The following is a 57,008-nucleotide window of genomic DNA, read 5'->3' on the forward strand; positions in this document are numbered from 1 at the left end:
AATAATGCTAAACTAAATGAAGCAAATTAGTGTGTTAAAAAACAATTATATTAGCTACTTGATAAATAATAAAAATGGAAGAACAAAATAATTATAGGGCATACTAACAATCCTTACTTTTGCCTGTTTTTATAATATATTTGCTTTATAAATTTAAAAACACACTATGTTAACACACTATAATTTACTAACTAATTCGATATTAAACATTCGCCTAATATTAAATGAACGTAATTTTTCTATTTCTTCTGATAATTTGATTTTAGATTCCTATGAAGAATTAGTAATTTTTGTAATATCTAATTTTGAAATTCCTTCTTCACATAAAGAATATATTTTAAAAAATTTGAAATTATCTAAAAATGTATCAGAAGAAAATATGATAGCAGAATTACAAAACAATCTAAAAGATATAACAGGTAATTTCAGCCTAGAATTTCCATTAAGAGCGCTAGAAGTTTACTTCTCTTATGGAGAAGAACCTGATGATATTGATATTCATGTGTTGGGGAAGTTAAAATACCTTATTTCTAAACTTCATTATCTAGTAGGAGAAAATTACAAATTCAACTAATTATTTTATTACTACTATTTACAAACAAAAAAACCACCCGATGAGGTGGTTTTTGTTATTTACAAGCTTCTTCAAGCTTCTTACTTCTTTCTGTATTTAGTAAAGTTATTTGTTTGAAATCAATACCGTTTGGTCCTGGGTTATCTCTAACATACTGAATTTGGTTATCGTATTTTAAATTTATCTCGTTTTTATTTGTTTCACAACTATTATTGTCGCCATCATTAGAGCAAGCACTCAAAATTGATACTAAAACTAGGGTTAGTAATATTCTTTTCATATTATTTAACAACCCCTCCGCCTTTTACTTTTACATTATTTTTTGGTGTAAATTCATCATTGTAAGGAACAAATACGCTTGACTCACTCAAACCAATTCTATTTGCATTTTTATCTATCCTTGAAGTATTATATAACCATCCTCCAGCTACTCTAGTAACAATTGTAATTTTTTCATTAACTGCAGCCATGGCACCACCTGATTCTTTATTAATCACTACTGACTCATGTAAGTCTAATTCATAAATTGTTTTTTCCATTTTAAAGTTTTTAATTGGTTATTATTTAAATCCTAAACGGGTGACCGTTCCGTGTTGTTCGGTAAAAGCTTTTCCTGGCAATTCTTTTTTTGCTCTTTTATCAAAGATTGTAAGCTGCCAAGGTGTAATATTTTCGATGTTGATGTATAGTACATCGTATGATTTATACTTAGCAATTTGGATGCCAACAATAATATACTGTCTAAACTCATAAAATGGATTATAATTTTGGATTGATTTTATTGTGCTTGGTTGGATTTGAAAAAAAATCCTTTGGATCTTCTCTATTTCATTTTCTGTAAGCATGGTATTTGGTGTAAAATCAATTCAAAAGTAACTAATAAAAGAACCTAAAACAAAAGACAGTAAATAAAAAAATGTCCATGAATACAAATAAAATTAAAATCTTGCGGTTTAGTTTCTTATCTAATTCTGCAATTTGTCTATCATGTTCTTCCCAGTATCTATGCATAATTCAAAATTACAAAGACGTTTATATTTTATTTTACGGTTTCCCTTTATTTACAATATTTATTAATAAGTTTTACTGGAGTCATTCCTTCTTGGGCAGCTAAATTGCATATAAACATTGCCTGATTTCTTCCTGTAAGATTTGATTTTTCAGAAATCTCAAGAAATAATCCTTTTTTCGTAATATTTTTTAAAGATATTTTAGATTCATCCATTGTTCCAGGAATACATTCTCTAACCCAAAAATCAATTTTAGTTTCGATTTTCAAAGCTATGTTATGTGGCTGAATAGATTCATTGTGCGGTTCAACAATCTCTTTAAAGTGTTTCTCTACCTCATCAAAGTTTAACCAAGCTATAAAGTAAAGATCATCATCATCTTTAAAACCACTCTTAAATGGTTTAGAAACTTCAAAAGGTTTCATCGTTTCGACAACAGCTTTAGAGCATAAATAATAATTACAATGCAATTTTACAGTTTGATTAACTCCATCAGAAGTTATAAATCTATCGAACTTAAGTAAAGCCTCATCTGAACTTTTACCTTGAACACTTACATCTATTTTCATTTTCGGGTTATCTTCTTGCCATACTTTAGATTTTATGAATACTCCGAATCTTTCAGAACCGTTATTTGCTATTGTTTCAATAATTGGTGTGTAATAATATATTTTTTTCATATTTGATTTTTTGTCTCCACCGTGTGGAGAAAGTTAACTTAAGTGTTGATTTTAAAGGGATTCTTGATTTAATTAAAATAGTGTTAATTGGTCTATTTGAGGTTCATCTGAATTAAGTATTTCAGAGTGTTTAGGAAACATTTCAAAACATCTATTTAGATATTGAATCATCATATCAGTTAGTTTTAAATGATTTGGATAATAAAAAGGTAATTCTACTATTTGCCTAAAACGCATACCTCGATTTGTATTATAACTTTCGTAAACTATTCTATTTTCTGTCCAAAAATGACTGTGGTTATGTGATTTTGTAAGCATAACTAAATTATTTACCCATTAACTTATCATAACATTCATTAGAACAAACTAATGGTTCGATAGGTTGCCCTATGCATCCACATTCTTGACCATTACAGCAATATTGAGGATCATGCCCGAAAAACTCTTTGTTACAACTCATGCAACTCTGATTTGGAGTTGGTTCCCAAAAAGAAAGTTTTCCTTTTACATTTAGAATTGGTTTTTCATAAAGCACCGGATTAGCTAGTACCCAATTGTAAATTGGTTTTTCACTTAAAACAAATACTCCATCTCCAACGTATTTTCCTCCTGTTTTTTCCGCCCAAATGCTGTGATGATTCACAACACAATCAATGATGTCAACTTCTCCTATGATTGCTGAATATGTTATTTTAGCTTCAATATTTGGAATTGAATTAAACTGATCAATAGATAAAGAGCTTAAACTAATTCCTTTCGCTGGAGTTCCCGAAGCATGAATATAAATCCTACCTCTAAAGTGCGTTTTCCAAGTCCTGTTCTCAATTTCTTTTATGCCATGAGCAATTAAACTCGCCCATGGTTGTTTTATGGATAGTGCTTTCATGATTGATCCTTTTTCATTTGAAGTTCTTTAACCTTATTTTGGAACTTGCTACTAAATGACTCATCTTCAATACCTAATTCCTTCAATCTTAATTTAGCTTCAAGAATTGTAACCTTAGCATCATCAATCGTTTCTTGTAACTGCGAAATTTCTTCATCCTTATCAATCTCATCCTTTTCTGTTTCATGACATGTTTCGCAAATTGTTGTTTTAGGAAACCATTTCTTAGACCCATAACCGTCATGTAAATCGAACCACTCACCACATTTTTGGCATGGTGTAGGCATCTCCATTTCTTCTAATTCTTCATTTATAAATTCCATAATTTTAAATTTTCACGATTATATATTTTTTTAATAAAAACTATCAACATCTTTTTGTGTTTCAAAACTATAAGAGGTGCGCACTTGTACAAAAAATAGTTTTTCACAACAACCACACTCTAGTTCTTCAATATCATCTGTACTATACAAAAAGTAGCTTTCATTTTCATTTATGTCGTATTCCTCTTGACAATTTGGGCAAATAATTTGTTTCATAATTTTCTCTGTTTAAGCATCTCATCAGCTAATAAATATGCATTATGAGAAACTACTTTATAAGCTTCTAAAACTTGTGTTTCGTCTTTTATAGTTAACCCGTTATTCAATATACCTACCATTGCAGACACTGCAAATTGATCACGCAAAAACACTTGGTAGTCACTAACAGCTACTTTAATAATTCTTTGCGGAGTTGATTCGTTTTTATCAGACATATACATTATGTGTTAATTTGTTTTGTTAAATATTTATTGACAGTAATTTTTATTACTTTTTTCTTTAATCCAAATTCAAGTGCAATAGCAGGAATAGAATTTAATCTACTGGACTGCCATCTTTCAATAATTAAGCCTTGAGTTTTTTTGTTAATTTTTTTCATCACACTATATTTTATTCAATTAAAAACCGCCTATTTAAGGCGGTTTGAAAGTCTTGTTATAATTTAATCGGCTAATGAAAAGAACTTCCTTACCCTTCCGATTTTTGAAACAACCATTATAACTAGCTACCTTGGAGACAACCAAAGAGTTCTATATAGGATAAGGAATTAAATGAGTAATTAATTTATAAGGGACGGCATGATGAGCATGAGAATTTTTTCTTCTTCAGCTAATCCATCAACCGGTGTAATAATAGCAGCTCGATTTGGTAGTGAGAACTCAATATTTATTTCCTCCGAGTTCAAGTTACTGAGCATTTCCGCTAGATATTTGGCGTTAAAACCAATTCGAGTATCTTGACCTTGATAATTACAAGTTAATCGTTCATCGGCTTTGTTTGAGTAATCAACGTCTTCAGAAGAAAGATGTAACTCATTGCCTGAGAATTTTAAAACAACTTGTTTTGTTTGTTTGTTAGAAAAGATGGAAACACACTTTACTGAACTTAAAATCGTGGATCTATTTACCAAAGCTTTGTTTGGGTTTTCCTTTGGAATAACATTCTCGTAATTCGGATATTTACCTTCAATCAATCTTGAAATCAAAACATAATCATCAAAAGAGAATATTGCATTTGTCTGATTAAAACTAATAACTACCTCAACATCTGAAGTTGAAAGAATCCCTTTTAAAACATTCAAAGGCTTTTTCGGAACAATTAAATCAACTTCTTCTTCAGAAGTAATATCTGTTCTTTGATACTTTACCAATTTATGTGCATCTGTTGCTACAAAATTTAATCCCTGAGGTGAGAACTGAAATAAAACTCCAGTCATGATTGGTCTTAAATCATCAGTTCCTGTAGCGAAACTTGTTTTTGTAATTGCTTTACCTAAAACTTTTGAATTAATTTTTGCTGTCTGAGCATTTTCAATGAGAACAGTCTTAGGATATTCTTTCGCTGATGCATAAGCAATGACATAATTTCCTGCTTCAGAACTAATCTCCATTGTACTATTTTCCTTTACTGAGAATACAAGTGGCTGCTCTGGAAATGTTTTTAAAATATCAATTAGCATTCTGGCAGGAATCGCGATTGCCCCTTTACTTTCTGATTGAATTTCCAATATTGAACTAATTGTAGTTTCTAAGTCTGATGCTGTAATTTTTAATTGGTTTCCATCAATCTCAAATAAGAAGTTATCTAAAATTGGAAGTGTATTTGAAGAATTAATAACTCCATTTAAAATTATTAGTTTCTCGAGTAATGTTTTACTGTTTAAATTGATTTTCATATGTTTTATAGTATTTAGTTAAATCTTGTTTTATGTGATGAAGGTTTCTCCAACATGATCCAAATTCTTTTGGAACATTTCCGTCCAGATCAAGGATATTAAAGACAGCATCCTTAAATTTATTTACAACCATTAATACGATTAAATCACCTTCCTGAAAATAATAATGAGGTTTGTACTTTACTTTCATGCCATCATTCAAAGCTGCTAATATTTCATCAGCAGCCAATGATAGCTTTTCGTTTCGTTGATCTAATTCGTATTCTTTGAAAAGATTTAACTGGTTCATTATCCAGCTATTTTCATTGCATGTTGCTGTAGTGATCTATAGTTGTTTTTTACCAATGCTTTTGCCTGATTAACCTCAACTGCATTCCCAATGAACTTTTTTTGCTCTGTTTGGGTGCCAATTAGTTTATAATCTCTTGGGAATCCTTGGATTTGTTTTAATTCGGGAATGTTTAGCATTCTCATTTTTATATCGATTACCCCATGTGACACCATAAATTCTTTTATGAGAATCATTGTTTCAGAATCACTTTCATAAACAGGAATACTAATTAGTCCTAGTTCAGTTGATACAAGATAAAGAGGCGCTTTATCTTGTCTTGCTACAACCGTGCAACATGGATTATCAATGCTTCCATTGTTACCGCCCCAAGCAGGATTAAAAATATATTGTTGTGCTTTTACAATATTAAATTTAGGAATAGTAGTAAGTGTGCCTATAGGCTTTTCAATTGATACAGCTGTTCCTGTGCCATATTGTTGATCAATAAAATTTACATCTACTTTAGCAACTCTATCTTTTGTAGTTAGTGTTGGGCATGGTTTGTCTATAGAATGAATACCACCATTACCATAATAAGTATTCAAATGTGATGCTGTTACAATGGCTGTACCTCCTACAGTTGTAACTGTTCCTGCTGGCTGATTAATTGAATTCACCTTACCTTCAGGACGACCATAATAATATTTTTTAAGAAAAACAGATTTGACAACTGCATGTGAATTTCCAGTAGTAATTGTTCCGATGGGCTCATTTAAAGATTTTACACGACTATTATCTGAGCCTGAATTATATTGTTTAGTAAAAGAATGATCACCATTAGCGACAAATTTTACAAGTCCTGCGTAAATCCTTTTGAGCGTATTATCGGAAAGTTCCTTTTTCCTTTCGAAAATACTCACACCTTCATCATCAAGATCTAAAACCTCTCGAACGGGCTTCCATTTTTGCATTGGAAATAAAGGACTTTCAACTTTATCTTTCGTGTGGGTTTGTTCTGGCCAACTTATAGGTAAACAACTTGGTCTAATTTCACCACTTAACCGCTTATGCATTATCTCCTTTGAAAATTGAATGAACAATCTTTCACGGCTTTGATATGCACCATAATTAGCAGAATTCAAAATTTTGTAATCATAAACATAGCCACTGGAACATACTTTATTGATCCATCTAATATATTCTTTTCCAGCTGTCCTCGATATTGGTTTTCCTTTTTCATCTAGTGGTCCCCAACTCATAAATTCTCTAACATTTTCAACCCAGAAATAATCAGGATCTAATTCAATCAAGTACATAAACATATGATCAGCTAAAGTTCTACTGTCTGCATCTCTTGCCTGACCTCCTTTTGCTTTTGAAAAATTTGTACATTCCAAAGAAGCCCAGATATTTACTTTACAATTTGGAAAAGAAATTCGAACTTCATCAATTAAATATCTAAGTTTCTTAACTACTTCAAAGTTTCTGATATCTTCTGTAAAATGTAAGGTGTCAGGATGGTTCTGAGAATGGCTTAAAATTGCATTCTTATCATGATTCACACAAGCTGCAACAAACATATTTGTAATTTCTGTAAAATGAATTCCTGTTGATGTTCCGCCAGCCCCACAAAACAAATCAATCCAAAAGACAATCTGACTGTCAAAATCAGCTTGTCTTTTTACATGTTTTATAAATGTTTTTGTTTCTCTTTTTAATTGTGATTGTATCATACTGCTAAATCAAATAAGGTTGGAACATTTATTTTGTACTCGATTGATTTCAGGTAGAAAAGTCCATCATCATAATAGTTTGGATTCAATTCTGCAGATATCGCTTTGCGTTCCATTTCTAGAGCTTTGTATGCTGTAGAGAATAGACCACCAAAAGGATCATCTACAACATCACCTTTCATTGTGAATCTGTTAATCAATCTATCAATGACATCTAACTGAAGCGGGCAAATATGCTTTTCCTTTTTTCTGTTGGCTTGATTAGCATTTAAAGTATTCATTCGATTAACATCAGTCCAAACCATATCAGTAGGTGATGTTGGTGGAATAGTCATAAATAAACGGCTCAACTTGTTAGATTTTTCTAAATCTTGACAAACTTTCAAATGTTGATCATAATTGTAAACATTAGTTTTATCAAACTCACGCCATCTATTAAAAACAGATTTCATATCTGCTGCAGATAATTCTTCATAACTCATAAATCTATCACCAGATGATTTCCAATAAGCATGAGCATCTAATTGCCATTTATCAATTGAATATTCTTCTTTAGTTTTTACACATGGTTCATCAGCGTAAGCATTATTCATTTCACTTGGACGTTTTCTAAAAAGAAGGACATACTCTGGAAGTCCAACCCCCATTTTGGTTGCATCTTTACATTGTTCCGACCATCCCAAACGATAAGTTTGATTATTCTCACGAACTACATCTGTTGTGACTGTTATTTTTCCCACCAGATAAAAACCATGTTTCACAAAGTGTGCAACAGTTTTTCCTGAGAAATCATCTATAGTGGTAAATGAAGTTCCGTTTTGATAGGAATAACGGATCCTGTCTTTTACATGAATTGCAGCAATTTTGCCAGGCTTTAATGTTCGCAATAGATGAGGTGTTAAGTAATCCATCTGCTTAAAAAATTCTTCATTGCCATTATTATGACCGAAATCATTATAATTGTCTGAGTATTCATAATGATCCCCAAAAGGAATTGAAGTCAGAATCATATCAGTTGAATCATCTGCCATTTGCTCATGGACATTGACTGTATCATCATTAAAAACTGTTGCATTTCCGATTGTAGCACTTCGTTTGTTTTTAAAAATTTGTCTTTTCATATCAGCTGTAATTTTATCTGAGTTAAGTCCATATTCACGGACGAGGTTGATCATTTCCGTTTGCAGTTCAATATGATTACGCCACTTATCTTTTAAGGTTTTGAGTACCTCACGTTCATTATTTGTGAAGATTGCATAAACGTTGACTTCTTTTTCTTGCTTAAATCGGTAACACCTATGTATTGCCTGGATAAAATTGTTGAATTTGTAATCAATGCCAACAAAAACCATATTATGACAAGCATGTTGAAAGTTGCATCCGCTGCCAGCTATTTCTGGTTTAGTACTTAATATTTGAAACTGTGAATGTTTAAAATCGATCAATATTTTTTCTTTCTCTACATTTGATTGAGAGCCGTAAACAGATTTTAAATTGAACTCTTTAAACTTCTTTTCTAATAAATCCCTTTCAGCTTCTCGATGGTGCCACAGAATCCAGTTTGCATTTGGGTTTTCGTTTACTAAGTCAAAAGTTTTTTGGATCCTGATATCTATACTATCCCTTTTTTCTCGTGAGGTATCAACAAGGCTTTTCGTTGTGTCTTTAAATAAAACAATCTTACCTTCTTTATTTGTAATGGTACCTTCAGGCAAATTTTCAATTTCTACTTCATGAAAATTTAGTTTTGGAAGATTATAACCAGTATCATCGTATCCGAGATCTGAAGGCTTGTTTATAAAAACAGCCCAAGATGAAACCCATTTCCAGAACTCCTCTTTTTTATTTTCATAAAGTGTAAGATGGCCTGCCTTTGTAGAATCTCTCTGAAAGAATCTTGTCAATGCATGACCTCGATCAATAACACCTAGATAATCCGCATAATTTAATATTTCAATAAAATCGTTTGGTGTTGGTGTAGCAGTTGCGACAAATCGGTAGTTTATTTTTCTGAAGTGCTTTAAAACATAATTTGTAGTTTCCGTTTTAAGATTTCTTAAAATACTTGCTTCATCAAAGGAAACTCCTCCGAAATAATCTGGAAGAATATCTCCTTTTCTAACTCTTTCATAGTTTGTTACGTAAATAGCCAGTTCCAAATTATTTACTTGATCAGTATCAGTTATGTATTTTATTTCAAAGCCAGTATTTAAAAGTATGTTATCATCACGGAACTCTCCTATCACGCCCAACGGCATACAGATTAAAAAAGGTTTCCCTGTAAATTCAATGATTAATTTGGCGATTTCTAATTGCATTAAAGTTTTACCTAATCCAAAACTGGCAAAAATTGCACGACGACCGCCAGCAATAGCCCACTGAATAATATCTTTTTGGTGAGGTAAGGCAATTGGATTTATTTTATTTTTATCAATTGTGATTCCGAAACTATCAGCTACAACAATCTTATCTTCTAAAAATTCCTTATATGGTTTTTGATTCATGATCTTTAATTTTATTCTTCCCAAAGCTTTTTTGCTATGGCTAAATTCTTTTCGGATTCATTAACTGCTTTCTTAGCGTAGGTCAATGAAAATGAGTGTGTCCTTTCGTATTTTCCCGACTTTAAACCTTCATGTCTTTCCTTTGCTGTCTCAACTTTATATTCATAAAATTCAATACTTTCTGGCATTGATAAATTAATATCCTTTGCCTTTCTTTCCCAATAATCAGCTTTGCTTTCGTGCTGTTCAGCTATTTTAGAATGTTCAACAGATTTACTCATTCTGTCGTGATTTCTTTGTATTAGAGCACGATGTCTTTTTTCACTATGATGTCCAATCTTTATTGGTTCAGCGAGAACTAAAAAATCTTTTCCCTCATGAGAAGCTTCCCAATATTTATTTGATTTTGATTCTGCACTTGATGACCATTTTTGATAGCGTTCAGCTTTATTTTTACAATATTCTTGATAGTTAAAGCCGTCAGCACGTACAACAGAATAAAAGAAATTACCTTCTTTGTCTCTTTCTACAAGATTGAACACAATGCATTCGTGTTCTTTTCCGTATTTAGTCTTGAGTATAATCGTTTCCCCTTTTTCGTGCATTTCGGGACATTTTGCAACAAAAACGTTTGCAGTATATTTTGCGTAAGTATTCATAAATGTTTTTTTTTATTAGAGCAATATTGGGTTGACATTGTTAGATGTGCAATAAAAAAGCCCTCAATATTGAGAGCTTTATAAAATGATTGTAATTGAACAAAATCACTTATCTTCCATAGATTAACATGAAAGCATCTCTTTGTTCTTGATTAGTTCTACCATCATAGCCAGTTATTTTTTTAAAGTAGTCATTCGTTATTTTACTTCGGGTGGGCTTAACTTTATAATGTGTGATCTTTAAGTAAACACACATTTCAACAATCTTTTTAGCTGTTTCAAAATTGGCTCCTGTATATTCACCAATTTTAGAATTAAAAGCTGCAGACTTATCAGCTTTTTTGTGCCAGTTTGATTTGTTTAAGAATCCACATTCCACATAAACTTCTATGTTAGGATATTTTTCTTTCATGATTTTGAAATAATCGAAAAGTTGAAAGAAAGTAAGATTGTCAAGCTGTAATTGATTTTTATTTAAAAAAGCCACACCAGATTTATCAACATCTGGATCAATACCAATGAAATACTTTTCTTTTGGATCAATCATGATTTTAAAGTGTTAGATTTTGGAATTGCTCCTGGAATAACATTCGAACTAATTTTTTTTAGTGCCAGATTGATAGCTGTATCAATTTTAATAAAAGGCTTTAAGGTCATTCCAACATCACTTAAAGGAATTGGTTCTTGAGTTCCTAAATATTCAACTCCTAACTCCGTAATTTGGCGTTTAATGTCTATTAATTTATTTTTTATGTTAGAGTTTTGCATTTGTTTTTTTGTTTAAATTATTTTCTAAACGATTTACCTTTGAATTCGATAACATTGAACATTTCAAACAAGCGATCATATATGTGAGCGCCGTATCTCAATCCAGATTCTTGCATTGCCAAATCAATATTATTTGGATAATCATCGTGAAAATTCATCGTTCCAAATGTTTTTAAAACATTTACTTTTTCTTCAGAATAATTCTTTTGATTGTTATATCTTTTTTCTAAAATTGACTTTACAACATTTGTTATTCCAAAGTTGGAAGCATCTTTTTCTCTCTTCAGATCATCAAGAAATAAATTTCCTTTACAATACTTTGAAAAAAACATTTCTTTTTCTTGACCAGATTTTATAAATTCATATTCGGTAACTAAAGATTCTGTCGTTCTGAATTTGAAGCGAAGTCTATTCCAATCACCAGATGTGTCCCAATTATCTGATATGGCTTTTTTAAAGTAGTAATCAATCATAAATTGAATTGCATTCATTACAGACGTCTTACCGTTTCCAACATTTCCAATTATCAGTAATCCTTTGTTGAAAGAAGGTACTAATACCTTATTCCCAACTGTTTTAATCGAATTTTCACAATCAAAAAAGGTTTTATCAAAAGCGAAATACTTAATTATGGGTTCTAAATTTTTAATCGATTCTTCAGTCAAAATAAAATCACATCTGTTTATAAACTTATATGCAGTCAGAAAGTTTTTATAAATGTTTTTTTTGTCTGGAATTAAACCTTCCACAAATTGTAAAGATTTTTCATGATTTGAATAAACGTTTTCCCAGTATTCTTTTCTATCCTGCAGTCCTTCAAATTTGTTTTGTAAATTTCTATTTTCAAAAGTTTCAATTTGATTTAATTCTACTTCTGAAAGATTTCTTTGTGGTTTATTTGGATTAATAACATTGAAATTATTGAAATCACTTTGTTTTTGTATTAATGAATTATATTTTCTGATTCCTATATTTTCTGAAACATCTTGAAGCAGTTTTGGACCAGTGTAAAAATCTATATCTGCTTGAGATAGATTAGGAAATTTAGATTTTAATTCATCCGGTGAAAGTTTTAGATATTCTTGTTGACTAATTTTTTTCATAACTTTTAATTTGTGTGAATTAAACCTCCAGATCCATTTGATTTTTTTGATTTTAAAACTTCTCCTGTAAGCCATCTTGAGAAATGCCCAGCGTAATCTTGCTTATTAATTTTATCATCACATTCAACAACTAATTTTTCATTAAATTTTAAAATCCAATCAGAAATGTTTTCAACTGGTATTTTATTTTTCATTGAAATTGCTTCTAACCAAATTTGATCTTGCAAAATTTCATTTCCAAAAATTTCATTTTTAGTAAATTGTTTTAAAGGTTTTAAAGGTATATTGGTATCTTGTTTTATTATACTCCCTGTGCGTTGTAATATGCTTTGATCTGTGCTTTCAGCTTGCTTTATCGAGTGCTTTACGAATGCTTTATCGAGTGCTTTATCGAGTGCTTTGCTATTTTCTTTCAAAGCAATTATATTAGCAGAGTATTGATTTTTACTGTATTCAATAACTTCGAAAAAACCAAAATCAACTAATTCATCAAATGATTTTTTATAAACGGAGTAACTTTTTATCCCAACAGCATCTAACACCATTGAAGTAGGAAAACCAAATTTCTCTTTCCAGCCTAATCGATTGCAATGTTCAACTGCGAAAGCATAAATAGCGCAATGATTAGGTTTAATTATTTCTGGATTTTTAAACGCATAATCCCAAAAATCACGCATTAGCTTAAAGTAATCTAGTTTTTCTTCAGCCATGTTTTTCTATTTTTTAAAAGGTACATTGGTTAGTTGTCTTCCATTGTTCCAAATAGCAAATCTGCCTTCAGAATCAACTTTAATTTGCATTGTTTCAATCTTACCAAAGAAGTTTACATTACCTCCCATATCTACAAACCAACCTACCTTTTTTGTACCATCTGGATAGGTAAATATTCGCATCACCCTACCCACTATTTGATAATATAATGAAAGAGACATTGTAGAACGAGCCATAAGGACAGCTTCAAGTTCTGGATAATCAAATCCGGTTGTTAGTACTCCGACGTTAATAAGACACTTAATAACACCTTTCTTGAATTGAATTAGAATTCGTTCTCTTTCTTCTTTTTTTGTTTCGCCAGTTAAAATTGCAGATCCAGGAATACGTTTTTGAACAGCGATAGCTTCTTCAATTAAAGAACAAAAAATCAAAATGTTTTTTCTTTTACTCAGAATTGTTAGAGCTGTTTTTACAATTCTGGAAGGCATATCAATTGACTTATAATATCTTCTTAATGAGTTTTGAGTAAAGTCCGTTCCAGAGCTATTTAATTCTAATTTACTACGGTCTACAACATCAAAATTGTAATATTCTAACTTGGCTAAAAAACCTGCATTAAACAAAGTATCATTTTGAACATAATAAAGGACTTTGTCAAAAATTGTCGGAGTACTACGTGTTAAGAATGTAAGTTGTGGACCTGTTGAAGCCTGTTCTAACCGATAAGGAGTTGCTGTTAATCCTACAACTTTTGTATTTGGAAAAGCTTTAATAAACTCATTGTACATTCCAGCATCAGAATTTACAAGATGACATTCATCAATAAGAATATTTTCCAATCCTCTGAATAAATGTTTTTTGTTTATTATGCTGCCAATCGTACAGAAAGTAACTTTGTCGATTCTCTTTTCGCCTGCAGAAGCACTATAAATAGAAGCTTTACCGTAATTGCTAAACTTTTCATAGTTCTGTTCTAAGATTTCTTTTGAAGGCTGGAGAACTATTGTTTTGCCCTCCAACCGTTCTAATATTTTAGCAATTACAACAGACTTTCCAGAACCAGTAGGAAGTATTACCAAAGCATTACCTCTTGAGTTTCCTTTAAAAAAATCAACACTTAAATTAATTGATTCACTTTGATACGGTCGTAATTGAAAAGCCATTATTTAACTTTTGCATTTTCAAAAGCAGCATCCTCACCAGCGAAATCCATGTGAACTTGATTAGGGTCATCTTGAGGAGCTGATTTACCATTTCGGTATTCTTCAACTTCAAAAACAGCTTCGTAAATTCTAACTTTAAACTGATGCAAATAAATGTATGCACTAGAAAATTTAATCCTTGGTGAATCAAATTTTATAATTCCTTCTGTAACCTCTTTCCAACCTGATAGCATTACTGATTTATTTTCTTCTACTCCTGAAATTTTAAAACCAGTTACATAATATTTTTCAGTTTCAACTTCTTTTTCTAATTCTTCTAAAGTTGTAGAATTAGTGTTACCAGTATAAGCATCATCCAAATGAGCGAAGAAAACGCTTAAATTGTTGAACTTATCTTGTAAATCATCATGAATAATATGCGCTCCTTTATGTCCTAAAGTATCTCCTTTCGTTGGTCCTTTTAGAAGCTCGTATGAATATGAACATAAAGCATCTGATATAGCTGCTCCTTTAATTTCTACTTCTTTATCTTGAGCATTTATTAATTCGTCTAACTCAATTGCTTTTTCGAATTTGTCAGCATTTATTGTTATTGTCTTTGACATAAATTTAATTTTATTGGTTAATTGTTAAAAAATATTCTTTGTATTTCCCTTCCTTATACTCTGAACTAATCGGCACATTCCAGATGTCTTTTAAATCTTTAATTCGTCGGCGTAAATCGCCAATTTTATAATCAATCAGTGCTTTGGTCGTAGTAAGTCTTTCCCCTTTTAAAAGGGCTTCATAAACAATTCTACATTGGTTGGAAAAATTCTCTTTATTTCTTTCAAAATGTTCTTGGTTGCTAACTTTATTCTCAATATGAAGAAGTTCATCGAAGTTTATTTCTTGCTGTTTCATAAATATTGCTCGTTATTTTTTAGCTGAATTTCTATTTCTCTAATTATAGCCAAGTCTTTAGGTTCTGGAAGATATATGCCAGCTTCTTTACTTGAGTAGTCTCTAAATCGATCAATTGCTAATGTCAATTCATCTTTAGTCAGGTTCGCTAAACTTTTGTATTCAATTCTAACTTCTCCAGTTATACGATTAACAAATTCATATTGAAAAATGGAAGGATTTACAAGCTTCTTAAAATATTCAAGCTTTATATATTCCAATTGCTCTCCATATTCTAAAGCGAACCACGACATAATCAGATGTGCGTATTTTAATTGAGGATATGTCTTTGGAACTTTTTTAGCTGACAGTTCAAATACTTTATTATGCTTTACAAAATATTTGAACTTTTCAACAGCTCTTTGAACATCGATAGGTTTTTCTGGATTGTAAAGCATAAGTTTAAAAAGGTGTTAAATTAAAATCAATTGTCAACCCCTTATCAGCGACTGTCACATTTTTACCAGTTAGGTTTGATACTTCCTGTTGAAACTGTTTCGCATTTGAATTACTATCTGATAAGTGAATTAGAACTATATTATTGACTTTTGAAAGGTCATTGGCAGCCAACATATCTTTGCAGTTTTCCAAAGAAAAGTGAGATTTAAGAATCCTGTTTCTTAGAAATTCTTTTCCACTATCAGAACCAAACTTTCTATCAATAATTTCTTTTGAAAAATTAGCTTCGATAATGATATTGTTCAATCCCTTAAAGGTGTACTCACAATAATTTGTATCAGTAAGAAAGAGTACCTTCCCGCATTCTAGATGCTCAATTAAAAATCCTAAAGGTTCGGCAGCATCATGTTTTACATCAAATGCCATCACTTTAAAATTTCCGATTTTTACAATTTGTTTTGAAGCAATTGTCATTGCTCGATGATAGTTATCTGGATTAATTGCTTTTATTGTTTTTGCACCGGTGTAGGTATTTATTCCGAGCTGCATAACATCATCAAATGACTTACAGTGATCTTGATGTTCATGTGTAACAAGACATCCAACAACTTTACTAAAGTCAAAATTGAGTGCTTTTTTTATGTCCATGATATTGACACCACATTCTATAAGCAACGCTTCATTCTCGTTTTCGAGAATATAAGCATTGCCAATACTACCAGTTGAAATGACTTTTAATTTCATAATTAAAAATTAGGTCCAGGTTCTGCAGCTTCTTCCAAATTGTTTGTTTGTTGAACAGATTGTTCAAAATTCTGTTCCGATGTTTCTTGTTGATAAGTAACACCTGCAATTTCTAAAGCTTTATCATCAACAATTTCAGCATCTTCAAAATCTAAAGGCTCTTTATTTGCGTTAGCATCAATTTGATTTTGAATGATCGAATCATTCATTTCATTTTCCTTTTGAAGAATAGCAAGATAATTATCATCGATTTTTTTACTATCAATAGTAATAGCATTGTAAGCGTTTCTTGAAATAGTTTTGATGGCCATTTCTTCAAACCATCCGTCAATTTTTTCAGTTCCAACTTTCTTCTTGTTTTCCCAAATGTCCTTTTCACCGCCCCAAAACTCAGCAGAAGCATACTTTGGTTTTCTTTTTTCGATGTCTTTTAAAGAGAAAACTTTGATCTTATTCTTTTCTGGGTTCTCCTTAAATTCATGGTACCAGAAACCTCCAACAACATCGCCTCTATTGAAGTCATTTGTAATTTCTAAGCTGTACGATTCAACAGGATTATTTTTATCCTTTTTAAATTGTTTGAACTTATCTGTTGAATAAACCAATTCATAAACTACATCAGAAGGAACTTCTAAACCATATTTTTTGGCTTTGATTTCCATTCCCCGATATCCAATAAGAAACCCCATATCAAACTTATTGTTTGCAGTATTCTTATAAGGAACGATACTAATATGATTTGGCTGAGTTGGATCCAACTCAACACTTGAATAAGCAATTACATCAATTGCCAATTTCGCCATGTTTACATTTTCCCATGTAAAAGCTAAAGCATCTCGATATTGTTCTGTTTTTGCCAACCTCTTTTTCTCGTTATCTTTTAAAGTTTGATCAACCTTAATAAAATAGTTTTGGCATAATTTCTTCTGAAAAGGAGTCAATGTAACAGCTCCGTTATTTGATGAAAACTCCTTCATCACAGCATTTGTGAATCTTTCACTTTGCGATGGCTGTGTAGTTGCCAAAGTTGCTTTCGGAGTTTCTGCAGTTTTAATTTCTGTGCTCATTTTATTGTTTTTTTAATTTGTACATTATATCTCTAGCCTCTTGTGCGAGTATGCTTCCTGACGTTAAAATATCTTCTTTGTTTTTATCAATAGAATTAAAAGCGTTTATTAAAACTTGTCTTTGATAAGTCATTTCCTGAATTTTAGCATCTAACATTCTAGATGTTTCATCTAAATCTTTTCTTTGTTGTTGAAGAGGTAAACTCATTACATTTCTATTATTAATTGATTACTTTGAAGTTTTGAACATCTCACTATTTTTAAGTCGAAGGCTTCAGACTGGATTTCTTTTTTGGTGTTTTGATTATGTGGACAATTGGCTGTACAATCAAAGCTTCCAATTTTAACTCCGATGTTTTCCTTACAGTTTTCAGTAAGTATTCCATCGGAGTTTCTTTTGACTCTATAGTCAGTCATTATGCTACACGTAATGATTTATCATGTTCACTTACTACCAATCTGATTAATTGACTTTCAGTTTCCATGATATCATGAATGGATTCAGCACCATCAATAAAAATTGGAGCCGACACTTGGTAGAATTTTGAAAGGGTAGAAATGATATCTATTCCAGCATTTATTTTTGATGCTGTATTGGCATCAGCAAATGGAACACCGTTCACATATATTTCACAAGCTGGATTTTCACCACCATTAACTTGATCTTCAAACATTTTAAATTTTACAATCTTGAATTTAGAATTGACATTTTCTTCAATGGCTGTCATCTTATCTTTTTCGAAACGTTCTATTAAGAATTGTGTTTTTTCAACGCCAGCAATCTCTTGAGCTAATTTTGTCTCTTCATTTTTTAAAGCAGTAATTCTTTCGTTAACTGCAATGATTTGCGCTTCATTTCGGAGCATTGTTTTGATACCTTCAATGTCATCAGATAGACCTTTTTTATCTGATTTTAGTTGTTCATCATCAACTTTAGGAACTTCTTTAATTGTTTTTTCAACTGTTTCTAATTCTACTTTTTTAGAATTGTAAACAGTATTTTCAATTAGCATTTGATTGTAAATAGCTACTGTGTCAACTGGAGTAACATTTTCAGCTTTAGAAACTTCATTTTTAATATCAGCTTCAAGTATTTCAATCTCAGATTTTAAATTTGTAATTAAAGTTTCTCCTTTGAGAACTCTTGTTTTTAAAGTTGCTAATTCCGTTTCAAGATTCGTCTTTTGAGTTGCCAATAACCCTCCTTGTCTATTTATTTCTGCAAGACTTTCTTGTTTTTTAGTCTTGAAATTCGTTGACATTTCAATCTTTTTAGACTCAATATCTGATTCCTCAAAAGCACGTTGACAAGTTGGACAACAAAAAGAATTTTCTTCAATTTTTAATTCTTTTGCATTTTCATTTGTCCATTCAGTGCGTTTAGTTTCAATCGTAGTACCCAAAGCAACTAAATCTGATTCTTTGCCAGTTACCAAACCTTTTAATGTTACTAAACCATTTTCAGCTGTTGTAAGTTCTCCTTTCTTATTTCCTAAACTTGTCTTCAAATTATCCAAAACTGAAGTATCTATTTTGGTAGAATTATTTGCTTTGGTTTTTGTATCACCTTCAATTGTTGAAATTTCAGATCTCAAATTTGAAGCTGTTCTTTTTGCTTTTTCATTTGCATCTAAAATTGCATCTAAGCCAGCTGATTTGTTTAAAATAGCTTCATCAATAGCTGCTACTTCCTTTTCCTTAGCACTCAGTAAATTTTTAAGATTTTGAAAGTCGTAAGCTTGCGGTTTTGTTTTTGAAACCTCATCAATTCTAGTAGGAATCAATTTAATATCATCCTTTGATTTTTTTACACTTGCTTTAATTTGCTTTAAGTAATCTTCCATTGTTTTACCTTGAGTAAGATTTGCAACTAAAGCTTCGTATTCCGGATTCCCAGAAGCAATTTCTGCATCTGTAAACTCACCTGCCATTTGAGTAATAATAGTTCTACGATCTGGCCATTTCATAGAATTAAGCGCATAAGGATTCGTTATTAGCTTGAAAATGGTTTCGTCCATAATCGTATAAACCTTTGCTTGAAAGTCTTTTTGATTCATTGGAACCTCATTATAATAATAGACTGTTTCGTTTCCAGTATATTCAGCTATTTCCTCACCTTTTTTCTTTTGCCACTTTTCTTTATAAATCTTTTTTAAAGTGATCTGATCTCCATTAACTTCTAACATTCCTTCAACCTCATGGTCTTGGCGATTAAGCGAAGTATCAACAGTATTTTTAATACTAAATTCCTTTTTTTCCTCAGCATTTTTTCCAAACAATAGCCATAAAAAAGCGTCATAAACTGTTGACTTTCCTGTTCCATTTGCTCCAAAAACGTCTGTATTGTGCTGGAAGTTTACTTTTAATTTTATGATTCCTTTAAAATTTGTTAGGATTAAACCTTTGATTTCTATTTTTTTCATTTCGATTTACTTTAAAATTATATTGTGATTTTTTTCTTTGAATCGTTTACTAAACCTTTTGAAATGGTTTATGATTATTTCTCTACACTCGGCATCAGAAATAATTGAAGTTTTTGTTTTTGTTTTTGCAGGTTTATCAGCAACATTCAACATTGCTAAAAGTCTTTTCCTTTCTTCAGGAGAAAGAACCTCAACTACATTGAACGCGGTCTCAGCAATCATTAATTAAAAGGTGGGTAATCATGATTTTGATGATCTTTGAACATCTCATCAAATTGTGGGACCTGAAACTTCCAAGCCAATGCCAGAATGTTTTCACTTTCTAAAGCATCATCTATACTTTTATCAAATGCTATTTTCAAACATTTTCCTAAGAGTAATTTTGTTTTACTATCTGATAAAGTAGTATTGTAAAATCTTTGTACTAAATTTGTCATCTTGATTTTTTTTAGTGCCTGCCCGGGCGTTAGAATTTATTGACTGGCCACTTTTTGCGAAGTGGCTTTTTTTATACTAATCAAAAATTGATCTTGTCGATTATGATTTTTATTAAGTTGATAAAACCTAATACAATGATTAGAAATACTAAAAATAGAAGTATGTTCTCGATATTAAGTAACTGCATTTTCTTCTTCCTTTTCTGCTATTAATAATTCCTCTTTTTCTTTGCCAGTATGTTCTGATATAATTTTCAAAATAAACGGAAGACTGAATTTTGTAGATTTTCGAACAGCTGCTCCATAAACAGAATCTTTTTCAATATTTGAAGCTTTAGCTATTTTGTCACGTAACGGAATGTCGTTACGGATGACATTGTAGATCTCATCTTTTAATTTTCTCTTCTTTAAGTTTCGTTTTTTCATTTCTAAAATTTTATGTTTATTATTAATCCCCAGAATATCTTCCTATTCCATAATATGCTGATGCTCCATTATTTTCGGCAACTAAATGACTTCTCCAGTCATACGTAATTGTTTCAATAACTTGCCAAAGTTTTTTAGCATCTTGTTTTTTCTTTTGGAAACTTTTTGTCAATGGAATTTTGTTATAAGCTTTTACAAGCACTTCTCTTTTAGACAATTTCCACGCTTCAATTAAAGCTTGTGAAAAAGTCATTTGGAATTTTCTAAATAACTCCCATGCCTTAGTAAATATTGATTTTCTCATTTTTCAGTATTTTAATTTTGTGCCGTTGTCGCTTCGATGCTACGACTTACTCGCAACGGCTTAATTATTAAAAAAAAACATTACACCCGTATCGTACCCACGTTTTAAGTTATGTTAAAGGAGTTCCACCTATTAAAGTTCTTACTCGAAGAATTTATTTTCACATTGCTCCGCTCGTTATTCAGACGTGTCTTATTTTCATTTTACGGTTTTCAGTATTTCAAAGAACTTTTTTTGAGTACATTTGCCGTTGTCATTTGTACAGAGCAAACATACGAACAAATGTTCGATTTATAAAACTAAAAGTGAACAAATTTTCCATTAATGTTCTTATTTACAACTATTCTAAATAAACAAAATGAACTTTTATAATAACTTAACGAGTATAAAAAAAGAGCGAAAGCTTACTAATGCAGACATAGGCAGCATTATAGGCATGTCTGGTGATGCATTTCGAATGGCAGTAAAGAGGGAGAGTTTATCAGATCTAGAGATAAAAGAAATAGAAAAATTTTTCGCTTCAGGAACGAACAACAAGAAAAAAAATGATGTTGAAGTTGCCAATAATGATGATGAGATAGAGATTTTTATAAATAAGAATGGTATTAAATTTTACGAATATCCTGATGGATCAACCAAAATAGAAGTGATTAAAATACCTTTCGATGCCTATGCTTCATATCTTGAAGCTTTTAATGATGAAGAAAAATTACATTCAGAATTCAGTACAGCAACTTTTACAGTTGATAAAGTTGCAAAAGGAAACTATTTAGCATTTAACATTAAGAATGACAGCATGAATGGAGGAGGTATAAAAGATACTCCAAGTGGTGCTGAAGTATTAGCTAGAGAAGTTGGTAGACATTTATGGAAGGATGGATTTCACACTCCAGAATATGGTTTTATATTAATGACAAAAAATGCTATTTACCACAAAGACATTAAAGACTATAACAACGAGACAGGGTTGTTGACTTTATCCTCAAGGAACAAATCAGAAGAAGATTTTCAAATAAGCATAAATGATGTTTACAGAATTTTCAATGTAATAAAACGAACATTTTAAAAACAATTAATTAAATAAATTAACTATGAGTAATAAATCAATCCAAGTTACAGGATGGATAATATTAATGGCAGGTTTAGCCTTATTAATACATTCGCAATTTATGGAAACATCCGTAATGTCAGATTATGGAAGTCCAGATGCGTATGGAATTTCAGCAGCTCCTCAAAAAATTAGTAATATTGGACTAATTGCCGATAAACTAAATTTTACTATTTTAGGAGGTATTTTACTTATTGTGGGTTTACAATTTGCGTTAGTCCCAGATGAAACTAAATCAGAAAAAAAATAACTATGAAGAAAATTATCTACCTATTTATTGCAATTATAAGCCTATCATGTACAAAAGAAGTTGATATTGAAGAGCCTGTTAATAAAGCAGGATTAAAACTAATTAAAGAAGTTGAGACAAATTTAATCACTAATAAAACTCAAACGAAAAACTACTTTTATTCAGGAGATATTTTGACAAAAACAGAAGAAATCGAAAGTAATGGTGATGTTTTTAAAAATGAATATCATTATGAAAATGGCAAAGTTGAAAGTATAAGTTATTTTGAAAATGGAGAGGCAGACGGTACAAAATATTTCTATTATTCTGATGGGCATATTAAAAATAGTATTTATCTGAACGATGAAGAATTATTTTGGAGAAACACATTTGATAATTTAACAGGAATGTCTAAATCAATATCTGGAAAATTAATTTCTCAAACAATATATAAGCAAGAGAACACAACAATCGATGGTATTAATTCTTTTACTGAAACTATTTATAGTCCTACAAATATTATTTTACAAAAAACAAAATACGAATCTGACAAAGAAAATAATCCATATTTCGAAATGCTTCCAAGTACTTATACCGAAAGATATTTGGCTTTTTCTGTTCAAAATGTTGCAAAAAAAACGATGTTGAATGGAGATGTGTATACATATGAATACATATACAATGGACATAAACCAACTCAAGTAATAGAGAAATTAAATGGGGTTCCGCAATCAAAAACTACGTTTGTTTATCAGTAATGAGTACTCCAGATAAAAATATTCTAAGACTAATTGATATCCTAATATTTCAAAAAAAAATCAATTATAGAAATGATTTTTGTGAGGAAATTGGAATTCTTAGGCAGACAGTATCAAAAATCAAAAAAGGAACTAATCATTTCACGGTGCAGCACATTGAAATTATATGCGCAAAATATAATGTAAGTGCAAACTGGATTTTTGGCATAGATAAAAAGGTATTCAATACGCCAGATAGTATAGAGATATAATTTTAATAATTCACGTTCTTATCCTAACATAAATCTAAACACGTTTGTTTTAAAAGCGAGGTTTTAAAGTGCTGTAAGCCCAGTAAATATGTTCTCATATTTCTAACATTACAATTCATAACCCTGAGGTCCCGAGTTCAAATCTCGGTCTCGCTACCAAAACAAACCCTTAAACAACAATTGTTTAAGGGTTTTTTATTGGAGTTTTGTATTATGAATATCGATTTAAATTCATTAGTTAAGGTAGATTATCTATATACAGAATAGAAAACTCTTTTTAGATATGTAACAAAAAAACATAGTAGTAAACTAAAAAATTATATCAATACCCTTTATTATGACTTTCTACATAATGCAAATAATAGTTTAAGTTCAAAAAATTAAATATTTTTGCCGCGCTTTTGGTATCATTTAAAACAAAAATAAATACTAACATTTTATCTGATTATTTAAAAATACAAAAACAACGGCAAGAACTGCTGTTAAAAAAGCATTTTGCAAACGAAGTAATTTATAAACAACATGGATATAGTCAAATTTAAAATCACATCAAAAACGATAAAAGTAGAAGTACGAAATTCGAATAATTATATTTTTAATTTCAATACTGCTTTAGAAATTGAAAAAGAAGACAAAGAGGTTTTATTAAGACTATACAATGCATTAGATCTTCTTTTTAAGAAAGAAAATGCTAACGAAGTAAAAAACTACGTTTCGCCCAACCAAACCAATATACTTGATCAGATTTCTGCTATTGACAATTTAGGAGAAAAGGAATAAATTATCAATTAAAATTTAACGGAGAGAATACGTTCTCTCGATACCAAATCAAACCCTTAGGCAGTTATTGTTTAAGGGTTTTTCATTAGAACCTTTCAAGAATACTATTTTAAATCTTCTAAAAACATTAAATCCATACTATCATACCTATAAACTTGGTGAAATTAGATTCACTCATTGAAGTTTATAATCATTACTTTTGTAATAACGAAATTATTCTCTCCCAATGATAATAAAGAAAAAGGGCAATTGGTTCAAAATGTTGTTTGAATGGAATGGTTCTGTTTTACCTCAACTTATGCCGAGATTAATATTATTGTTGTTGTTTTCGATATTAGTAGTGTATTTCAAGCCTTTTTTATTAGAACATAATCTATACATTAATCCATCTATATTTACTTTATTTGGGATAGCCCTTGCCATATTCTTAGGTTTTCGTAATAGCGTAAGTTATGATCGATTCTGGGAAGGCAGAAAGCTTTGGGGAGCTCTACTCAATGACACTAGATCACTAGCCCGACAAAGTTATTCATTAATAGATAGTTCCGACTACGATGAAAAACGGGAAGAATTTATCAATTTACTTATTGCTTTTGTTTATTCCTTAAAACACCAACTTAGGCATACTGATTCTAGTGATGATATGACTCGTTTTACTCCTAAAAAATTTGCTAATACTCTAAAAGAAGTTCATTTTAAACCTATCTATATTTTAAGAGAAATTGGGAATTGGATAAAGAACGCAAAAAAAGAAGGCAAACTTGATAGTATGGCCCAATTGGCATTTGAAGAAAACCTAAATAAACTTTCAGATATTGTTGGTGGTTGCGAAAGGATTGCTAGTACCCCTATTCCTTATACCTACAGCGTATTATTACACCGAACGGTTTACATCTACTGTTTTATGCTTCCTTTTGGCTTTGTAGAAACATTAGGCTGGGTTACTCCCTTTGCTATAGTTTTTATAGCCTATACTTATGTTGCTATAGAGGCAATAGCAGATGAGTTGGAAGATCCTTTCGGAATACAACCTAACGATTTAGCCTTAGATACCATGTCGCAGATGATTGAAAATACACTATTGGAATTAAATGATAAAAAAATAACTCTACCAAACAATCCCAAGGATTATTATATTACCTAAAAGCAGGAATTTAATCACTAATTAAAAAATATTTTCGCTTAGTCAATAAAAGAAAGTAGCAAAATCTGACAATAACTAATATTTCCTTGTATTTTCACTATATATCATCACCACAACAACAAACGTACTAAAAAAGCACTATATTAACATATAAACAGATAATATACCATTATTAAATATTAATATAATATAAATGTATCATAATTAACTACTGTACTTTTATCAAAAAAAATATTTAGCCTAAGACTAAGACCACATGATAAAATTAATTTCCGGTTTTCAAAAACAGAAATTAATTCTACCAAAGCTAATACATATTAATCCTGCCTTTTATGAAAAAAAATTACTTAGTATTTGTGTTTTTATTGCTCTTTGTATTAAATTCTTCTGCACAAACCATTATGAGGTGTGGAACCAATCTATCCCAAAAAGAGCAGAATCTATTTAGACAATCTTTACCTAAAATTGAAACTGCAAAAAAAGCGGGATTAACCAAGAAAAAGGATGCTACTCCTTATATCATACCAGTTGTATTTCATATCTTAAATGATGGGTCTAATATTGGGAAAACTTTTACCAAAGCCCAAATGCAAAGTCGTATCAATGATGCTATCGATGTTTGTAACAAAGATTTTAATGGTCTATACCCAGGCTACAACACTACAGACCCACGTTTTGATGCTGTAAAAAGCAAAATGAACATTCAATTTGTTCTAGCTACTGTAGATCCAGATGGTAATTTATTAGAAACTCCTGGAATGAATTGGCATCCAGATGCACATATTGTCGATGGATATGATTCTAGGATATACGATTATATGTACTATGGCAAAAACGGAAAATATTATCTGGATATAGTTGTTGTAGATGAACCTAACCCATCTGATGGTGTTTATGGTTCTGGACATGCTTTTTTACCTGTTCAGGATGTTGTACCACACGTAACTTATAACCATAGATATATCGGTACTACTGGCGGATCTGATGCTAGTTTTCAATTTGCCAAAGAAATGTCGCACGAGTTTGGTCATTATTTTGGTTTGCAACATACGTTCCAAAATGGCTGTGACCCAATAAATGATGGCATGGCCGATACTCCACCAACAACTCAAGGATATGGTTGCAATTTATCTGCAGTAAATAGTTGTGGAGTTATTGCAAATTATGAAAACTTAATGGATTACAATGTTGATTGTCAAGCTATGTTTACCAAAGACCAAACCAATGCAATGACCTATTGGCTAGATGATATGGCTGTAGCCAAATACCCAAGAGGTTTTTTATGGCAAAATAGTAATTTAGCTTCTGTAGGAGTTATTAGTACTGCTCCAATAGCTCAATTAACCGCAAGTACAACTGCTATTTGTAGTAATAAAAGCATAACCTTTAAAGATATTTCACTTGGGTTACCTACTTCCAGAACCTGGACTTTTGCAGGTGGTTCTCCAGCAACCTCTACAGCAGCAAATCCTACCGTTACTTATGCAACTCCGGGAATTTATACTGTTTCCCTAACTGCTACTAATGCATTAGGAAATGATACTAAAACAATCACTAGTTATATAAAAGTTGACCAAAAATCTACTATAAACTTAACTGAGAATTTTTCTGGAGCATTTCCTCCAGACGGATGGTCTATTACAAATCCAGATGCTGGTTTAGGATGGGAAAAACGTAAAGATACTGGCAATGGAGATTCAGCATGTATGATTATGAACAATGCCGATAATGCTGTTCTTGGCGAACTAGATTACATACAACTACCCTATTACAATTTTACAAACGGAATAAATAGTCAACTTTATTTTGATGTTGCCTATACAAAATTTGATGATATAAGTCCAGACGTTCTTGATGTAGAAGTTTCTACAGATTGTGGCGCAAATTGGACATCGGTGTATTCTAAAACCCATACAGATCTTCAGACTACAACTACTCCTATAACTCTTCCCAATAATTGGATTCCAAATACTGCTGAAAATTGGAGAAAAGAAATCGTTAATCTTAACGCGTACATAGGGAATCCGAATGTCACCATTCGTTTTAAAAACAAATCAGGTTATGGAACTCGTATTTGGATAGACAATGTAAATGTAGCCATTACACAAAGTCCTACCCCAGTATCTGATTTTTCTACTGCCGTAACCAAGACAAATTGCGCAAGTATAATTGTTCCTTTTAAAGATACCTCAACAGGAAACCCAACAACTTGGTTATGGTCATTCCCAGGAGGTATACCGTCAACTTCTACAGAACAAAACCCAACAGTAACTTATAACACAAATGGCTCTTATAATGTTTCTCTAGCAACACAAAATGGCTCAGGTGCTGGTACTGTAACAAACAAATCAAATTTCATTACTATAGCTACTCCTGTAGGAACTTCGTTTACAGAAAACTTTGAAGGGACTTTTCCTCCAGCTGGCTGGGAGATCACTAATTTAAAGAATAATTTAACTTGGGAAAAAAGCACTGCTGCTGGCAGAAATTCTTCCTCTTGTATGATTATAAACAATGCCGATAATGCAGCTGGAGATGTAGATGAAATTACATTGAAACCACTAAACTTGGCAGTTGGCGCAACCGATTTTTCTTTTGATGTTGCTTATGCAAAATTCGATGCGGCTAGTCCAGATATTTTGAATGTTTTAATTTCTAAAGATTGTGGAGCTACCTGGACAACTTTATACTCTAAAACGCATACTGTATTAGAAACTGCAGTAAGCACAGACGCTAATAATTGGGTACCAACATCAGATTCTGATTGGAGAACCGAAAGAATTTCATTAACAGCATTTAAAGGAAACCCTAATGTTCTGATTAAATTTGTAAATACATCTGGTTACGGAGCGAGAATTTGGATTGATAATTTAAAATTTACTTTTGATAGTAAAGAAAAACCATATTCCGATTTTAATATTACAAGTTCTATGATTTGTAGCGATTTGCCTGTTCAATTCTCTGATACTTCACTTGGCGAGCCAACTTCGTGGTTATGGTCTTTCCCAGGAGGAACACCAGCAACTTCTACAAGCAAAAATCCAGCTGTAATATATAATACTCCAGGAAATTACGATGTTACTCTGGTCGCTACCAATGCTTTTGGACAAGGATTAGCCAAGCTAAAAACTAGCGCAGTAACAATAAAAGGTAAAAACACTTTACCAACTAGTGAAAACTTTAATGATGCTTTCCCGCAACAAGATTGGCAAGTCCTAAACCTAGATGCAGATCCTATTACGTGGGAAAAACGCACCGATGTAGGTAAAGGAGATTTATCTTGTTTGGTGATAAACAATGCCGATGCTCCAACTGGAATGGTTGACGAACTGATTTTAAAATCAATGGACTTCTCTACTGCAGATAAACCTCATTTACACTTTGACCTTGGTTACACACAGTACTTAAGTGTTTTTGATCCTGCACCAGCACCAGATCAAATCGACATTTTAGTATCTTCAGATTGTGGCGTTAACTGGACAAATGTATATTCTAAGAATCAATTGCAATTACAAACAGTGTCCCCTCCTATTCAGGATGATCCCGCTACCACACAAGCAAATGAAACAAACGATTGGAAACCAACACAGGATTCTGATTGGAGAAGTGAAACTGTAGATTTAAGTGCAGTAAAAAACCAATCAAGTGTTTTGATTAAAATAAGAAATACATCGGGTTATGGAACTAGAGTTTGGTTTGATAATTTCAAAATCAATAATAGTCCAACATTGAGCATTAAAGAAAATAAAATCGAAGGAATCGTTGTGTATCCTAATCCATCCAAAGATTTATTTACAATAACTCTTCCTTCAATAGATACAGAACAATATGAAGCGACTGTTTACAGCGTTACAGGACAATTAATTTTAAACACAACTTCATCGAAAATAAACTCAAATGCATTAACAATTGATTTATCAGGAAAAGCAAATGGTGTTTACATTTTAAAAATTAAATCGTCAAGCGGAAAAATAACTGTAAGTAAACTAATAAAAGAATAGTAACAATGTGGATCAAGAGGAATAACAACACAACTACTAATTATGACTAAACCTAATGGAGTTTAAAAACCCGTTAGATTTACATCAAAACTAAAATCTACAAATTCAACTCTTGATTCGCATTAATCATTAATTTTATAGCGCTATAAACCATAGCGCTATAATTAATCTAAAATTACTTAAGTATAATGAAAAAACATTTTCTACTATTAATATTAATCTGCTCGAGTGTTTTTGCTCAGGAAAGCATTGATATTAATCGGTTAAACTGGCTACCAAACTCACATTCTTTTTGGGTAAACTCGCAAGGAAACGTAGTTGTTTATGATGTTGATAAATTAAACCAAAACACTAGTATTTTAACTCAGCAGCAGTTACAAAAATCTGGTTTTACTGGAGAAATTGAACAACTGGTTTGGAACGAAAACAAAACGAAAGTACTGGTTTACACTAATTCTAAAAAAGTTTGGAGAGCAAATACCAAAGGAGATTACTGGTTCTTTGATCTTGCAACAGGAAAAGGAAAACAACTTGGTGCTAGTTTAGAAAAGTCATCGTTAATGTTTGCAAAATTTTCTAATGATAATGAAAACGTAGCCTATGTTTCGCAACATAATATTTATCTGGAAAGTCTTGCTACAGGAAAAATAACTCCTTTAACAACCGATGGAACAGATAAAATTATCAACGGAACTTTTGATTGGGTTTATGAAGAAGAACTAGCTGCTCGTGATGGTTTTAGATGGAGTCCTGATGGAAAAAGTATTTCGTTTTGGCGTGTAGATGCATCTAAAACAAAATTCCATTTAATGATAAACAATACCGATGCATTATATCCTTTTACAGTTCCGGTAGAATATCCTAAAGCTGGCGAAAAACCATCATCAGTAAAAATTGGGGTAATCGATATAACTTCATTAAAAACAAATTGGTTAAACATTCCGGGGGAGCCAGACAATAACTATTTGGTTCGAATGGAATGGATCAACAATCAAAATGTGATGGTTATTCAGTTAAACAGACTTCAAAATCAAGCTTCTATTTATAAATGTGATGCAAAATCGGGAGTAGCCAATTTAATCTACCAGGAAAAATCAGAATCATGGATTGATGTTTTTGATATCTCTTCAGGCGAATACGATGTTTTTCCTTGCCAGTTTGTCGATAACGGAAAAGCTTTTTTATGGAGCTCAGATGCCGATGGATGGATGCATGTTTATAAAATTAGTGCCGATGGTAAAAAGAAAGAACTAATTACCACCGAAAAATTCGACGCTTATTATAAAGCTTACAATCAGGAAACAAAATCGATCTATTATATTGCCAGTCCTACAGATGCTACACAGCGTTATTTATATGAAACGAATTTGAATACTAAGAAAACAAAACGTATTACTCCAAAGGAATTTGAAGGAACAAATGAATATCGTTTTTCTACAGATGCTAAATATGCCCGACATACTAATTCAAACATTAATCGTGAATACAACATACGTTTAGTAGCTTTACCTAGTCATAAAAAAATATTGCCACAAGCAGCTGATTCTTTTTCGGCTCCCGAACGCAATTATTCTTTAGAGAAATTTAAAGTTACGACTGTTGACGGTATCGAAATGGACGGAATAATGGCTAAACCATTAAATTTTGATCCTACTAAAAAATACCCAGTATTCTTTTATGTTTATGGAGAACCAATGGCCTCTGTAGCAAATGACGAACCGTATTTTTATCCATATATTGCTTATTTAATTCCTGAAGGATATATAGGAATTGCAATGGATAATCGAGGAACTCCCCTAATGAAAGGTACCAAATGGAGAAAATCTATTTATAAAAATATCGGAATCATCAATACTCGTGATCAGGCTATGGCTGCCAAAGAAGTATTAAAGTGGAAATTTATCGATAATGATAGAGTTGCCATTCACGGATGGAGCGGTGGCGGCGCAGTAACATTAAATTTAATGTTTCAATATCCTGAAATTTACAAAACAGGAATTGCAGTTGCTGCTGTAACCGATCAGCATTTTTATGACAACATTTATACGGAAAGATATATGGGATTGCCAAGCGAAAACGAAGCAACTTATAGTAAAGCATCACCTGTAACTCATGCCAAAAACCTACAAGGGAACTTATTATACATACATGGAACTGGCGATGATAACGTGCATTATAAAAACGCTGAGGTTTTAATTAACGAATTGGTTAAGTATGATAAGATGTTCGACCTGATGATTTATCCAAATCGCTCACATAGCATTCACGAAGGAGAAGGAACAGGAAAACATCTTGCAGATACCTTCATGAAATACATAAGAGAGAATTCTCCTCCGGGAGCAAAATAATATAAAGACATTTCAACGTGTCATATTTCTCAGTCTTGCCATTCTTAGGAATGGTGGGGCTGAGTTTTTTATGAGATACTCAAGAACTAACAAAGCTTTTCCTTGATTGGAAATAAAATATTCAAGTAAAAAATATTGATAAATAGTTATACATTAGCTAAAGGAAAGCAGTAAAACATCCTAAGTATTGCTAATGCATTTCATAATAAAAACTAAATCATATCAAGAAGAAGAAATCAATCTTTGAATTTACTGCTGATAAATTTTCTAAACTAACCGACATAAGCTAATCCAATCATGACCATAAACATAGACCAAAACCTAAAACTGGAGTTAATTAACGAAAATCATGCACAGCCAATCTTTGATCTTGTTAATGCAAACAGAACACATTTAAGAGAATGGTTGCCTTTTGTAGACAGAATGCAAACTGTGGACTTCGCTGTCAATTTTGTAAAAGGCACAATGCAACGAAATAAAGATGGAAATGAATTTGCTTTTGTAATTATTGATAACGAAAAAGTAGTTGGAAGAATTGGCGTTTATAAAATTGATGGTCAGAATAAAATTGGAGAAATTGGCTATTGGCTCGCCGAAAACTTACAAGGAAAAGGCATTATAACCAAATCATGTAAAGCGATTATTGACTTTTGTTTCTCGGATTTACAGCTTAACCGGATTGAAATAAAATGCGGAACTGGAAACTTTAAAAGCAAAACAATCCCAGAAAAACTTAACTTTACCCACGAAGGAATTCTTCGTCAGGGAGAATTACTTTATGACCAATTTATTGACTTGAATTTGTATTCTCTTCTTAAATCCGACATTGAGTAGAATCCCAAAGTACATCCAAAAACAAAATTCATAAAATGAAAAATATAAAATTTACAAAACTCATTCTTCTTTTTGGCCTCATCACATTAGTTTCTTGTAGCAGCGGACCAGAAACAATCGATGAATTTGCTGAAGAAATTACAAACAATATTAAAAATAAAGATTCCGAAGGATTGTATTCTTTGTTTTTATCTCCAAAGGAAAATGCATCATATGGTTTTTCAAGTGCAACAATTACACCCGAAGAATCTTCGAAACTAAAATCGAGCGAAGATTTAATGAAGCTGATTATACGAAAGGGAACACAAAAAAAGCCGGATGATATTAAGCGTATCGATAAATTCATTTCAGAAGCACATCTCTTATTTGATTGGAATCAAATAAAATCTATAAAAACAGAATCAACTTTAGTCGCAACTAAAAAATTAAAAACCATAAGAAACAAAGTCATGATAGATGCTGACACCTATGACTTAAAAATTGTAATCGAATTAAATGACGATAAAACATATCGCTTGAAAGTAAATAAAGCAATGAAAGTAAATAATCGTTGGGTAATCTTCCCTACGAATGGCTTCGGAATTGAAATTGAAAAATAAGAAAACTAAAAACATCTTTTTAATTCCGATTTTCGCCTGATAAAACTAATTTATTGGAAAGACTGGGATTATATTTTTTAAAAAAGAGATAATGATTATTTTCTTGTAGGTTTTGCCGATGCGCTACGAGAAATAAGTCTTGCACAAATAGATTATTTAATAGACAATCTAAGAAAACTACACAACTCCGAAGAATACGAGCTTGCAATAACCGATAATAGAAAAGTTTTGTAAAACTGATTTTATCTAAGATAGAGTTTTTACATTTTATCCTTATACTGGTGAAGTTCGTTTTCTATATTTTGGTATCTAAAAATAATCTCAATTGCTTTTTGTAATCGCACAAATGCTGTTTCGCTTTTTACAACATAATCAAACGCTTTATGATCCATACAGCTTACCGCAATGTCAATCTTATCATGTGATGAAAGCATTATAACGGGAATGCCTCTATCTATTTCTTTAATTTTATCTAATGTTTGTAATCCATTCATAGCAGTTTTATTAATTCCATCCAAATGGTAATCGAGGATAATAACATCCGGCTTGTTTTCTATATTTTGAATACAAAGTTCCCCCGAAGAGAATGTCTCTACTACAAACTCATTACGATACGAAAATTCAATTTCCATAGACTTTAGGAATACCGAATCGTCATCAACAAGAAAAACTTTTATTTTATTGTCATTTCTCATCATCTATCTTTTTAAATTTTCGAGTTCTTCTTCGAGTTCTTCACAAGCCTCGCCACAAGCTTTTTCAAGTTCAAATATCAATTCGTTTATCTCTATAGAAATTTCAAGTGCAAATGCATATTCTTGGATTTTCTTAGCAATTTTTTCTACATCTGGGCTTATTCCCATTATCGAAAATGAGGGTAGCATTTTATGAATTGCCGACTGTATCGATTTCCAATCTTTGGTTATAAGGCTTTTCTTTATTGTAGCAATTAAAGGTGGTGTTTGTTTTAAATAAGCATTTATCATATCAGTCATTAAAATCGGATTCGATTTTGTTAACTTAATGAGATAATTCATATCTACATATTTAATTTTTTTCACTTCCCCATTTTGTCCCTTTTTATGTTCAATTATTAATATCGGCTTTTTCGAGAAAGCGATTAATTTACTGTAAAGCAATCTTTCATCAACAGGCTTAGCCATATAATCATTCATCCCTACTGCTTTGCATTTTTCTACATCTGTTGTTGTTACATCTGCTGTTAAAGCAATTATTGGGACTTGGGACTTCATTGTATTGCGAATGTATTCTGTGGCTTCAAAACCGTCCATCTCCGGCATTTGTAAATCCATCAAAATAATATCATATGTTTTAGTTTTCAACTTTTCGATAGCTAGTTTACCATTGGCAGTAATATCACATTCAAAACCAAAATCATCCAACAAGGTTTTCATAAGTAGCTGATTAAGCTCCATGTCTTCAACAACTAATATTTTTGTATCTTTTATCTCTCTGCTCAGTTCGATGATTTCGGGTTCAAGGACAGCCTCGGCAGTTGTTTTTTCAAAATCCAAAATAAAACTAAAAGTTGCTCCTTTATTTATTTCGCTTTTTACTTGAATATTTCCTCCTTGAGATTCAACCAATTGTTTTGCAATTGCCAGACCTAATCCAGTACCTCCATATATTTTTGAAGAACCAGAATAAGCTTGCTGAAAGTTTTCGAATATTTTCTCCATCTTATCAGCTGGAACTCCAATTCCCGAATCAGAAATAGAAAACTCAATAGATACCTTTTCATCATCTTGCGAAAGCAACTGTACACTCACGACAATCATTCCTTTATTTGTAAACTTGACCGCATTACTTACTAGGTTCAAAACAATTTGATGCAATCTTGTGGGATCTCCTATAAGTACTTCGGGAATTCTTTTGTCATAATTTGTAATTAGTTTTAAGTTTTTTTCTTGAATTTTTGTTTCAAATAAATGCAACATCGCTGTTACGGACAACGCTAGTTTAAAAGGCGTTTTTTCAAAAATCATTTTTCCAGCATCAACTTTGGCTAAATCTAGAATATCATTTATTAATACGATTAATGCATCTCCACTAATTTTTATAGCTGTTAAATACTCTTTCTGTTTAGCCGTTAAATCGGTTTTGAGTACTACTTTGGTAAAACCAATAATAGCATTCATAGGCGTTCTAATCTCGTGGCTCATATTCGACAAAAACTGTTGCTTTGATTTTACTGCTTCTTCGGCAATCTTTGTAGCATCTTCTGCAGTTTTAGTTGCGTCCTCTGCAATTTTGGTAGCTTTTTCAGCAATAACTTTTGCTTCACGTAATTCGTGTTCTATTACTTTTTGTTTTTCAATACTTCTAGCCATAAGAATAGCTCCCAGTACTTTCTCCTCTCTATCTTTATATACAAATCCATTAAACAAGACATCTTTTTCTTTATGATCGGTAATTGTTAATTCATAATCATTAATATACCCTTCCTTAAAAATTTGTTTACAAACTGCTTTTACTTTTTGGGGATTGGTGAAATAATCAAAACAATAACTTCCTAAAATTGTTTTTCTATCCTTTCCTGCAATTTCAATAAATACTTGATTCGTATCTGTAATTTTCCCTGTTTGATCAATAACAATTATAGAATTTAAATTAGCTTCTATTAAACTACGTGCATAACTGTTTTCTTCTTTATTTTTGGATTCCATTGTTATACGTTTATCAAATTTGAATTTTCAATTTCCTTAATTGAGTTACGTTGTTTTTTCAACAGGATATCGTTTTATTATGAAGAACCAATAGTGTACAGCATAGAAACATCAAAACAATCCTATTTAACGTAGTCAAATGTGATTATTTTAATCTATACCTTATTGTATAATAAGTAAAAGAAGTTATACAATTCCGACATTCTCAAGGGCAATCCTTTTTTTGTCTTTAAGTTGTTTGAAGAAACTTGGGGTAAGACCCGTTACTTTTTTAAATTGTTGGGATAAGTGTGATACGCTGCTGTAGTTAAGCATATAAGAAATTTGCGTAAGATTTAGTTCATCATACAACAGCAATTCTTTAACGCGTTCTATTTTATGGGCAATAATAAAATGTTCTATTGTTATTCCTTTTACTTCCGAAAATATCTTGGCTATATGAGTATACTCCATACCCATTTTTTCACTAATATAATCGGAATAATTTACTTTGGGTAGCTCATCTGTGTAATGAACCATTTCGACAATAATGGTTTTTATTTTTTCAATCAAAACTGCCTTTTTATCGTCCATTAACTCTAGTCCTGCCTTTAATAAGATAATTTTAAGTTCATCGCGAATTTCGGGAGATAAATCTCCTATTATTTCTACCAATCCTAGATCTACAATAACACACTGAAGTCCTAGATTTTCTAATGCATCTTTTACCACCATTTTACAGCGGAGACTTACCATATATTTTATATAGAGTTTCATTTCTTATTTCCTTATATGATAATTAACGATTTTATCTTTTGAATTAATCCTCGTAGCCACTTTTAATTATGGTCGAAATCATCTTAAATTGCACATTGGCATTAATACTATGCTTTGCATGTGCTGGAATTACGATTCCTTGACCTAGATTTAATTTATGGGGTTTATCATTAATTATTATTTCGGCAGTGCCATCAATTATCTGAATGTAATTATCAAAGGGAGAAGTTTTTTCTGCTAGTTCTTCACCCGCGTCAAATGATGATGCAGTAATGTTTCCAGTCGTTTTTTTAATGATCGTTTTGCTTAAAACGGCATTAGGAATATACTGTATAATTTCAACAATAATATGTGACTCACCTTTTTGAATTTCGAAATGATTCATTTGTTTGTTGGGTGAGTATTAATTTACTAGTCCAATTTTCGTAATAAACGAGCGTATTGAAAAAAAAATTCCCCACAAAACAAAGATGGTATTTTAATTCGGTTAAGCGTTGTACAATTATTAAAAATTGTTATATAATTCTGAACTTCAAATTAACACATACAAAGACACACAACTTGCTAATTATTATCATCATAACTCAAACAAAAGACCTATTGATCTTTATTGTATTATTATTTAAATCTAATTCTCTAAAACATGAATTAAAAATACATCAGAATAACTAAATAAGGGCAAATAAAAAATTATACCCTATTTTTGTTATACTAAGCGAGAATACTATTATTTTGCTCTTATTACTAAATTGGATTAAAACCACTTTATGAAACAATTACTTCTAACCCTTTATTTACTTATCGGAATGTCCAACTCTCAATATGCCCAAAATGTTATCCCTTTATATAATGGAAAAGTCCCAAACGCTAAAGAAATTGCAGACTTAAAAGATTCTATTATGGTTTATGATACTGGTGCAAAAAAAATTACTGTAATTACAAGAGTCGCTACACCTGACCTGACTGTTTTTCTTCCCGAAAAAAATAAAGCTACAGGAATTGGTGTAATTATTTGCCCAGGCGGGGGGTATTCGGGAGTAGCAATTGATCATGAAGGTTATGCTATTGCAAAAAAACTAAACGAAAGCGGAATTGCAGCATTTGTCTTAAAATACCGATTACCGATTACTAAATATGTCGAAAACAAAGAAATAGTTCCTTTGCAAGATGCGCAACGTGCTATTGAGTTGGTAAGAGAAAATGCCGAAAAGTGGGGAATAAATCCAACCAAAATTGGAATTCAGGGTAGTTCTGCCGGAGGACATTTGGCTTCTACTGCCGGCACACATTATACAAAAGCATATATCGACAATCCGTTAAAAACCAGCTTACGTCCCGATTTTATGATTCTTACTTATCCTGTTATTAGTATGACAGATAGTTTAACACATTTGGGGTCCAGAAACAATTTGCTTGGCAAAGATGCATCTCTTGAAGAAATTAAAGAATACTCCAATGAATTGCATGTAACTCCAAATACTCCTCCTGCATTTATTTGCCACGCAATAGATGACAATGATGTTATTGTACAAAACTCGCTTGTGTTTATCGCTGCTTTGCAAAAAAATAAAGTCTCCGTAGAATCTTTCTTTTATGCCAATGGTGGTCACGGTTTTGGAATGGACAATCCTACCAGCGATGTACAATGGATTGAGAGTTGTATTAATTGGATTTTGAAAATAAATAAAAATAATTGAGTTATATCCTTAGATTACACAGATTTAAGATGGAACAAAAAAGGTAAGCATATAAGTCATTCAATAAACATAAGTGTGATTAATTACAATAAAACTTAAATGAACTTACAATATATGATTAAAACAATTTCAATAAATTATGTAAGCGTCTAAAACAATTACCTAATTAATATAATAAAAAATACCCATGAAAACCTCAACCATCTGGTCTACAAATAGTATTCATAAAGATTTGCTTGAAGCAAAAGAACTATTATACAATGCATGCAACCTAGAATGTACGCAACCAATAGCCGAAACCGAAAGTGCCGACTATGGCGCTTATACTTTTAAAATTAACAAGCAAGCAACTGTTTATCGTGTAGCTAAAGTCACTCCTACCAAAGTGGGACAATTTGTTACGCTCTGGAAAAGAAGCGAGAAAGGTCCTATTGCCCCTTTTGAAATTACTGATGATATCAATTTGTTTATTGTAAGTACTAGAAATGGTTCTCATTTTGGACAATTCATTTTTCCGAAATCGGTACTGCATCAAAAAGGAATTTTATCTGATGATAAAAAAGAAGGCAAACGTGCCATTCGTGTATATCCACCTTGGGACAGCACAACAAGCAAACAGGCGCAGAAAACGCAACAATGGCAATTAGATTATTTTGTAAGTATACCGAGCGATAAACCAGCTGATTTGAATTTAATAAAAAAACTGATTCCTTAATAAATAAATTCTATTTTAGCTAATGCTTAAAACGTAAGCCACCAACAAAACCAATTATTAATACTAAAACGATAACCATGACAGGAATAGATAGTTTGGGAACATTCATAATAGCCGCAGCAATTGTTATTATTACTCCAGGAATCGACACCATTATGGTATTAACAAGAAGTATTTCTCTTGGTAAAAAAGCAGGATTATATTCAGCACTCGGAGTTAGCTTAGGACTTATAATTCATACGCTTGCGGCTACATTTGGGCTTTCGCTTATTCTGGCACAATCTGCTTTTGCATTTAGTCTCGTTAAATACTTAGGTGCTGCCTATTTGTTTTATCTCGGATATAAATCGCTTACTGCAAAAACAAATCAAACAGAAATAAAATCTATTGAAGTTAAAAATACTGCAAACAAAAAATTATTTCTAACTGCACTTTTAAGCGATGTCTTAAATCCTAAAATTGCTATTTTCTTCTTAGCTTTTTTACCTCAATTTATAAAAACTTCTGAGATAAATAATCCTATTCCATATTTATTACTTGGATTCATTATCTTTATTATAGCATTAATATGGTGTTCTTTTTTAGCATTAATGGGAAGTAATGTTGCAACTCTTTTTAATAAAAACAAAAATGCCGAAAGTAGGTTGAACAAAATGACTGGAATCGTTTTTATTTTACTTGGCTTAAAAATAGCTTTTACAAAAAGATAAAAGCGCAATGAGTAAAAACTCATTAATGATATTTTTTATACAACTACATAATACTTAATGCCAGAAGTAATTCTCGCACTATCAAACATATGAATACCAATTATACAAAATTAAACAACCCTGCTTGGTATTCTTTATCAGAAACGCACCAAGAATTTTCAATAAACTACAACAATATCAAATTTTACAATCCTGATTACTGTCCTTTTGGAGGATTCATAACAGCCGAAAATAGCACAGAAGCTATTGATCAATACTCTCAATTAACCGATAACTTTTTTATAATTGGTAAAAAACCTCAACTTTCAGATCAGCTAGAGTTGAAAAAGGAATTAATCTGTCTGCAAATGATTATCCATAACCGAATAGATGTTGAGATAAAAGAAAATATCCTTCCTCTTACAACCAGCGACCACATAGATGCTTTATTTGAATTGGTCAGTCTTGTTCAACCTGGTTATTTTAAAAAGAAAACTGCCTTGCTAGGCAATTATTTTGGAATATTCAAAGACAATAAACTTATTGCTGTTACAGGTGAACGCATGAAAATGAATGATTTTACCGAAGTAAGTGCCATCGTTACTCATCCCGAATATACTGGGCAAGGATATGCCAAACAACTAATCGCTCACGCTATAAACAACATCTTTGATCAGAACAAAACACCTTATTTGCACGTAGTCGAAAGCAATATTGGCGCCATAAAACTATATGAAAAGCTAGGTTTTTCAACCAGACGAAAAATGAGCCTTTGGCATATTTCAAAGTAAACAATTTATAATATGACAAAATTTTATAGACAAGGAGCTAGTGGCGCATTACTTGATGTATATGAAGGAGCCATTACAGATTTACAACATACTATCTCGGATATCTCGGAGACTGAACTTATAAAAATTATAGACAACCAAACAACCGACGATAGCTGCAAATCAATCCAAACCATTTTGTCTCAGGTTGTTTGCTCTGGTTATGCTTATGCTATTTACATTCGAAGATTTAAAGGGGAATCAATAGATTTTCGAGATGAAATATTTCATACTTCTATACAAGATTATAATAGTCACTTAAATGATTCCTTTAAAGGTATAAATGACAATCAGCTAGAGGAATTTGATAATAATAAAAAACTAAACACTTCTTGGGGACAAGTTTACGATATCGAACAAATTCTAGAACATTCCATTGTGCACGTCTTGAGACACCGCCGCCAAATCGAAAAATATAAAATAATAGTACGCCAATAATACATCATACCAAAATTCATGAAAAAAATAGTCTACATCTTTATCTTCCTTTTATTTACTAATTATAATTTTGCTCAAACAAAAAGCAAACAAACCACAGATAATAGCCAGCCAATAGTACTTGGAATTACAGATAAATTAAAATCGACCGAGCTTGGTGAGACAAGAACAATAAATATATACTTACCCGAAGGGTATAATAAAAAAGATACTATAAAATATCCCGTTATATATATCCTTGATGGCGGTGTCGAAGAAGACTTTATTCATATTACAGGAATCGTACGGTTTAATACACAATCTTGGATAGCAAGATTTCCAAAATCTATCGTTGTTGGAATAGAGAATACGAATCGAAGACGTGATTTTACATTTGCCGTTCCTAATTTGGACTTTGTTGAAAAAATGGGATTCAAGAAAAAAAGTTTTCCTCAATACGGTGGGTCTGATAAGTACATTGCTTTTCTAGAAAAAGAATTACAACCTTATATTGATAAAAAATTCAATACGAGCAATCATAAAACTATTATTGGCGAATCATTGGCAGGGCTTTTGGCGACCGAAATTTTATTAAAACACCGAAATTTATTTGACAATTATATAATCATAGCCCCTAGTTTATGGTGGGGTAATCAATCCTTATTAGCAGAAGCTCATAAATTGCTTAAAGTAAAAGACAACAAACCTGCACGAGTATATATTGCAGCTTGCAATAAAGAGGAAGACAAAACAATGTATGATGATGCCATATCATTAAGTGAAACGCTAAAGCAAAATGACGCAAAGAGTACTAAAGTATATTATGATTATATCCAAAACGAAATTCACTCGACTGTAATTCATCAAGGAGTTTACAATGCTTTTAAAGCTTTTTATCCAAAAACTATTTACGAGAAATAAAATTATCATAACCTTCATAATATAAATTTAAAAATCATGACCGAAGATCAAGAATACATATACGATTCATTAGTAAACCAAATCAAAATGGGATTTTTCCCTGTTGAGGAGATTAAAAACATAATTTGGGAACAAGTCGAAGATGAAGGTTTTGAAGATGAGATATCAGAAAAATGGGTAAACAAAACTATCGATGCCGAATTTAAAAAACACCAAGAAGCAAGTAAAGGTTGGAAATCACCAACAGATACTGAAAGGCTTGTAAAAGCTTTTAATGAGTTGAGCCAATCAAATATCATTGCGCTTCATAATGCCGGTTACACTACCAGCGAAGGCGAAGGCGAAGTTGTTGAAGTAGAAATAGAACTAAGGAAACAACAAGTACAATCAGATGGATACTGTTTTTACCACCAACAGGATTTAGAAAGAGCTATTGATCCTGAGAGCAGAAATTTAATGATCGCTTTTCAGAAGATTGATAATTCAGATGATATGGTTACAATAGAAATAGGTAAAAAAGTAGCCGAAAAACTTAAAGATAATGGCTTCGAAATAATTTGGAACGGAACTGCTCTTACCAAAATAGAGATTCCAAACTTTGATTGGCAAAAAGTTTATAGTGAATCTGATGAGGATTTACTAAACCATAATAGAGTATTGCAGTTTATGATATTGTAATTCCGTCTAACAGTCTATAATCTTTCTTAAAGTCCAAACCTTTAACAAAGATTATTCGTAGAGCTAAGAAAAACGCCATAATAAATCCTCAAACGAAGCCTTAGATTTTTCTTATCCCTTTGAACCTTAAAGACCTCACTCTATTTTTTACAAAAAAATTAACATTACACTTATTCTTACAAGCAAAAATTCATATTATATTTGATTCATCTTTTTAGAACTATCTAAAAATGAAATCATCAACATACAAAAAAACCAAACAAAATGACAAAAGTAATCACTGTTCTAACTATTGCCTTGTTCTCTATGGGCGTAAGTGCTCAAGAAGCTAAACCAACTACTAAAAAAGAAACTTCTTCGAAAACAATGAGTAAAGCTGATATCGAAAAATGTAAAGCTAAATGCAAAGCCGAAGGAAAAAAATGTGATAAAGACATGGCTGGTAAAGATGCCAAAAAATGTTGCTCTAAGAAATAATACTTCATTGTATTCTATAAAAAATGCCTCAATTTCTTGAGGCATTTTTTTATATTTGTTCATTACGGAGAATTATCTTATTTTGTATATGATTATTTCACTCGAACACTCCATTCAAAATCCATTTCGGATACTTGAATTCCCTTTTCATCAGTCCCTATTGATTTCATCCAAAAGGTTTGCCCCTCTCCCGTTTCAATTGTTCTTTGTATAGCCTCGGCTATTAAATGACCGTCGTTACAGACAAATGTAATGCGCCCAGTTGCTTTTTTAGTAAAGTTCCCTTTGTTATTAGCTACAAGCATCGAAATTTTACGTCCACTTTTTTGAATTTCGGATATTACCAATGCTCCAGTTGTAAGCTCAGCAGCCATAGCTTGTACCGCAAAATACATAGAATTGAAAGGATTCTGGTTTATCCAACGGTGCTTTACCGTTACAACGCATTTATTTTCGTCGATTTCCTTTACACGTACCCCACAAATAAAGGCCGATGGTAATTTGAATAATACAAATTTGTTTAATTTAGAAACTGAAATTGCCATTAGATTTATTTTTTTATGTAAAAATACAAAAAAACTATGCACGCACAATAAATTGTTTTTACTTTCATAAAACACCAACAAAAACAGCTAATTCCATTGATTTCCAATGCTTTTTTAATTGAATCAGAACTTTATATTTGTTAAAATTTTGTTAATAATTAGTACTATGCAAAACAAGATACTGTCTTTTAGCTATATATTTGTATAAGAAATTACTATATGCTTTTAATCATGGAAACAACACCACTAATCATGGAAACAACATCAGAAAGAAACACAGCCACATTTACTCATTTGAGTACATTAACTCAATATTTTATTCCATTTGGGAATTACATCTTCCCGACATTAATATGGTCGAGTAAAAAAGACAAATCAGAATTTGTAAATCATCATGGAAAACAAGCTTTAAATTTTCAATTAAGTTTATTATTATACACTTTGATTCTTGCTTTAATTGCTATTCCAATTTTTGTTTTTGTAATCTTCAAGAACATTCCGATGGATGTAATTATTAACGATAATGATTTCACGATGAATAATTTTAACCTTGGAGATAATATCGGAATCCTAAGTATTGGAGTATTGGCAATTTTAATTTTTGGAATGCTAAAAATAGTTGAATTCTTTTTAGTTATTTATGCATCAATAAAAGCTTCAAACGGAGAATTATATAAATATCCGATTACTATTCCTTTTATTAAGTAATGCAAAAAGTTAAAAGTTATATACAATATAAGAGCCTAGCCCTGATAGAAGCGGCATCCTTTTTCTGGCTCTTTTCGCCAGAAAAAGATATAGCGGAGAGCAGGAGATAGCTTCAAAAATCATCAATCAATCATCAATCAAAAAACGAATCGTCAATCTAAACAAAACAAAATGAAATTATGAACATTGAAAACACAAAAGCACAGATGCGCAAAGGTGTTCTTGAGTTTTGTATCTTATCTGTACTGAAAGAAAAAGATGCTTATACATCGGAAATATTAGACACTTTGAAAAACGCAAAATTACTGGTTGTAGAAGGAACTATTTATCCATTATTAACCAGATTAAAAAATGATGGTTTACTAAATTATCGCTGGGAAGAATCGACTTCTGGACCACCACGAAAATATTATGGATTAACCGAAATAGGCCTAACATTTTTAAACGAACTAAATAGTACCTGGAATGAACTTTCGGATGCTGTAACACTAATCACCAATCAAAAACAATAATCATGAACAAAACTGTAAATATTAACTTAGGAGGCATGTTTTTTCACATAGATGAAGATGCATACTTGAAACTGACGCGCTATTTTGACGCTATAAAACGTTCTTTGAGTAACTCTTCTGGTAAAGACGAAATTATTAAAGACATTGAAATGCGTGTATCGGAATTATTAACCGAGAAACAAAAAAGTGAAAAACACGTTGTGGGATTAAAAGACGTGGATGAGGTTATAGCAGTAATGGGGCAACCTGAAGACTATATCCTAGAAGAAGAAGCTAATTCATCTAATCAATCATTTAGCGACTCTGGAACTAGAAGAACCAAAAAATTATACCGTGATAAAGAAAAAGGTATGATTGGTGGTGTAGCAACTGGTTTGGGTCATTATTTTGGAATAGACGCAGTTTGGTTAAAAATCATGTTCCTGATATTTGTTTTTGCTGGATTTGGAACTGGAATCGTAGCCTATATCGTTTTATGGATTGTAACTCCCGAAGCTGTAACAACTTCGGAAAAACTAGAAATGACTGGTGAGCCTGTTACAATTTCGAATATCGAAAAAAAGGTACGTGAAGAAATCGAGACTCTTTCGGATAAATTTAAAAATGCTGATTACGACAAAATGGGAAACCAGGTAAAGTCAGGTGCCGAAAGAATAGGAAGCAGTTTTAGTGATTTCATTATGACAGTTTTTAAAATTTTTGCTAAGTTTTTAGGAATTATTTTAATCATCTCAGGAATAACTGTATTGCTATTTTTATTAATTGGAGTTTTTACTTTGGGAACAAATCTTTTTATTGAATTCCCTTGGCAAAACTTTGTAGATGCAGGAAACTTTACTGACTACCCTATCTGGATGTTTGGTTTATTAATGTTCTTTGCTGTTGGAATTCCATTTTTCTTTATGACCTTATTGGGTTTTAAATTATTGGCTCCAAACATGAAATCTATAGGTAATATTGCAAAATACACCTTACTTGCTATTTGGATTATTGCAATGGCGCTAGCAATAAGTGTTGGAATAAAACAAGCTACTGAAGTTTCATATGAGAACAAAACAGTACAAAAATATCCTATAAACATTAAAACTACCGATACTCTTTTTGTAAAGTTTAAGTATAATGATTACTATGCTAAAGACCTAAATCATCGCAATGATTTCGAGTTTGTGCAAGATTCTGCAAACAACCAATTGATATATTCTACCAATATTAGTTTGCATGTATTACGCACTGACGAAAAAAATGCATACATTCAAATCGAAAAAAATGCCAGAGGAAAATCTTTTATAGATGCTAAGAAAAGAGCAGATAAAATATATTATAAATTTGAAATAAAAGGAAATCAACTACTACTTGACAACTATCTTTTAACGGATGTTAAAAACAAATTTAGAGATCAAGAAGTAAAAATATACTTATACTTGCCTGAAGGCCAACTATTAAAACCAGATGCTTCAGTAGAAGATTATGATGAATCTAATGATAATTTCTTTAATTTACATTTTAGTTCTGATGATTACATCTATAAAGTAGGAAGTTCTAAAGTTAAATGTATGAACTGCCCAATATCTGAAAATGATTTTGATGATGTAGAAACCAATACAAACGATACCATAAATGAAGTTTCGGTTAAAATAAATGGGAAAGAAGTTCTGAACGGAAAGAAAACTTCAGGACACTTGACTACAGATAAAAACGGAGTTATAATTAAAATTAACTAGTCATGATGAAGATAATTATTTGTGTTACCAAGTTTATAGTTGTTACTTTAACAGCTTTATTATTTGCATCTTGCAACTTTTCAACCAACTTTAAATCAATAAATGGAAGCGGAAAAGTTGTTACTGAAAAACGAAATATTCAAGGAAATTTTGAAAATGTATCCGTTAGCAATGCTATAGATCTTGTAATTGAACAATCAGACAAAACAGAAATTTCTGTAGAAGCTGATGATAATTTAATAAATAAAATAACTACTAAGATTGAAGGAAATACTTTAGTAATTAAATGTGACTATAATTCTTTTAGCAACATAAAATCTAAAAAAGTTATTGTAAAAATGCCAATCATTACTAACATAAAAGCTTCGAGCGCATCTACTGTAAAAACCATAAACGTTATAAGAGGAGAAGATATTAACTTAGATGCATCAAGTGCTGCAGATATGAATATAAATATCGAATCGGATGCTATTACCTGTGAAACAAGCAGCGCTAGTAATATAGCTATTGAAGGGAAAGCATTAAAATTAAATGTATCTGCATCTAGCGGAAGCGGGATCAATGCAAAGAGAATGTTGGCAAATGATATTGATGCCCAAGCTTCCAGCGGTGCTTCAATACAGGTACATCCTGTTTTAAGTTTAAAAGCAAAAGCGAGTAGCGGAGGAAACATTAATTACAACTCAATTCCAAAATCTATCGAAAAGAAATCAAGTTCAGGAGGAAACATCGATCAAGAGTAATACTTAAATAGTCCTTAAAATTATACTAATCATCCATCAAAAGTGGATGGTTTTTTTATATTTGTAAAAAACTAAATTTAATGAAAAAATACACTCTAGTGCTTCTGCTTTTAGTTGCCTCAACGACAACTTTCGCACAAAAAAAAGAAAAGATAAAAGGATCTAAAATAGTAACTATCGCATCTAAAGAAATAGGTGAATTCAATAGCCTTGAGGTTAATGACAATCTTGAAGTTTACTTGGAACGTGGAGAAAAGAATGAAATAAAAATTGAAGCTGATGATAATCTTCATGAAATTATTGAAATGGATCTAAACGGAAAAGCGCTTCGTATTTACACATCCAAAGCTGCCAGTATCTTTAAAAAACTAATTGTAAGAGTAACTTACACCAAGGATTTAACTAAAGTTATTGCAAAAAACACTACTGTAGTAAACGCAATTCAGGAGCTCCAACTTGACGAAATTACTTTCAACTCTGTAGATTATTCAAAATTATTTTTGAATGTAAACTCTAAAAAATTTGCTTTAATAGCTGACAATAAATCAAAAACAGAATTGAATTTAAAATCAGAAAATGCTAGTGTTCAATTAAGTAAAAATGCAGGTCTAAAAGCATTAGTTGTTGCAACAGATTTTAAATGTGATTTATATCAAAAATCAAATGCAGCTATTGAAGGCTCTGCTAAAAATGGAACTTTTAGGGTAGACAATAACTCTATCTTTACAGGAAATAAATTCACAGTAAAGAATGCAAATGTTACAGCCGAAAATTACTCTACTTGTAGTTTACTTGCTGAGACTACAATTACTATTGCTGCAGGAGACAAAGCTGAAGTACAACTTTTGGGAACACCAAAAATTGAGCTAACTCGTTTTAGTGAAGAAGCCAAATTATTTAAAAGATTGAAATAAAAAATATTTTGACTTTATATATTAACAACTACGTATAAAATAAGGACTTTATTCTGTCCCATCAAAAATTATTTAACAAAAAAATCCCTTTCGAAAGGGATTTTTTTTGTTAAATAAAAAGGCAAAACTTAAAAACTTTATATTTAGTCTTTTGAAGCCAAGTATCTTTCAGCATCCAAAGCTGCCATACATCCAGTACCTGCAGCAGTAATAGCTTGACGATACACATGATCTGCTGCATCTCCTGCTACAAAAACACCTGCAACGTTAGTATTTGATGTTCCGGGAGTATTGATTATATATCCTGTTTCATCAAGCGTTAAATAATCTTTAAAGATATCTGTGTTTGGTTTATGACCAATTGCCACAAAAAACCCAGTTGCTGGAATATCAAAAATTTCACCTGTAGTTTTATTTTTTGCTTTTACAGCAGTAACTACTTGTTCATCACCAACTACTTCTACCGTATCGTGATTCATTAAAATTTCGATATTTTCAGTTTTACGAACACGGTCTTCCATAATTTTTGAAGCCCTGAATTTCTCGCTTCTTACCAACATAGTAACCTTTTTACAAAGTTTAGACAGGTAATGTGCTTCTTCACAAGCTGAATCTCCGGCTCCAACAATTACAACCTCTTGGTTTCTATAAAAGAATCCGTCGCAAACTGCACAGGCAGAAACTCCACCACCCATTTTTAAATAATGTTGCTCTGATGGTAATCCTAAATATTTAGCAGATGCTCCAGTAGAAATAATTACTGTTTCGCAATGTAACTCAATAGTATCATTAATCCATACTTTATGGATATCTCCAGAGAAATCTACTTTTGTAGCCCAGCCATCACGGATATCGGCACCAAAGCGTTCCGCTTGCTTTTGCAATTGTATCATCATTTCTGGTCCAGTAACTCCATCAACATATCCTGGAAAATTTTCCACTTCATTAGTTGTGGTTAGTTGTCCTCCAGGTTGCATTCCTTGGTATAAAACCGGATTCATATTAGCTCTGGCGGCATATATAGCAGCAGTATAACCTGCTGGTCCAGAACCTATAATTAGGCATTTTATTTTTTCAATTGTATCTGACATAATTTTATTTTTTTCTGAAATACAAATGTATACTTTATTATAAAAATTTGCGCCTTAAATAAATCCTAAATAACTATATCAAAATAAATAAAATTTATTTTGATATATTGTTTTGACAAACGAATAATTTGTATATCTTTGCACCCGCTTTCGGGGTGTAGCGTAGCCCGGTTATCGCGCCTGCTTTGGGAGCAGGAGGCCGCAGGTTCGAATCCTGCCACCCCGACAAAAGTCTTTTCATTTATTTGAAAAGACTTTTTTTTTACCCGAGGATCTATTTTATGCAGATAAAAACTACCTAAAAATATTGAAAAGTACAAAAATTACCTTATATTTACTGCATAATGTTCCATGCATTTATTAATGCTACGTTTATTTTGCATTTTTATTCAATTTCTTGATCAGTACATATAGTAGATTAAAATGACATCGTATCGCATAATAAAAACCATAGAAAAATAACACAAACTCCCCTTTCAAATATAAATAAAGATAAATCTACCATAACTACTGAAAAAAGTCACCAGCTTTCGAAGTTGCGAAAACTAAAATATTATCAAAAAACGAATCCCTATATTAATAATTAACCAATCTAAATTATTATTTAAAAACACAATATAAGGTTACGCCACAAAAGCTAACTTCCAAAACACGAAACAACAACCAATTGAGAGCCAACCTCTCTAAAAAGTTATTATTTCGAACCACATACAAATAAAAAAAAACAAACCCCGAAACAAACAAACAAAAATCATCTATTAAAGATATTGTGTAATTTAAAAATAGTGCACTGTCAAATGACGATTAATCAGGGTTTAACAAATGTTAACAAAATAGATTTTAAAAAACCATAAATAATCGTATTTTTACGGTTCAAAATTCAGAAAATAAATGGGCAAAATCATTGCGATTGCTAATCAAAAAGGAGGCGTTGGAAAGACTACAACATCTGTAAATCTTGCAGCCTCATTAGGTGTTTTAGAAAAAAAAGTATTACTAATAGATGCTGACCCTCAGGCAAATGCTACATCAGGACTTGGTATTGACGTAGAAGTTGTAGAAATCGGAACCTATCAAATACTGGAACATAGTCATACACCAAAAGAAGCTATTATTCAATGCACAGCTCCAAACGTGGATGTGATTCCGGCTCACATTGACCTTGTAGCTATCGAAATCGAATTGGTAGATAAAGAAAACAGAGAATATATGCTAAAAAAAGCATTAGAGAGCGTTAAAGATGAGTACGATTATATTATTATCGACTGTGCTCCTTCATTAGGACTTTTAACTCTAAATGCTTTAACTGCGGCTGACTCTGTAGTTATTCCAATTCAATGTGAATATTTTGCACTTGAAGGTTTAGGAAAATTACTAAACACTATTAAAAGCATTCAAAAAATTCACAACCCAGACTTGGATATTGAAGGATTGTTACTAACCATGTACGATTCAAGATTACGACTATCAAATCAAGTTGTTGAAGAGGTTCAAAAACACTTTAACGATATGGTTTTCGATACTGTTATCCAACGAAATGTAAAATTAAGCGAAGCCCCTAGTTTTGGCGAAAGCATTATAAACTATGACGCTACAAGTAAAGGAGCAGTTAATTATATAAATCTAGCTCAAGAAATTATAAAGAAAAACAGTAAATAGTTTTTATGACAAAAGCAATTAAAAAACAAGCCTTAGGAAGAGGATTGTCTGCATTATTAAAAGATCCAGAAAACGATATAAAATCTGTAGATGATAAAAATGCTGATAAAGTTGTTGGAAATATTATAGAGCTTGAAATTAGTGCTATAGAAATAAATCCGTTTCAACCCCGAAGCAATTTTAATGAAGATTCGTTACGTGAGCTAGCCACTTCTATCAAAGAACTTGGTGTGATTCAACCTATAACTGTTCGAAAATTAGACTTTAATAAATACCAATTAATTTCTGGAGAACGTCGTTTACGAGCTTCAACATTAGTTGGATTAAATACTGTACCCGCGTATATACGAATTGCAAATGACAACGAATCGTTAGTTATGGCATTGGTTGAAAACATTCAACGTCATGACTTGGATCCGATAGAAATTGCACTTTCTTACCAACGTTTAATTGATGAAATACAATTAACTCAAGAACAAATGAGTGACCGTGTTGGTAAAAAACGTTCAACAATTGCAAACTACTTGCGTCTCTTAAAACTTGATCCGATTATCCAAACTGGTATTCGTGATGGCTTTATTAGTATGGGACATGGTCGTGCAATTATAAACATCGAGGATTTAGATGTTCAAACTGACATTTATCAAAAAATTGTTAGCCGTAATTTATCTGTACGAGAAACGGAAGCTCTAGTGAAAAATTACCACGAAAGTTTAAAACCGAAACCAGCTGGAAAACCGAATACGTCTTCTTTTGACATTGAAGAAGATCAAAAAAACACGTTTACAAATTATTTTGGCGCAAAAGTTGACATCAAAGTAGCAGGAAACGGAAAAGGAAAAATTACAATTCCATTTCACTCAGAAGAAGACTTTGCCAGAATCATCAAATTAATTAAAGGCTAGTGAATAAGATAGTTCCCATAGGTCTATTATTTTTCTTACTAGGAAGCACAACTGTTTTTGCTCAGTCAAAAAAAGAAGACACTGCCTTGATAGCAAAGGATACTTTAAAATCAAATGACATAGACCCGCTTACTCCGGCAAAAGCAGCTTTTTACTCAGCTATTTTACCAGGTTTAGGACAAGCATACAATAAAAAATATTGGAAAATCCCCCTTGTTTATGGAGCAATCGGAACAAGTTTATATTTCTATATTGATAACAACAAAAAGTACCATCAATATAGAGATGCTTATAAACGAAGATTAGAAGGCCATAAAGATGACAACTTTCAATATCTAGACGATAGTAGACTTATTGCTGGTCAAAAGTTTTATCAACGTAATCGAGATCTATCTGCCCTGGTAACCTTGGGCTTTTATGTTTTAAATATAATAGATGCAAATGTTGACGCAGCATTGATACAATTTAACGTCAATGAAAGATTATCATTACGCCCAGAAATTTATCCCGACGATGTAACATTAAGACCAAACGTCGGACTAACATTTAATTACCATTTTTAGATTGTAGTATTACACTTTATTCTTAAAATATAAAACAAAACACAAAAATGAAAATTGCGCTTTTAGGATACGGAAAAATGGGGCAGGTAATCGAAAGAATTGCTTTAGAAAGAGGTCATGAAATTGTCTTAAAAAAGGATGAATTCAATACTTACAAAGGACTTGAAACCGCCAACGTAGCCATTGATTTTAGTGTTCCGACAGCTGCAGTTGCAAACATTTCAAATTGTTTTAACAACAATGTCCCTGTAGTTTCTGGAACAACAGGCTGGCTAGAACATTATAACGAAATGGTCGCTCTTTGCAATGAAAAAAAAGGAGGATTCATCTCTAGTTCAAATTTTAGCTTAGGCGTAAATATTTTCTTTGAACTTAATGAACATTTAGCTAGAATCATGTCTAAATTTGATAGCTACAGAGTAGAAATGGAAGAAATCCATCATACTCAAAAATTAGATGCCCCAAGCGGAACTGCTATTTCATTAGCAAAAGGCGTAATCGAAAATAGCCCCTACACCAACTGGACTCTAGACGAGGCAAAACCTACAGAAATTCATATCGAAACTAAAAGAATTGGTACTGTTCCTGGAACACATACTGTAACATATAATTCAGGCATTGATAGTATAGAAATAAAACATACAGCACATAACCGAGAAGGCTTTGCTCTTGGAGCAGTAATGGCCGCAGAATGGCTTGCTGGAAAACAAGGTATCTTCACAATGAAAGATGTTTTGGAATTTTAAATAAAACAACATTAGAAATATAAAAATTCATTTATCAAAATTTATATTTTAAACTTTAAAACAAATTAGCATGACACTATATTTATGGTTTTTATTCTTCTTAGCAGTGCAAGTTATTCACTTTATAGGAACTTGGAAATTATATGAAGCTGCAGGAAGAAAAAGTTGGGAAGCTGCAATTCCTGTATATAATGCTATTATACTAATGAAAATTATTGGACGACCAACTTGGTGGACAATATTACTTTTTATTCCGATCATTAACCTGATTATGTTTCCTGTTATATGGATTGAAACCTTAAGAACTTTTGGAAAAAAATCTACTTTAGATACCATCTTAGGCCTTGTAACTTTCGGTTTTTACATCTATTATATAAATTACACTCAAAAATTAGTTCATAATCCAAATAGAAGCCTAGTCCCTGAAAGTAAAACCGCTGATACCGTTAGCTCCCTTCTTTTTGCTATAATTGTAGCTACTTTAGTTCACACTTATATTGTACAACCTTATACAATTCCAACTTCGTCATTAGAAAAATCATTACTTATTGGCGATTTCTTATTTGTAAGCAAATTAAACTATGGCCCTAGAGTTCCCATGACTACTGTTGCTTTACCAATGGTTCATGACTCTATACCTATGACAAAACAGAAATCATACCTAAAATGGCCACAATTACCTTATTTTAGACTTCCTGCTTTTGAGCAAATAAAACGAACAGATATTGTCGTTTTTAACTGGCCAATGGATACTGTTTATAAATTTTTTGATACTTCTGGGAGAAGAGCAGACAAGCCAATTGATAAAAAATCAAATTATGTAAAAAGATGTGTCGGTATTCCTGGTGATAGCTTAGCAATAAAAGACGGAATCGTTTATATAAACGGAAAAGTATTGGTTCTACCTGAAAGAGCAAAACCACAATACTCTTATGCAGTGGCTTTGGATGGAAAAACTCCTATCGATTTTGAATCTTTATTACGAGAATTAGACATCACAGATGGTGCAGGTTTTAAAGATGATGTGAAAAAAGATACTCTTTACTTTAGAGCATTAACAGAAGCTAGTGCAGCAAGATTAAGAAATGTTCCTGGAATTACTTATGTCAAAAGAGAGATTGCAAGAGGTGTAGATCCAGGTATTTTTCCACAATTAGATAATTGGAATGCAGATAATTTTGGTCCGATATATATTCCACAAAAAGGAAAAACTGTTGCATTAACAACCAAAACTTTGCCTTTTTATAAAGCGATTATAAAAGAATATGAAGGAAACAATCTACAAGTAAATGGTTCTGAGATACGTATTAACGGAAAAGTTGCAACAACATATACTTTTGAACAAGATTATTACTGGATGATGGGAGATAACCGTCATAACTCAGAGGATAGCCGCTACTGGGGCTACGTTCCAGAAAATCACATTGTTGGAAAACCAGTATTCATCTGGATGAGTTGGGACACAAATGGTAAAGGAATAAATAAAGTGCGCTGGGATAGAGTTTTCACTACTGTAAATGGTGATGGTCAGCCACAATCATACTTTAAATATTTCTTATTTGCCCTAGCAGCCTTTTTCATTGGAGAATATTTTTGGAAAAAAAGAAAAGAGAAAAAGAACCTATAGCAGCTAGGACTTAAAAAATAATCTTGACTTAAAAAAATTGATATGACATTTTATTCATGGTTTATATTCTTCCTAATTGTTCAAGTAATCCATTTTATAGGAACATGGAAATTATATGTGACAGCTGGAAGAAAAAGCTGGGAAGCTGCTATTCCTGTTTACAATGCCATTGTATTAATGAAAATTATCAGCCGACCTACTTGGTGGACGTTGTTACTTTTTATTCCGATTATTAACCTGATTATATTTCCTGTAGTTTGGATTGAAACATTACGAACTTTTGGAAAAAAAACGACATTAGACACTATTCTAGGACTTGTTACATTTGGATTTTACATCTATTATGTAAACTATACTCAAAAACTAGAATACAATGCCAATAGAAGTTTAAAACCCGAAAGCAAAACCGTTGAAACATTTAGCTCGCTTCTTTTTGCAATAATTGTTGCAACTTTAGTTCATACGTATATTATTCAACCATTTACGATACCAAGTTCTTCATTAGAAAAAACATTGTTAGTTGGCGATTTTCTATTTGTAAGTAAACTAAATTATGGTCCAAGAATACCAATGACAACTGTAGCTTTACCTATGGTACATGATACAATTCCAGGATTACAAAAGAAATCGTATTTATTTAATGATGATGTAACTCAAAAAAAGACTTCATTATTAAACAAGCTTCAACTACCATATTTAAGACTACCTGCTTTTGAAGAAATAAAACGCAATGATATTGTTGTTTTTAACCAACCAGCAGATACGCTTTTGGACATGAATAATTTTTCGCCAGATAGAAATTATTACAAACCAATCGACAAAAAAACTAACTTAGTAAAAAGATGTGTTGGAGTTCCAGGAGATACCTTAGAAATCAGAAATGGACTTGTCTATATCGACGGGAAAGAAATGAAACAAACTGAAAGAGTTAGACTACAGTTTTCTTACACTATTAAATTCAAGGTTAAGTTCTCTTCATATGAAGAAATCGCTAATCTTTTAAGACAATATGATATTACTGACGATGTAGGTTACGACCCTAAAACCGATAGCTATTACGTACAGGCAACTCCAGAAGCAGTTAGCAAGGCTAAAAATAATCCTTACATAGAAAGCCTAGAACTAAGAAAAGAAAACAAAGGCGAAAGAGATCCTAAAATATTCCCACATAATAAAAATTACAACTGGAATAATGATTTTTTTGGACCACTTTATATTCCTGAAGAAGGAAAAACGATTGACATCAATTTAAATGTTCTTCCTGTTTATAAACGCCTAATTACAGAATATGAAGGTAATGATTTAACAGTTAAAGGAAATCAAATTTTAATTAATGGTAAGATTGCTACAACCTATACCTTTAAGCAAAATTACTACTGGATGATGGGTGATAACAGAGACAACTCAATCGATGCCAGATATTGGGGTTTTGTACCTTTTGATCATGTCATAGGAAAACCAGTATTCATATGGATGAGTTGGGATACACATGGCAAAGGACTTAATAAAATTCGCTGGAATAGAGTTTTTACTACTGTAGATGGCGAAGGTCAACCACAATCATATTTCAAATATTTCTTATTCCTTTTAGCAGCCTACTTTGTTGGCGAATATTTTTGGAGAAAAAGAAAAGAGAAAAAAGCATAACTCGTTTATTCGTTGAACTGCCTAATTGTTTACTTACTTTTCCAAAACAATTAACCAATCAAACAAAAAATCACATGAATTCACTATTACTCCCAACCTATTTCCCTTCAATTAGCCACTGTGCTGTAATGGCACAATCTGAAACCATTACGTTTGAAATAGAAGATAATTTCCAAAAACAAACCAATAGAAACCGTACTTATATTTACAGTCCAAACGGAATTCAATTACTAAACATACCTATAAAGCACTCTAAAAACGCACATCAAAAAACTAAAGATATTCAAGTAGAGAATGAATTTGATTGGCAAAAGCAACATTTTAAATCATTAGAAGCAGCCTATAGAAGCTCTCCTTTTTTTGAATTTTTCGAAGATGATATCCGCCCTATTTTTGAAAAAAAACATCAATTTTTAATCGACGTAAATTTCGAAGCTTTGGATATTGTTTCGAAATGCATGCGAATGAAATTAGAGTACGGTAAAACCTTAGAATACTTTCACGACACAGATGGCGCCATTTCGGATTTTAGAACCTTAGCGAACGGAAAAAAGGACAATAATGTATTTGAGAGCTATACTCAAGTTTTTGATGATAAACATGGTTTTATAAATAACCTAAGCGTATTGGATCTGATCTTTAATGAAGGAAAGTATGCAATGGAATATTTAAAGAATCAAAAAA

At 31.6% G+C, this 57,008-nt stretch carries 68 protein-coding genes and 2 tRNA genes (1 of these 70 only partly in view); 33 read left to right on the top strand and 37 right to left on the bottom strand.

Annotated elements, in window-relative coordinates:
* The first annotated feature begins 166 nt into the window (after positions 1-166).
* Complete coding sequence (locus IUY40_RS02760) at positions 167-574, top strand: hypothetical protein (RefSeq protein WP_195735368.1); 408 nt, start codon at positions 167-169, stop codon at positions 572-574.
* Positions 575-629: 55 nt separating this feature from the next.
* On the opposite strand, the gene IUY40_RS02765 is transcribed toward IUY40_RS02760, so the two are convergent.
* The 28 genes from IUY40_RS02765 to IUY40_RS02900 all read right to left on the bottom strand — a co-directional run bounded on the left by IUY40_RS02765 (position 630) and on the right by IUY40_RS02900 (position 19,857).
* Entirely contained in the window at positions 630-854 is a 225-nt protein-coding gene (locus IUY40_RS02765) for a membrane lipoprotein lipid attachment site-containing protein (RefSeq protein ID WP_195735369.1), read from the bottom strand.
* 1 nt (position 855) lies between these two features.
* Positions 856-1,113 carry a hypothetical protein gene (locus tag IUY40_RS02770; RefSeq protein WP_195735370.1) on the bottom strand — a complete coding sequence of 86 codons (258 nt, stop codon included), beginning with the start codon at positions 1,111-1,113 and terminating at the stop codon, positions 856-858.
* A 21-nt stretch (positions 1,114-1,134) separates the two neighbouring features.
* On the bottom strand, positions 1,135-1,419 hold the full coding sequence (locus IUY40_RS02775; RefSeq protein ID WP_195735371.1) for a hypothetical protein: 285 nt from the start codon (positions 1,417-1,419) through the stop codon (positions 1,135-1,137).
* Positions 1,420-1,631: 212 nt separating this feature from the next.
* On the bottom strand, positions 1,632-2,264 hold the full coding sequence (locus tag IUY40_RS02780; protein ID WP_195735372.1) for a hypothetical protein: 633 nt from the start codon (positions 2,262-2,264) through the stop codon (positions 1,632-1,634).
* 72 nt (positions 2,265-2,336) lie between these two features.
* The gene (locus IUY40_RS02785) at positions 2,337-2,582 is read right to left on the bottom strand and encodes a hypothetical protein (protein ID WP_195735373.1); all 246 of its coding nucleotides are present in this window, start codon (positions 2,580-2,582) and stop codon (positions 2,337-2,339) included.
* A gap of 7 nt (positions 2,583-2,589) precedes the next feature.
* Positions 2,590-3,150, bottom strand: coding sequence for an ASCH domain-containing protein (locus IUY40_RS02790; protein WP_195735374.1), 561 nt, complete (start codon positions 3,148-3,150; stop codon positions 2,590-2,592).
* On the bottom strand, positions 3,147-3,437 hold the full coding sequence (locus IUY40_RS02795; RefSeq protein WP_195735375.1) for a hypothetical protein: 291 nt from the start codon (positions 3,435-3,437) through the stop codon (positions 3,147-3,149). Before IUY40_RS02795 ends, IUY40_RS02790 begins: the two co-directional genes overlap by 4 nt.
* Before the next feature lie 66 nt (positions 3,438-3,503).
* On the bottom strand, positions 3,504-3,689 hold the full coding sequence (locus IUY40_RS02800; RefSeq protein WP_195735376.1) for a hypothetical protein: 186 nt from the start codon (positions 3,687-3,689) through the stop codon (positions 3,504-3,506).
* Positions 3,686-3,907 carry a hypothetical protein gene (locus tag IUY40_RS02805; protein ID WP_195735377.1) on the bottom strand — a complete coding sequence of 74 codons (222 nt, stop codon included), beginning with the start codon at positions 3,905-3,907 and terminating at the stop codon, positions 3,686-3,688. Before IUY40_RS02805 ends, IUY40_RS02800 begins: the two co-directional genes overlap by 4 nt.
* A 5-nt stretch (positions 3,908-3,912) precedes the next feature.
* Positions 3,913-4,071, bottom strand: a complete 159-nt coding sequence (locus IUY40_RS02810; protein ID WP_195735378.1) for a hypothetical protein — start codon at positions 4,069-4,071, stop codon at positions 3,913-3,915.
* A 180-nt stretch (positions 4,072-4,251) separates the two neighbouring features.
* Complete coding sequence (gene dnaN, locus IUY40_RS02815; RefSeq protein ID WP_195735379.1) at positions 4,252-5,367, bottom strand: DNA polymerase III subunit beta; 1,116 nt, start codon at positions 5,365-5,367, stop codon at positions 4,252-4,254.
* Positions 5,345-5,656, bottom strand: a complete 312-nt coding sequence (locus IUY40_RS02820) for a hypothetical protein (protein WP_195735380.1) — start codon at positions 5,654-5,656, stop codon at positions 5,345-5,347. The genes dnaN and IUY40_RS02820 overlap by 23 nt, the downstream gene beginning before the upstream one ends.
* On the bottom strand, positions 5,656-7,371 hold the full coding sequence (locus tag IUY40_RS02825; protein WP_195735381.1) for a DNA cytosine methyltransferase: 1,716 nt from the start codon (positions 7,369-7,371) through the stop codon (positions 5,656-5,658). The genes IUY40_RS02820 and IUY40_RS02825 overlap by 1 nt, the downstream gene beginning before the upstream one ends.
* Positions 7,368-9,875, bottom strand: a complete 2,508-nt coding sequence (locus tag IUY40_RS02830; RefSeq protein ID WP_195735382.1) for a DNA methyltransferase — start codon at positions 9,873-9,875, stop codon at positions 7,368-7,370. The genes IUY40_RS02825 and IUY40_RS02830 overlap by 4 nt, the downstream gene beginning before the upstream one ends.
* Before the next feature lie 11 nt (positions 9,876-9,886).
* Complete coding sequence (locus IUY40_RS02835; protein ID WP_195735383.1) at positions 9,887-10,534, bottom strand: DUF3560 domain-containing protein; 648 nt, start codon at positions 10,532-10,534, stop codon at positions 9,887-9,889.
* Positions 10,535-10,643: 109 nt separating this feature from the next.
* Positions 10,644-11,081 (bottom strand): hypothetical protein, encoded by a 438-nt coding sequence (locus IUY40_RS02840; protein WP_195735384.1) that lies wholly within the window; start codon positions 11,079-11,081, stop codon positions 10,644-10,646.
* A complete protein-coding gene (locus tag IUY40_RS02845) occupies positions 11,078-11,302 on the bottom strand; it encodes a hypothetical protein (RefSeq protein ID WP_195735385.1) in 225 nt (74 codons plus the stop codon). Before IUY40_RS02845 ends, IUY40_RS02840 begins: the two co-directional genes overlap by 4 nt.
* A 17-nt stretch (positions 11,303-11,319) precedes the next feature.
* Positions 11,320-12,405: a hypothetical protein gene (locus IUY40_RS02850; protein WP_195735386.1), complete on the bottom strand. Its 1,086-nt coding sequence runs from the start codon at positions 12,403-12,405 to the stop codon at positions 11,320-11,322.
* Positions 12,406-12,410: 5 nt separating this feature from the next.
* Positions 12,411-13,115 (bottom strand): hypothetical protein, encoded by a 705-nt coding sequence (locus IUY40_RS02855; protein ID WP_195735387.1) that lies wholly within the window; start codon positions 13,113-13,115, stop codon positions 12,411-12,413.
* 6 nt (positions 13,116-13,121) lie between these two features.
* On the bottom strand, positions 13,122-14,282 hold the full coding sequence (locus IUY40_RS02860; protein WP_195735388.1) for a DEAD/DEAH box helicase: 1,161 nt from the start codon (positions 14,280-14,282) through the stop codon (positions 13,122-13,124).
* Positions 14,282-14,887 carry a hypothetical protein gene (locus tag IUY40_RS02865; protein ID WP_195735389.1) on the bottom strand — a complete coding sequence of 202 codons (606 nt, stop codon included), beginning with the start codon at positions 14,885-14,887 and terminating at the stop codon, positions 14,282-14,284. Before IUY40_RS02865 ends, IUY40_RS02860 begins: the two co-directional genes overlap by 1 nt.
* 10 nt (positions 14,888-14,897) lie before the next feature.
* The gene (locus tag IUY40_RS02870; protein ID WP_195735390.1) at positions 14,898-15,185 is read right to left on the bottom strand and encodes a helix-turn-helix domain-containing protein; all 288 of its coding nucleotides are present in this window, start codon (positions 15,183-15,185) and stop codon (positions 14,898-14,900) included.
* Positions 15,182-15,622 (bottom strand): hypothetical protein, encoded by a 441-nt coding sequence (locus IUY40_RS02875; RefSeq protein WP_195735391.1) that lies wholly within the window; start codon positions 15,620-15,622, stop codon positions 15,182-15,184. The genes IUY40_RS02870 and IUY40_RS02875 overlap by 4 nt, the downstream gene beginning before the upstream one ends.
* Before the next feature lie 4 nt (positions 15,623-15,626).
* The gene (locus tag IUY40_RS02880; RefSeq protein WP_195735392.1) at positions 15,627-16,367 is read right to left on the bottom strand and encodes an MBL fold metallo-hydrolase; all 741 of its coding nucleotides are present in this window, start codon (positions 16,365-16,367) and stop codon (positions 15,627-15,629) included.
* A 2-nt stretch (positions 16,368-16,369) separates the two neighbouring features.
* Positions 16,370-17,434: a recombinational DNA repair protein (RecE pathway) gene (locus IUY40_RS02885; RefSeq protein WP_195735393.1), complete on the bottom strand. Its 1,065-nt coding sequence runs from the start codon at positions 17,432-17,434 to the stop codon at positions 16,370-16,372.
* 1 nt (position 17,435) lies between these two features.
* Positions 17,436-17,642, bottom strand: a complete 207-nt coding sequence (locus IUY40_RS02890) for a hypothetical protein (protein WP_195735394.1) — start codon at positions 17,640-17,642, stop codon at positions 17,436-17,438.
* On the bottom strand, positions 17,642-17,851 hold the full coding sequence (locus IUY40_RS02895; RefSeq protein ID WP_195735395.1) for a hypothetical protein: 210 nt from the start codon (positions 17,849-17,851) through the stop codon (positions 17,642-17,644). The genes IUY40_RS02890 and IUY40_RS02895 overlap by 1 nt, the downstream gene beginning before the upstream one ends.
* On the bottom strand, positions 17,851-19,857 hold the full coding sequence (locus IUY40_RS02900; RefSeq protein WP_195735396.1) for an AAA family ATPase: 2,007 nt from the start codon (positions 19,855-19,857) through the stop codon (positions 17,851-17,853). The genes IUY40_RS02895 and IUY40_RS02900 overlap by 1 nt, the downstream gene beginning before the upstream one ends.
* Positions 19,858-19,927: 70 nt before the next feature.
* Between IUY40_RS02900 and IUY40_RS02905 the strand changes: the two genes are divergently transcribed.
* Positions 19,928-20,086, top strand: coding sequence for a hypothetical protein (locus IUY40_RS02905; RefSeq protein WP_195735397.1), 159 nt, complete (start codon positions 19,928-19,930; stop codon positions 20,084-20,086).
* Here IUY40_RS02905 and IUY40_RS02910 read toward each other — a convergent pair.
* The 3 genes from IUY40_RS02910 to IUY40_RS02920 form a co-directional block, all read right to left on the bottom strand.
* Positions 20,079-20,294: a hypothetical protein gene (locus IUY40_RS02910; protein ID WP_195735398.1), complete on the bottom strand. Its 216-nt coding sequence runs from the start codon at positions 20,292-20,294 to the stop codon at positions 20,079-20,081. The genes IUY40_RS02905 and IUY40_RS02910 overlap by 8 nt on opposite strands.
* Before the next feature lie 174 nt (positions 20,295-20,468).
* The gene (locus IUY40_RS02915; protein ID WP_195735399.1) at positions 20,469-20,720 is read right to left on the bottom strand and encodes a hypothetical protein; all 252 of its coding nucleotides are present in this window, start codon (positions 20,718-20,720) and stop codon (positions 20,469-20,471) included.
* 22 nt (positions 20,721-20,742) lie between these two features.
* Entirely contained in the window at positions 20,743-21,024 is a 282-nt protein-coding gene (locus IUY40_RS02920; protein ID WP_195735400.1) for a hypothetical protein, read from the bottom strand.
* Between the two features lie 358 nt (positions 21,025-21,382).
* Between IUY40_RS02920 and IUY40_RS02925 the strand changes: the two genes are divergently transcribed.
* The 10 genes from IUY40_RS02925 (at position 21,383) to IUY40_RS02985 (ending at position 33,076) form a co-directional block, all read left to right on the top strand.
* Positions 21,383-22,090: an XRE family transcriptional regulator gene (locus tag IUY40_RS02925; protein ID WP_195735401.1), complete on the top strand. Its 708-nt coding sequence runs from the start codon at positions 21,383-21,385 to the stop codon at positions 22,088-22,090.
* Positions 22,091-22,115: 25 nt separating this feature from the next.
* The gene (locus IUY40_RS02930) at positions 22,116-22,382 is read left to right on the top strand and encodes a hypothetical protein (RefSeq protein ID WP_195735402.1); all 267 of its coding nucleotides are present in this window, start codon (positions 22,116-22,118) and stop codon (positions 22,380-22,382) included.
* A 2-nt stretch (positions 22,383-22,384) separates the two neighbouring features.
* Positions 22,385-23,119 (top strand): hypothetical protein, encoded by a 735-nt coding sequence (locus tag IUY40_RS02935; RefSeq protein ID WP_195735403.1) that lies wholly within the window; start codon positions 22,385-22,387, stop codon positions 23,117-23,119.
* Between the two features lie 305 nt (positions 23,120-23,424).
* Positions 23,425-23,529, top strand: a tRNA-OTHER gene (locus IUY40_RS02940).
* 363 nt (positions 23,530-23,892) lie between these two features.
* Complete coding sequence (locus tag IUY40_RS02945) at positions 23,893-24,150, top strand: hypothetical protein (RefSeq protein ID WP_195735404.1); 258 nt, start codon at positions 23,893-23,895, stop codon at positions 24,148-24,150.
* A 226-nt stretch (positions 24,151-24,376) separates the two neighbouring features.
* A complete protein-coding gene (locus IUY40_RS02950; RefSeq protein ID WP_195735405.1) occupies positions 24,377-25,294 on the top strand; it encodes a bestrophin family ion channel in 918 nt (305 codons plus the stop codon).
* Positions 25,295-25,626: 332 nt separating this feature from the next.
* The gene (locus IUY40_RS19405; RefSeq protein ID WP_229335322.1) at positions 25,627-29,295 is read left to right on the top strand and encodes a PKD domain-containing protein; all 3,669 of its coding nucleotides are present in this window, start codon (positions 25,627-25,629) and stop codon (positions 29,293-29,295) included.
* 188 nt (positions 29,296-29,483) lie between these two features.
* A complete protein-coding gene (locus IUY40_RS02975; RefSeq protein WP_195735406.1) occupies positions 29,484-31,643 on the top strand; it encodes a DPP IV N-terminal domain-containing protein in 2,160 nt (719 codons plus the stop codon).
* Between the two features lie 297 nt (positions 31,644-31,940).
* On the top strand, positions 31,941-32,477 hold the full coding sequence (locus IUY40_RS02980) for a GNAT family protein (protein ID WP_195735407.1): 537 nt from the start codon (positions 31,941-31,943) through the stop codon (positions 32,475-32,477).
* A 35-nt stretch (positions 32,478-32,512) separates the two neighbouring features.
* Entirely contained in the window at positions 32,513-33,076 is a 564-nt protein-coding gene (locus tag IUY40_RS02985) for a hypothetical protein (RefSeq protein WP_195735408.1), read from the top strand.
* Positions 33,077-33,336: 260 nt separating this feature from the next.
* Here IUY40_RS02985 and IUY40_RS02990 read toward each other — a convergent pair whose 3' ends face one another.
* The 4 genes from IUY40_RS02990 to IUY40_RS03005 all read right to left on the bottom strand — a co-directional run bounded on the left by IUY40_RS02990 (position 33,337) and on the right by IUY40_RS03005 (position 36,904).
* Entirely contained in the window at positions 33,337-33,771 is a 435-nt protein-coding gene (locus tag IUY40_RS02990) for a response regulator (protein WP_195735409.1), read from the bottom strand.
* 3 nt (positions 33,772-33,774) lie between these two features.
* Positions 33,775-35,763 (bottom strand): ATP-binding protein, encoded by a 1,989-nt coding sequence (locus IUY40_RS02995; protein ID WP_195735410.1) that lies wholly within the window; start codon positions 35,761-35,763, stop codon positions 33,775-33,777.
* A gap of 186 nt (positions 35,764-35,949) precedes the next feature.
* Entirely contained in the window at positions 35,950-36,519 is a 570-nt protein-coding gene (locus IUY40_RS03000) for an AraC family transcriptional regulator (protein ID WP_195735411.1), read from the bottom strand.
* A 43-nt stretch (positions 36,520-36,562) separates the two neighbouring features.
* The gene (locus IUY40_RS03005; RefSeq protein WP_195735412.1) at positions 36,563-36,904 is read right to left on the bottom strand and encodes a cupin domain-containing protein; all 342 of its coding nucleotides are present in this window, start codon (positions 36,902-36,904) and stop codon (positions 36,563-36,565) included.
* A gap of 382 nt (positions 36,905-37,286) precedes the next feature.
* Here IUY40_RS03005 and IUY40_RS03010 point away from each other — a divergent pair, with 382 nt between their 5' ends.
* The 8 genes from IUY40_RS03010 (at position 37,287) to IUY40_RS03045 (ending at position 42,943) form a co-directional block, all read left to right on the top strand.
* A complete protein-coding gene (locus IUY40_RS03010; protein ID WP_195735413.1) occupies positions 37,287-38,216 on the top strand; it encodes an alpha/beta hydrolase in 930 nt (309 codons plus the stop codon).
* Between the two features lie 187 nt (positions 38,217-38,403).
* Positions 38,404-38,931, top strand: a complete 528-nt coding sequence (locus IUY40_RS03015) for a MepB family protein (RefSeq protein WP_195735414.1) — start codon at positions 38,404-38,406, stop codon at positions 38,929-38,931.
* 77 nt (positions 38,932-39,008) lie between these two features.
* Positions 39,009-39,641: a LysE family translocator gene (locus IUY40_RS03020; protein WP_195735415.1), complete on the top strand. Its 633-nt coding sequence runs from the start codon at positions 39,009-39,011 to the stop codon at positions 39,639-39,641.
* A gap of 89 nt (positions 39,642-39,730) precedes the next feature.
* Complete coding sequence (locus IUY40_RS03025) at positions 39,731-40,411, top strand: GNAT family N-acetyltransferase (RefSeq protein ID WP_195735416.1); 681 nt, start codon at positions 39,731-39,733, stop codon at positions 40,409-40,411.
* Between the two features lie 12 nt (positions 40,412-40,423).
* The gene (locus tag IUY40_RS03030; protein ID WP_195735417.1) at positions 40,424-40,888 is read left to right on the top strand and encodes a DinB family protein; all 465 of its coding nucleotides are present in this window, start codon (positions 40,424-40,426) and stop codon (positions 40,886-40,888) included.
* Positions 40,889-40,906: 18 nt separating this feature from the next.
* On the top strand, positions 40,907-41,788 hold the full coding sequence (locus IUY40_RS03035; RefSeq protein WP_195735418.1) for an alpha/beta hydrolase-fold protein: 882 nt from the start codon (positions 40,907-40,909) through the stop codon (positions 41,786-41,788).
* A 36-nt stretch (positions 41,789-41,824) separates the two neighbouring features.
* Complete coding sequence (locus tag IUY40_RS03040; protein WP_195735419.1) at positions 41,825-42,466, top strand: hypothetical protein; 642 nt, start codon at positions 41,825-41,827, stop codon at positions 42,464-42,466.
* A 264-nt stretch (positions 42,467-42,730) separates the two neighbouring features.
* Positions 42,731-42,943, top strand: coding sequence for a hypothetical protein (locus IUY40_RS03045; protein ID WP_195735420.1), 213 nt, complete (start codon positions 42,731-42,733; stop codon positions 42,941-42,943).
* Positions 42,944-43,035: 92 nt separating this feature from the next.
* Here IUY40_RS03045 and IUY40_RS03050 read toward each other — a convergent pair whose 3' ends face one another.
* Complete coding sequence (locus IUY40_RS03050) at positions 43,036-43,488, bottom strand: DUF4442 domain-containing protein (protein ID WP_195735421.1); 453 nt, start codon at positions 43,486-43,488, stop codon at positions 43,036-43,038.
* A 231-nt stretch (positions 43,489-43,719) separates the two neighbouring features.
* Here IUY40_RS03050 and IUY40_RS03055 point away from each other — a divergent pair, with 231 nt between their 5' ends.
* The 5 genes from IUY40_RS03055 (at position 43,720) to IUY40_RS03075 (ending at position 48,086) form a co-directional block, all read left to right on the top strand.
* On the top strand, positions 43,720-44,196 hold the full coding sequence (locus IUY40_RS03055; protein ID WP_229335324.1) for a DUF4870 domain-containing protein: 477 nt from the start codon (positions 43,720-43,722) through the stop codon (positions 44,194-44,196).
* Positions 44,197-44,375: 179 nt separating this feature from the next.
* A complete protein-coding gene (locus tag IUY40_RS03060; RefSeq protein ID WP_195735422.1) occupies positions 44,376-44,708 on the top strand; it encodes a PadR family transcriptional regulator in 333 nt (110 codons plus the stop codon).
* A 2-nt stretch (positions 44,709-44,710) separates the two neighbouring features.
* Entirely contained in the window at positions 44,711-46,429 is a 1,719-nt protein-coding gene (locus IUY40_RS03065) for a PspC domain-containing protein (RefSeq protein ID WP_195735423.1), read from the top strand.
* A gap of 2 nt (positions 46,430-46,431) precedes the next feature.
* Positions 46,432-47,172, top strand: a complete 741-nt coding sequence (locus IUY40_RS03070; RefSeq protein ID WP_195735424.1) for a head GIN domain-containing protein — start codon at positions 46,432-46,434, stop codon at positions 47,170-47,172.
* Between the two features lie 80 nt (positions 47,173-47,252).
* Positions 47,253-48,086: a DUF2807 domain-containing protein gene (locus IUY40_RS03075; protein WP_195735425.1), complete on the top strand. Its 834-nt coding sequence runs from the start codon at positions 47,253-47,255 to the stop codon at positions 48,084-48,086.
* A gap of 143 nt (positions 48,087-48,229) precedes the next feature.
* Here IUY40_RS03075 and trxB read toward each other — a convergent pair whose 3' ends face one another.
* Positions 48,230-49,177 carry a thioredoxin-disulfide reductase gene (gene trxB, locus IUY40_RS03080; RefSeq protein ID WP_195735426.1) on the bottom strand — a complete coding sequence of 316 codons (948 nt, stop codon included), beginning with the start codon at positions 49,175-49,177 and terminating at the stop codon, positions 48,230-48,232.
* Between the two features lie 151 nt (positions 49,178-49,328).
* Here trxB and IUY40_RS03085 point away from each other — a divergent pair.
* From IUY40_RS03085 to IUY40_RS03120, 8 genes are all read left to right on the top strand, one after another.
* Positions 49,329-49,403 (top strand) — tRNA-Pro (locus IUY40_RS03085).
* Between the two features lie 665 nt (positions 49,404-50,068).
* Positions 50,069-50,836, top strand: coding sequence for an AAA family ATPase (locus IUY40_RS03090; protein ID WP_035627818.1), 768 nt, complete (start codon positions 50,069-50,071; stop codon positions 50,834-50,836).
* Positions 50,837-50,841: 5 nt separating this feature from the next.
* Complete coding sequence (locus tag IUY40_RS03095) at positions 50,842-51,741, top strand: ParB/RepB/Spo0J family partition protein (protein ID WP_195735427.1); 900 nt, start codon at positions 50,842-50,844, stop codon at positions 51,739-51,741.
* Positions 51,741-52,304, top strand: a complete 564-nt coding sequence (locus IUY40_RS03100) for a DUF5683 domain-containing protein (RefSeq protein WP_195735428.1) — start codon at positions 51,741-51,743, stop codon at positions 52,302-52,304. Before IUY40_RS03095 ends, IUY40_RS03100 begins: the two co-directional genes overlap by 1 nt.
* Positions 52,305-52,351: 47 nt before the next feature.
* Positions 52,352-53,050, top strand: coding sequence for a 4-hydroxy-tetrahydrodipicolinate reductase (dapB, locus tag IUY40_RS03105; RefSeq protein WP_195735429.1), 699 nt, complete (start codon positions 52,352-52,354; stop codon positions 53,048-53,050).
* 70 nt (positions 53,051-53,120) lie between these two features.
* Positions 53,121-54,677, top strand: a complete 1,557-nt coding sequence (lepB, locus tag IUY40_RS03110) for a signal peptidase I (RefSeq protein WP_195735430.1) — start codon at positions 53,121-53,123, stop codon at positions 54,675-54,677.
* Between the two features lie 42 nt (positions 54,678-54,719).
* Entirely contained in the window at positions 54,720-56,324 is a 1,605-nt protein-coding gene (gene lepB, locus IUY40_RS03115) for a signal peptidase I (protein ID WP_195735431.1), read from the top strand.
* 74 nt (positions 56,325-56,398) lie between these two features.
* Positions 56,399-57,008: the 5' portion of a WbqC family protein gene (locus IUY40_RS03120; protein ID WP_195735432.1), read on the top strand. The gene runs 5 nt beyond the window's last position; the window shows 610 of its 615 coding nt (coding positions 1-610); it begins with the start codon at positions 56,399-56,401; its stop codon lies off the right edge, out of view.

Origin of the sequence: Flavobacterium sp. ALJ2 (assembly GCF_015594725.1) — a bacterium.
Lineage (GTDB): Bacteria > Bacteroidota > Bacteroidia > Flavobacteriales > Flavobacteriaceae > Flavobacterium.

Bases quoted from the DNA above. Each gene is read 5' to 3' on its own strand.
- IUY40_RS02760 (WP_195735368.1), top strand. From the start codon at position 167: ATGTTAACACACTATAATTTACTAACTAATTCGATATTAAACATTCGC.
- IUY40_RS02765 (WP_195735369.1), bottom strand. From the start codon at position 854: ATGAAAAGAATATTACTAACCCTAGTTTTAGTATCAATTTTGAGTGCT.
- IUY40_RS02770 (WP_195735370.1), bottom strand. From the start codon at position 1,113: ATGGAAAAAACAATTTATGAATTAGACTTACATGAGTCAGTAGTGATT.
- IUY40_RS02775 (WP_195735371.1), bottom strand. From the start codon at position 1,419: ATGCTTACAGAAAATGAAATAGAGAAGATCCAAAGGATTTTTTTTCAA.
- IUY40_RS02780 (WP_195735372.1), bottom strand. From the start codon at position 2,264: ATGAAAAAAATATATTATTACACACCAATTATTGAAACAATAGCAAAT.
- IUY40_RS02785 (WP_195735373.1), bottom strand. From the start codon at position 2,582: ATGCTTACAAAATCACATAACCACAGTCATTTTTGGACAGAAAATAGA.
- IUY40_RS02790 (WP_195735374.1), bottom strand. From the start codon at position 3,150: ATGAAAGCACTATCCATAAAACAACCATGGGCGAGTTTAATTGCTCAT.
- IUY40_RS02795 (WP_195735375.1), bottom strand. From the start codon at position 3,437: ATGCCTACACCATGCCAAAAATGTGGTGAGTGGTTCGATTTACATGAC.
- IUY40_RS02800 (WP_195735376.1), bottom strand. From the start codon at position 3,689: ATGAAACAAATTATTTGCCCAAATTGTCAAGAGGAATACGACATAAAT.
- IUY40_RS02805 (WP_195735377.1), bottom strand. From the start codon at position 3,907: ATGTCTGATAAAAACGAATCAACTCCGCAAAGAATTATTAAAGTAGCT.
- IUY40_RS02810 (WP_195735378.1), bottom strand. From the start codon at position 4,071: ATGAAAAAAATTAACAAAAAAACTCAAGGCTTAATTATTGAAAGATGG.
- dnaN (WP_195735379.1), bottom strand. From the start codon at position 5,367: ATGAAAATCAATTTAAACAGTAAAACATTACTCGAGAAACTAATAATT.
- IUY40_RS02820 (WP_195735380.1), bottom strand. From the start codon at position 5,656: ATGAACCAGTTAAATCTTTTCAAAGAATACGAATTAGATCAACGAAAC.
- IUY40_RS02825 (WP_195735381.1), bottom strand. From the start codon at position 7,371: ATGATACAATCACAATTAAAAAGAGAAACAAAAACATTTATAAAACAT.
- IUY40_RS02830 (WP_195735382.1), bottom strand. From the start codon at position 9,875: ATGAATCAAAAACCATATAAGGAATTTTTAGAAGATAAGATTGTTGTA.
- IUY40_RS02835 (WP_195735383.1), bottom strand. From the start codon at position 10,534: ATGAATACTTACGCAAAATATACTGCAAACGTTTTTGTTGCAAAATGT.
- IUY40_RS02840 (WP_195735384.1), bottom strand. From the start codon at position 11,081: ATGATTGATCCAAAAGAAAAGTATTTCATTGGTATTGATCCAGATGTT.
- IUY40_RS02845 (WP_195735385.1), bottom strand. From the start codon at position 11,302: ATGCAAAACTCTAACATAAAAAATAAATTAATAGACATTAAACGCCAA.
- IUY40_RS02850 (WP_195735386.1), bottom strand. From the start codon at position 12,405: ATGAAAAAAATTAGTCAACAAGAATATCTAAAACTTTCACCGGATGAA.
- IUY40_RS02855 (WP_195735387.1), bottom strand. From the start codon at position 13,115: ATGGCTGAAGAAAAACTAGATTACTTTAAGCTAATGCGTGATTTTTGG.
- IUY40_RS02860 (WP_195735388.1), bottom strand. From the start codon at position 14,282: ATGGCTTTTCAATTACGACCGTATCAAAGTGAATCAATTAATTTAAGT.
- IUY40_RS02865 (WP_195735389.1), bottom strand. From the start codon at position 14,887: ATGTCAAAGACAATAACAATAAATGCTGACAAATTCGAAAAAGCAATT.
- IUY40_RS02870 (WP_195735390.1), bottom strand. From the start codon at position 15,185: ATGAAACAGCAAGAAATAAACTTCGATGAACTTCTTCATATTGAGAAT.
- IUY40_RS02875 (WP_195735391.1), bottom strand. From the start codon at position 15,622: ATGCTTTACAATCCAGAAAAACCTATCGATGTTCAAAGAGCTGTTGAA.
- IUY40_RS02880 (WP_195735392.1), bottom strand. From the start codon at position 16,367: ATGAAATTAAAAGTCATTTCAACTGGTAGTATTGGCAATGCTTATATT.
- IUY40_RS02885 (WP_195735393.1), bottom strand. From the start codon at position 17,434: ATGAGCACAGAAATTAAAACTGCAGAAACTCCGAAAGCAACTTTGGCA.
- IUY40_RS02890 (WP_195735394.1), bottom strand. From the start codon at position 17,642: ATGAGTTTACCTCTTCAACAACAAAGAAAAGATTTAGATGAAACATCT.
- IUY40_RS02895 (WP_195735395.1), bottom strand. From the start codon at position 17,851: ATGACTGACTATAGAGTCAAAAGAAACTCCGATGGAATACTTACTGAA.
- IUY40_RS02900 (WP_195735396.1), bottom strand. From the start codon at position 19,857: ATGAAAAAAATAGAAATCAAAGGTTTAATCCTAACAAATTTTAAAGGA.
- IUY40_RS02905 (WP_195735397.1), top strand. From the start codon at position 19,928: ATGATTATTTCTCTACACTCGGCATCAGAAATAATTGAAGTTTTTGTT.
- IUY40_RS02910 (WP_195735398.1), bottom strand. From the start codon at position 20,294: ATGACAAATTTAGTACAAAGATTTTACAATACTACTTTATCAGATAGT.
- IUY40_RS02915 (WP_195735399.1), bottom strand. From the start codon at position 20,720: ATGAAAAAACGAAACTTAAAGAAGAGAAAATTAAAAGATGAGATCTAC.
- IUY40_RS02920 (WP_195735400.1), bottom strand. From the start codon at position 21,024: ATGAGAAAATCAATATTTACTAAGGCATGGGAGTTATTTAGAAAATTC.
- IUY40_RS02925 (WP_195735401.1), top strand. From the start codon at position 21,383: ATGAACTTTTATAATAACTTAACGAGTATAAAAAAAGAGCGAAAGCTT.
- IUY40_RS02930 (WP_195735402.1), top strand. From the start codon at position 22,116: ATGAGTAATAAATCAATCCAAGTTACAGGATGGATAATATTAATGGCA.
- IUY40_RS02935 (WP_195735403.1), top strand. From the start codon at position 22,385: ATGAAGAAAATTATCTACCTATTTATTGCAATTATAAGCCTATCATGT.
- IUY40_RS02945 (WP_195735404.1), top strand. From the start codon at position 23,893: ATGGATATAGTCAAATTTAAAATCACATCAAAAACGATAAAAGTAGAA.
- IUY40_RS02950 (WP_195735405.1), top strand. From the start codon at position 24,377: ATGATAATAAAGAAAAAGGGCAATTGGTTCAAAATGTTGTTTGAATGG.
- IUY40_RS19405 (WP_229335322.1), top strand. From the start codon at position 25,627: ATGAAAAAAAATTACTTAGTATTTGTGTTTTTATTGCTCTTTGTATTA.
- IUY40_RS02975 (WP_195735406.1), top strand. From the start codon at position 29,484: ATGAAAAAACATTTTCTACTATTAATATTAATCTGCTCGAGTGTTTTT.
- IUY40_RS02980 (WP_195735407.1), top strand. From the start codon at position 31,941: ATGACCATAAACATAGACCAAAACCTAAAACTGGAGTTAATTAACGAA.
- IUY40_RS02985 (WP_195735408.1), top strand. From the start codon at position 32,513: ATGAAAAATATAAAATTTACAAAACTCATTCTTCTTTTTGGCCTCATC.
- IUY40_RS02990 (WP_195735409.1), bottom strand. From the start codon at position 33,771: ATGAGAAATGACAATAAAATAAAAGTTTTTCTTGTTGATGACGATTCG.
- IUY40_RS02995 (WP_195735410.1), bottom strand. From the start codon at position 35,763: ATGGAATCCAAAAATAAAGAAGAAAACAGTTATGCACGTAGTTTAATA.
- IUY40_RS03000 (WP_195735411.1), bottom strand. From the start codon at position 36,519: ATGAAACTCTATATAAAATATATGGTAAGTCTCCGCTGTAAAATGGTG.
- IUY40_RS03005 (WP_195735412.1), bottom strand. From the start codon at position 36,904: ATGAATCATTTCGAAATTCAAAAAGGTGAGTCACATATTATTGTTGAA.
- IUY40_RS03010 (WP_195735413.1), top strand. From the start codon at position 37,287: ATGAAACAATTACTTCTAACCCTTTATTTACTTATCGGAATGTCCAAC.
- IUY40_RS03015 (WP_195735414.1), top strand. From the start codon at position 38,404: ATGAAAACCTCAACCATCTGGTCTACAAATAGTATTCATAAAGATTTG.
- IUY40_RS03020 (WP_195735415.1), top strand. From the start codon at position 39,009: ATGACAGGAATAGATAGTTTGGGAACATTCATAATAGCCGCAGCAATT.
- IUY40_RS03025 (WP_195735416.1), top strand. From the start codon at position 39,731: ATGAATACCAATTATACAAAATTAAACAACCCTGCTTGGTATTCTTTA.
- IUY40_RS03030 (WP_195735417.1), top strand. From the start codon at position 40,424: ATGACAAAATTTTATAGACAAGGAGCTAGTGGCGCATTACTTGATGTA.
- IUY40_RS03035 (WP_195735418.1), top strand. From the start codon at position 40,907: ATGAAAAAAATAGTCTACATCTTTATCTTCCTTTTATTTACTAATTAT.
- IUY40_RS03040 (WP_195735419.1), top strand. From the start codon at position 41,825: ATGACCGAAGATCAAGAATACATATACGATTCATTAGTAAACCAAATC.
- IUY40_RS03045 (WP_195735420.1), top strand. From the start codon at position 42,731: ATGACAAAAGTAATCACTGTTCTAACTATTGCCTTGTTCTCTATGGGC.
- IUY40_RS03050 (WP_195735421.1), bottom strand. From the start codon at position 43,488: ATGGCAATTTCAGTTTCTAAATTAAACAAATTTGTATTATTCAAATTA.
- IUY40_RS03055 (WP_229335324.1), top strand. From the start codon at position 43,720: ATGGAAACAACACCACTAATCATGGAAACAACATCAGAAAGAAACACA.
- IUY40_RS03060 (WP_195735422.1), top strand. From the start codon at position 44,376: ATGAACATTGAAAACACAAAAGCACAGATGCGCAAAGGTGTTCTTGAG.
- IUY40_RS03065 (WP_195735423.1), top strand. From the start codon at position 44,711: ATGAACAAAACTGTAAATATTAACTTAGGAGGCATGTTTTTTCACATA.
- IUY40_RS03070 (WP_195735424.1), top strand. From the start codon at position 46,432: ATGATGAAGATAATTATTTGTGTTACCAAGTTTATAGTTGTTACTTTA.
- IUY40_RS03075 (WP_195735425.1), top strand. From the start codon at position 47,253: ATGAAAAAATACACTCTAGTGCTTCTGCTTTTAGTTGCCTCAACGACA.
- trxB (WP_195735426.1), bottom strand. From the start codon at position 49,177: ATGTCAGATACAATTGAAAAAATAAAATGCCTAATTATAGGTTCTGGA.
- IUY40_RS03090 (WP_035627818.1), top strand. From the start codon at position 50,069: ATGGGCAAAATCATTGCGATTGCTAATCAAAAAGGAGGCGTTGGAAAG.
- IUY40_RS03095 (WP_195735427.1), top strand. From the start codon at position 50,842: ATGACAAAAGCAATTAAAAAACAAGCCTTAGGAAGAGGATTGTCTGCA.
- dapB (WP_195735429.1), top strand. From the start codon at position 52,352: ATGAAAATTGCGCTTTTAGGATACGGAAAAATGGGGCAGGTAATCGAA.
- lepB (WP_195735430.1), top strand. From the start codon at position 53,121: ATGACACTATATTTATGGTTTTTATTCTTCTTAGCAGTGCAAGTTATT.
- lepB (WP_195735431.1), top strand. From the start codon at position 54,720: ATGACATTTTATTCATGGTTTATATTCTTCCTAATTGTTCAAGTAATC.